General features: G+C 61.2%; 46 protein-coding genes (2 of these 46 only partly in view). 23 read left to right on the plus strand and 23 right to left on the minus strand.

Annotated elements, in window-relative coordinates:
• Nucleotides 1-2,359 carry the 3' portion of a peptidoglycan glycosyltransferase/peptidoglycan DD-transpeptidase MrcA gene (gene mrcA / locus C9411_RS22615; protein ID WP_063991697.1) on the plus strand. Its footprint begins 200 nt before the window's first position, so 2,359 of the gene's 2,559 nt are visible here — the last part of the coding sequence; its start codon lies beyond the left edge, outside the window; the stop codon is at nucleotides 2,357-2,359.
• A gap of 52 nt (nucleotides 2,360-2,411) precedes the next feature.
• Here the strand turns inward: mrcA and nudE are convergent, their stop codons facing one another.
• Entirely contained in the window at nucleotides 2,412-2,966 is a 555-nt protein-coding gene (gene nudE / locus C9411_RS22620; protein WP_015379304.1) for an ADP compounds hydrolase NudE, read from the minus strand.
• 445 nt (nucleotides 2,967-3,411) lie between these two features.
• Between nudE and C9411_RS22625 the strand changes: the two genes are divergently transcribed.
• From C9411_RS22625 to C9411_RS22655, 7 genes are all read left to right on the plus strand, one after another.
• On the plus strand, nucleotides 3,412-5,547 hold the full coding sequence (locus tag C9411_RS22625) for an intracellular growth attenuator family protein (protein ID WP_063991698.1): 2,136 nt from the start codon (nucleotides 3,412-3,414) through the stop codon (nucleotides 5,545-5,547).
• 98 nt (nucleotides 5,548-5,645) lie between these two features.
• Nucleotides 5,646-6,326 carry a GMP/IMP nucleotidase gene (yrfG, locus tag C9411_RS22630; protein WP_063991699.1) on the plus strand — a complete coding sequence of 227 codons (681 nt, stop codon included), beginning with the start codon at nucleotides 5,646-5,648 and terminating at the stop codon, nucleotides 6,324-6,326.
• Nucleotides 6,323-6,730 (plus strand): ribosome-associated heat shock protein Hsp15, encoded by a 408-nt coding sequence (gene hslR, locus C9411_RS22635; protein ID WP_015379306.1) that lies wholly within the window; start codon nucleotides 6,323-6,325, stop codon nucleotides 6,728-6,730. The genes yrfG and hslR overlap by 4 nt, the downstream gene beginning before the upstream one ends.
• Before the next feature lie 25 nt (nucleotides 6,731-6,755).
• The gene (hslO, locus tag C9411_RS22640; RefSeq protein WP_063991700.1) at nucleotides 6,756-7,634 is read left to right on the plus strand and encodes an Hsp33 family molecular chaperone HslO; all 879 of its coding nucleotides are present in this window, start codon (nucleotides 6,756-6,758) and stop codon (nucleotides 7,632-7,634) included.
• Between the two features lie 194 nt (nucleotides 7,635-7,828).
• A complete protein-coding gene (gene pckA / locus C9411_RS22645; RefSeq protein ID WP_015379308.1) occupies nucleotides 7,829-9,448 on the plus strand; it encodes a phosphoenolpyruvate carboxykinase (ATP) in 1,620 nt (539 codons plus the stop codon).
• 127 nt (nucleotides 9,449-9,575) lie between these two features.
• Nucleotides 9,576-9,839, plus strand: a complete 264-nt coding sequence (locus tag C9411_RS22650; protein WP_004930730.1) for a plasmid stability protein — start codon at nucleotides 9,576-9,578, stop codon at nucleotides 9,837-9,839.
• A complete protein-coding gene (locus C9411_RS22655; RefSeq protein ID WP_107227972.1) occupies nucleotides 9,836-10,315 on the plus strand; it encodes a type II toxin-antitoxin system VapC family toxin in 480 nt (159 codons plus the stop codon). The genes C9411_RS22650 and C9411_RS22655 overlap by 4 nt, the downstream gene beginning before the upstream one ends.
• Nucleotides 10,316-10,349: 34 nt before the next feature.
• Here the strand turns inward: C9411_RS22655 and envZ are convergent, their stop codons facing one another.
• From envZ to cbpA, 4 genes are all read right to left on the minus strand, one after another.
• Nucleotides 10,350-11,720, minus strand: a complete 1,371-nt coding sequence (envZ, locus tag C9411_RS22660) for a two-component system sensor histidine kinase EnvZ (protein WP_038881686.1) — start codon at nucleotides 11,718-11,720, stop codon at nucleotides 10,350-10,352.
• Complete coding sequence (gene ompR, locus C9411_RS22665) at nucleotides 11,717-12,436, minus strand: two-component system response regulator OmpR (protein ID WP_004709363.1); 720 nt, start codon at nucleotides 12,434-12,436, stop codon at nucleotides 11,717-11,719. The genes envZ and ompR overlap by 4 nt, the downstream gene beginning before the upstream one ends.
• Nucleotides 12,437-12,693: 257 nt before the next feature.
• A complete protein-coding gene (locus C9411_RS22670) occupies nucleotides 12,694-12,999 on the minus strand; it encodes a chaperone modulator CbpM (protein WP_107227973.1) in 306 nt (101 codons plus the stop codon).
• A 5-nt stretch (nucleotides 13,000-13,004) separates the two neighbouring features.
• The gene (gene cbpA / locus C9411_RS22675) at nucleotides 13,005-13,967 is read right to left on the minus strand and encodes a curved DNA-binding protein (protein WP_107227974.1); all 963 of its coding nucleotides are present in this window, start codon (nucleotides 13,965-13,967) and stop codon (nucleotides 13,005-13,007) included.
• Nucleotides 13,968-14,197: 230 nt separating this feature from the next.
• On the opposite strand from cbpA, the gene greB reads away from it, so the two are divergent.
• From greB to C9411_RS22700, 5 genes are all read left to right on the plus strand, one after another.
• Nucleotides 14,198-14,671 (plus strand): transcription elongation factor GreB, encoded by a 474-nt coding sequence (gene greB / locus C9411_RS22680; protein WP_038878177.1) that lies wholly within the window; start codon nucleotides 14,198-14,200, stop codon nucleotides 14,669-14,671.
• 157 nt (nucleotides 14,672-14,828) lie between these two features.
• Nucleotides 14,829-17,162, plus strand: a complete 2,334-nt coding sequence (locus C9411_RS22685) for a Tex family protein (protein ID WP_107227975.1) — start codon at nucleotides 14,829-14,831, stop codon at nucleotides 17,160-17,162.
• Nucleotides 17,163-17,768: 606 nt separating this feature from the next.
• Nucleotides 17,769-17,993, plus strand: a complete 225-nt coding sequence (feoA, locus tag C9411_RS22690) for a ferrous iron transporter A (protein WP_025304553.1) — start codon at nucleotides 17,769-17,771, stop codon at nucleotides 17,991-17,993.
• A 62-nt stretch (nucleotides 17,994-18,055) separates the two neighbouring features.
• A complete protein-coding gene (gene feoB / locus C9411_RS22695) occupies nucleotides 18,056-20,371 on the plus strand; it encodes a Fe(2+) transporter permease subunit FeoB (protein WP_063991704.1) in 2,316 nt (771 codons plus the stop codon).
• Nucleotides 20,371-20,610: a FeoC-like transcriptional regulator gene (locus tag C9411_RS22700; protein ID WP_063991705.1), complete on the plus strand. Its 240-nt coding sequence runs from the start codon at nucleotides 20,371-20,373 to the stop codon at nucleotides 20,608-20,610. The genes feoB and C9411_RS22700 overlap by 1 nt, the downstream gene beginning before the upstream one ends.
• 43 nt (nucleotides 20,611-20,653) lie before the next feature.
• Here the strand turns inward: C9411_RS22700 and C9411_RS22705 are convergent, their stop codons facing one another.
• Both C9411_RS22705 and bioH read right to left on the minus strand, forming a co-directional pair.
• Nucleotides 20,654-20,938: a YdgH/BhsA/McbA-like domain containing protein gene (locus C9411_RS22705; protein WP_004930765.1), complete on the minus strand. Its 285-nt coding sequence runs from the start codon at nucleotides 20,936-20,938 to the stop codon at nucleotides 20,654-20,656.
• Between the two features lie 270 nt (nucleotides 20,939-21,208).
• Nucleotides 21,209-21,979, minus strand: coding sequence for a pimeloyl-ACP methyl ester esterase BioH (gene bioH, locus C9411_RS22710; RefSeq protein WP_063991706.1), 771 nt, complete (start codon nucleotides 21,977-21,979; stop codon nucleotides 21,209-21,211).
• Between the two features lie 40 nt (nucleotides 21,980-22,019).
• Here bioH and gntX point away from each other — a divergent pair, with 40 nt between their 5' ends.
• Together gntX and nfuA are read left to right on the plus strand one after the other, a co-directional pair.
• The gene (gene gntX, locus C9411_RS22715; RefSeq protein WP_063991707.1) at nucleotides 22,020-22,703 is read left to right on the plus strand and encodes a DNA utilization protein GntX; all 684 of its coding nucleotides are present in this window, start codon (nucleotides 22,020-22,022) and stop codon (nucleotides 22,701-22,703) included.
• Nucleotides 22,704-22,761: 58 nt separating this feature from the next.
• Nucleotides 22,762-23,337 carry a Fe-S biogenesis protein NfuA gene (nfuA, locus tag C9411_RS22720; RefSeq protein ID WP_025304558.1) on the plus strand — a complete coding sequence of 192 codons (576 nt, stop codon included), beginning with the start codon at nucleotides 22,762-22,764 and terminating at the stop codon, nucleotides 23,335-23,337.
• A 69-nt stretch (nucleotides 23,338-23,406) separates the two neighbouring features.
• Here nfuA and malQ read toward each other — a convergent pair whose 3' ends face one another.
• Together malQ and malP are read right to left on the minus strand one after the other, a co-directional pair.
• Nucleotides 23,407-25,497 (minus strand): 4-alpha-glucanotransferase, encoded by a 2,091-nt coding sequence (malQ, locus tag C9411_RS22725; RefSeq protein ID WP_107227976.1) that lies wholly within the window; start codon nucleotides 25,495-25,497, stop codon nucleotides 23,407-23,409.
• 9 nt (nucleotides 25,498-25,506) lie between these two features.
• Complete coding sequence (malP, locus tag C9411_RS22730) at nucleotides 25,507-27,912, minus strand: maltodextrin phosphorylase (protein WP_063991709.1); 2,406 nt, start codon at nucleotides 27,910-27,912, stop codon at nucleotides 25,507-25,509.
• Between the two features lie 460 nt (nucleotides 27,913-28,372).
• On the opposite strand from malP, the gene malT reads away from it, so the two are divergent.
• The 5 genes from malT (at nucleotide 28,373) to glpD (ending at nucleotide 35,069) form a co-directional block, all read left to right on the plus strand.
• Nucleotides 28,373-31,087 (plus strand): HTH-type transcriptional regulator MalT, encoded by a 2,715-nt coding sequence (gene malT, locus C9411_RS22735; protein ID WP_107227977.1) that lies wholly within the window; start codon nucleotides 28,373-28,375, stop codon nucleotides 31,085-31,087.
• 82 nt (nucleotides 31,088-31,169) lie between these two features.
• Nucleotides 31,170-31,496, plus strand: a complete 327-nt coding sequence (gene glpE, locus C9411_RS22740) for a thiosulfate sulfurtransferase GlpE (protein WP_063991711.1) — start codon at nucleotides 31,170-31,172, stop codon at nucleotides 31,494-31,496.
• Nucleotides 31,497-31,667: 171 nt separating this feature from the next.
• Nucleotides 31,668-32,504, plus strand: coding sequence for a rhomboid family intramembrane serine protease GlpG (glpG, locus tag C9411_RS22745; RefSeq protein WP_063991712.1), 837 nt, complete (start codon nucleotides 31,668-31,670; stop codon nucleotides 32,502-32,504).
• A gap of 50 nt (nucleotides 32,505-32,554) precedes the next feature.
• The gene (locus C9411_RS22750; RefSeq protein ID WP_004930797.1) at nucleotides 32,555-33,313 is read left to right on the plus strand and encodes a DeoR/GlpR family transcriptional regulator; all 759 of its coding nucleotides are present in this window, start codon (nucleotides 32,555-32,557) and stop codon (nucleotides 33,311-33,313) included.
• A gap of 247 nt (nucleotides 33,314-33,560) precedes the next feature.
• Nucleotides 33,561-35,069: a glycerol-3-phosphate dehydrogenase gene (gene glpD, locus C9411_RS22755; RefSeq protein WP_107227978.1), complete on the plus strand. Its 1,509-nt coding sequence runs from the start codon at nucleotides 33,561-33,563 to the stop codon at nucleotides 35,067-35,069.
• A 59-nt stretch (nucleotides 35,070-35,128) separates the two neighbouring features.
• Here the strand turns inward: glpD and glgP are convergent, their stop codons facing one another.
• The 6 genes from glgP to asd all read right to left on the minus strand — a co-directional run bounded on the left by glgP (nucleotide 35,129) and on the right by asd (nucleotide 46,289).
• The gene (glgP, locus tag C9411_RS22760) at nucleotides 35,129-37,576 is read right to left on the minus strand and encodes a glycogen phosphorylase (RefSeq protein ID WP_063991714.1); all 2,448 of its coding nucleotides are present in this window, start codon (nucleotides 37,574-37,576) and stop codon (nucleotides 35,129-35,131) included.
• A 141-nt stretch (nucleotides 37,577-37,717) separates the two neighbouring features.
• A complete protein-coding gene (gene glgA, locus C9411_RS22765; RefSeq protein ID WP_063991715.1) occupies nucleotides 37,718-39,148 on the minus strand; it encodes a glycogen synthase GlgA in 1,431 nt (476 codons plus the stop codon).
• Nucleotides 39,149-39,283: 135 nt separating this feature from the next.
• Nucleotides 39,284-40,561, minus strand: coding sequence for a glucose-1-phosphate adenylyltransferase (gene glgC, locus C9411_RS22770; protein WP_107227979.1), 1,278 nt, complete (start codon nucleotides 40,559-40,561; stop codon nucleotides 39,284-39,286).
• A gap of 15 nt (nucleotides 40,562-40,576) precedes the next feature.
• Entirely contained in the window at nucleotides 40,577-42,559 is a 1,983-nt protein-coding gene (glgX, locus tag C9411_RS22775) for a glycogen debranching protein GlgX (protein WP_107227980.1), read from the minus strand.
• Entirely contained in the window at nucleotides 42,556-44,742 is a 2,187-nt protein-coding gene (glgB, locus tag C9411_RS22780; RefSeq protein WP_063991717.1) for a 1,4-alpha-glucan branching protein GlgB, read from the minus strand. The genes glgX and glgB overlap by 4 nt, the downstream gene beginning before the upstream one ends.
• Before the next feature lie 443 nt (nucleotides 44,743-45,185).
• A complete protein-coding gene (asd, locus tag C9411_RS22785; RefSeq protein ID WP_049205578.1) occupies nucleotides 45,186-46,289 on the minus strand; it encodes an aspartate-semialdehyde dehydrogenase in 1,104 nt (367 codons plus the stop codon).
• 193 nt (nucleotides 46,290-46,482) lie between these two features.
• Between asd and C9411_RS22790 the strand changes: the two genes are divergently transcribed.
• The gene (locus C9411_RS22790; protein WP_060431488.1) at nucleotides 46,483-47,076 is read left to right on the plus strand and encodes a YhgN family NAAT transporter; all 594 of its coding nucleotides are present in this window, start codon (nucleotides 46,483-46,485) and stop codon (nucleotides 47,074-47,076) included.
• Between the two features lie 30 nt (nucleotides 47,077-47,106).
• On the opposite strand, the gene gntK is transcribed toward C9411_RS22790, so the two are convergent.
• The 4 genes from gntK to C9411_RS22810 form a co-directional block, all read right to left on the minus strand.
• On the minus strand, nucleotides 47,107-47,634 hold the full coding sequence (gene gntK / locus C9411_RS22795; protein ID WP_063991718.1) for a gluconokinase: 528 nt from the start codon (nucleotides 47,632-47,634) through the stop codon (nucleotides 47,107-47,109).
• A gap of 101 nt (nucleotides 47,635-47,735) precedes the next feature.
• Entirely contained in the window at nucleotides 47,736-49,052 is a 1,317-nt protein-coding gene (gntT, locus tag C9411_RS22800; RefSeq protein WP_033636339.1) for a gluconate transporter, read from the minus strand.
• A gap of 340 nt (nucleotides 49,053-49,392) precedes the next feature.
• Nucleotides 49,393-50,388: a gluconate operon transcriptional repressor GntR gene (gntR, locus tag C9411_RS22805; RefSeq protein ID WP_107227981.1), complete on the minus strand. Its 996-nt coding sequence runs from the start codon at nucleotides 50,386-50,388 to the stop codon at nucleotides 49,393-49,395.
• Between the two features lie 290 nt (nucleotides 50,389-50,678).
• Nucleotides 50,679-51,374 carry a pirin family protein gene (locus C9411_RS22810; protein ID WP_107227982.1) on the minus strand — a complete coding sequence of 232 codons (696 nt, stop codon included), beginning with the start codon at nucleotides 51,372-51,374 and terminating at the stop codon, nucleotides 50,679-50,681.
• A 389-nt stretch (nucleotides 51,375-51,763) separates the two neighbouring features.
• Between C9411_RS22810 and C9411_RS22815 the strand changes: the two genes are divergently transcribed.
• Nucleotides 51,764-52,279, plus strand: coding sequence for a GNAT family N-acetyltransferase (locus C9411_RS22815; protein WP_060441401.1), 516 nt, complete (start codon nucleotides 51,764-51,766; stop codon nucleotides 52,277-52,279).
• Entirely contained in the window at nucleotides 52,272-53,450 is a 1,179-nt protein-coding gene (locus C9411_RS22820) for a P1 family peptidase (protein ID WP_107227983.1), read from the plus strand. The genes C9411_RS22815 and C9411_RS22820 overlap by 8 nt, the downstream gene beginning before the upstream one ends.
• 61 nt (nucleotides 53,451-53,511) lie before the next feature.
• Here C9411_RS22820 and iolE read toward each other — a convergent pair whose 3' ends face one another.
• The 4 genes in view from iolE to iolD are tightly spaced (at most 59 nt apart) and all read right to left on the minus strand, a layout consistent with a single transcriptional unit that may run on beyond the window.
• Nucleotides 53,512-54,408 (minus strand): myo-inosose-2 dehydratase, encoded by an 897-nt coding sequence (iolE, locus tag C9411_RS22825; protein ID WP_019455194.1) that lies wholly within the window; start codon nucleotides 54,406-54,408, stop codon nucleotides 53,512-53,514.
• A 59-nt stretch (nucleotides 54,409-54,467) separates the two neighbouring features.
• The gene (locus tag C9411_RS22830) at nucleotides 54,468-55,352 is read right to left on the minus strand and encodes a sugar phosphate isomerase/epimerase family protein (RefSeq protein ID WP_063991722.1); all 885 of its coding nucleotides are present in this window, start codon (nucleotides 55,350-55,352) and stop codon (nucleotides 54,468-54,470) included.
• Nucleotides 55,353-55,392: 40 nt separating this feature from the next.
• Nucleotides 55,393-56,406, minus strand: a complete 1,014-nt coding sequence (locus C9411_RS22835) for a Gfo/Idh/MocA family protein (RefSeq protein WP_033649354.1) — start codon at nucleotides 56,404-56,406, stop codon at nucleotides 55,393-55,395.
• 41 nt (nucleotides 56,407-56,447) lie between these two features.
• Nucleotides 56,448-57,671: the 3' portion of a 3D-(3,5/4)-trihydroxycyclohexane-1,2-dione acylhydrolase (decyclizing) gene (iolD, locus tag C9411_RS22840; protein ID WP_107227984.1), read on the minus strand. It continues 717 nt past the right edge of the window; 1,224 of the gene's 1,941 nt are visible here — the last part of the coding sequence; its start codon lies beyond the right edge, outside the window — the gene reads right to left on this strand; its stop codon occupies nucleotides 56,448-56,450.

The following is a 57,671-nucleotide window of genomic DNA, read 5'->3' on the forward strand; positions in this document are numbered from 1 at the left end:
TCCGCTGAAACTGGATCAAATTCCGCCGGTGATGGTGCACGCATTCATCGCCACCGAAGACAGCCGCTTCTATGATCACCACGGCGTCGATCCGGTCGGCATCTTCCGCGCCGCCTCCATCGCGTTGGTCTCCGGCCACGCTTCGCAGGGGGCCAGTACCATTACCCAACAGCTGGCGCGTAACTTCTTCTTAAGCCCGGAACGCACCCTGATGCGTAAAATCAAGGAAGCCTTCCTGGCGGTACGCATCGAGCAAATGCTCACCAAGGATGAAATCCTTGAGCTGTATCTGAACAAGATCTATCTGGGTTACCGCGCCTACGGCGTGGGCGCCGCCGCGCAGGTCTATTTCGGCAAAGACGTCAGCCAACTGACCCTGAGCGAAATGGCGACCATCGCCGGCCTGCCGAAAGCACCGTCCACCTTCAACCCGCTCTATTCGCACGATCGCGCCGTTGCCCGTCGCAACGTGGTGCTGTCGCGCATGCTGGACGAACACTACATCACGCAGGCGCAGTACGATCAGGCGCGTTCCGAAGATCTGGTCGCCAATTACCATGCGCCGGAAATCAGCTTCTCCGCGCCGTATCTCTCCGAGATGGTGCGTCAGGAGATGATCAAGCGCTACGGTGAAAACGCCTATACCGACGGTTACAAGGTTTACACTACCGTCACCAAACGGCTGCAGCTGGCGGCGCAGGAGTCAGTGCGCAACAACGTGCTGGCCTATGACATGCGCCACGGCTACCGCGGCCCGTCCAACGTATTGTGGAAAGTCGGCGAAGCGGCCTGGGATCGCAAACAGATTGTCGATTCGCTGAAAAACCTGCCGAACTACGGCCCGCTGGCGCCGGCGGTGATCACCGCCGCCAACCCGCAGGAAGCGACGGCGATGCTGGCCGACGGCAGCAGCATTGCCCTGCCGATGGCGACCATGCGCTGGGCGCGGCCATACCGTTCAGACACGCAGCAAGGCCCAACGCCGAAACGCGTCACCGACGTGGTGCAGGCCGGCCAGCAGGTGTGGGTGCGTAAAGTGAACGAGGCCTGGTGGCTGTCGCAGGTGCCGGACGTCAACTCGGCGCTGGTCTCGATCAACCCGAACGACGGCGCGGTGAAAGCGCTGGTCGGCGGTTTCGATTTCAACCAGAGCAAGTTCAACCGCGTCACGCAGGCTCTGCGCCAGGTCGGATCGAACATCAAACCGTTCCTGTACACCGCCGCGATGGATAAAGGCCTGACGCTGGCCACTATTCTGAACGACTTGCCGATTACCCGTTGGGATGCCGGCGCCGGCACCGATTGGCGGCCGAAGAACTCGCCGCCGACCTACGACGGCCCGATTCGCCTGCGGCAGGGGCTGGGGCAATCGAAGAACGTGGTGATGGTGCGCGCGATGCGCGCGATGGGCGTTGACTACGCGGCGGAATATCTGCAGCGCTTCGGCTTCCCGGCGCAGAATATCGTGCATACCGAATCGCTGGCGCTGGGTTCCGCCTCCTTCACCCCGATGCAGCTGGTGCGCGGCTACGCGGTGCTGGCGAACGGTGGTTACCTGGTCGACCCGTACTTCATCACCAAGATTGAAGACGACAACGGCAATACGGTGTTCGAAGCCAAACCGAAAGTGGTGTGCAGCAGCTGTAACCTGCCGGTGATCTACGGCGACACCCACCGTTCGGCAGTGCTGTCCGACGACAACATCGAAAACGTCGCCACCTCGCAGGAAGGCAACAACAGCACGGTGCCGATGCCGCAGCTGGAGCAGGTCACCCCGGCTCAGGTGCAACAGGACGGCGACCAACAGTTTGCGCCGCACGTCATCAGCACACAGCTGGCCTTCCTGATCCACGACGCGCTGAACAGCAACATCTTCGGCGAACCGGGTTGGATGGGTACCGCCTGGCGCGCCGGGCGCGATCTGAAACGTCATGATATCGGCGGCAAAACCGGTACCACCAACAGTTCCAAGGACGCCTGGTTCTCCGGCTATGGCCCAGATACCGTGACCTCAGTGTGGATCGGTTTCGACGATCACCGCCGCGACCTGGGCCGTTCGACGGTATCCGGCGCCATCCCGGATCAGATTTCCGGCGGCGAAGGCGGTGCCAAGAGCGCCCAGCCGGCGTGGGACGACTTCATGAAGACCGCGCTGGAAGGCATTCCGGAGCAGAAAGTCACGCCGCCGCCGGGCATCATCAGCGTCACCATCGACAAAAGCAGCGGCAAGCTCTCTGGCGGCGGCGGCGGCAGCCGTTCCGAGTACTTCATTGAGGGAACTCAGCCGACGGACTACCCATCGCGCGATACCGGCACCACGTTGACCGATCCGGGCGGTGAAAGCCACGAGCTGTTCTGATCGAAAAGGGCCAGAGAAATCTGGCCCTTTTTTTTATTCGGCGCGAAGCGTATCAGCGCGAAGCACGCAAAAACGCCTCGGAAAGGAACAGCGCGCTGACGTTGCGCGCCTCACGAAAATCCGGTTCCGCCAACAGCGCCATCATGTTGGCGATCGGCCAGCGCACCTGCGGCAAGGGCTCCGGCTCATCCCCTTCCAGGCTCTGCGGGTAGAGATCGTGCGCCAGCACAATATTCATTTTGCTGGAAAAATAGGATGGCGCCATCGTCAGCTTGCTGAGAAAATCAAAGCGCTTCGCACCGTATCCCACCTCTTCCATCAGCTCGCGATTGGCCGCTTCCAGCACGCCCTCACCGGGATCGATCAGCCCTTTCGGGAACCCCAGCTCATAGGATTCGGTGCCCACCGCATATTCGCGGATCAGCAGCAGGTCATCGCCAATCACCGGCACGATCATCACCGCTTCGCGATCCGAAGGCCGCATGCGCTCATACACCCGCCGAACCCCGTTGCTGAATTCCAAATCGACCGACTCGACGTTGAACAAACGCGAACGCGCGACCGTTTCCACTTTCAGAATTTTAGGTTTTTGCAGGTGTTTATCCATGATTGCCTCAAAGAGGTTACCCAGGCGTGGACGGGGCAACCGAAATAATGATTGGCGTAACGCACGGCTCGTTGGCGCTCAAACGCTGACCAAATTCGATCCTGATCACATTGTGCGTTAAGGGCAAGCTCCGCCGCAACGAGCATGAACAGTAATTTACTTTCTTTTAACAAGCGTAGCCAGCGGCCGGCGATTTTCCGTACTGATTCAGCAAACAGCGTGCAAGAAAATAGGATAATACCGATATCGACGGCAGAGGCCGGTTGCTAGTATCACGCAGGCAAGAATCAGTGATAAAATGGCCTTGCGTCATGAAGGAATGAGATCCAGAGCGAGAATCTGTTTGTTCCCTCATTAGTTCTGGGTGCCTCCTGGCGGTTTACTCCGTATAATATTCACCTTTTCATCAGGTTGGCGAAATTCACGGGTGTGAGATGGGGATTGCATGAGCACAATAGTGTTGATATTGGCCTTAGTGCTTGTCTGCCTGATTGCCGCCGGCCTGTACCTATGGTTCAAGGCGCGTAACCCATCGGCGCTGGCGCACGCGTTGCCATTTATCAAGCCTGCCCACCGCAAGCTGACCGACGAAGAGCGCGCCGCGGTCGAGTTCTATCTCAATCAGCAAAACAAGCTGAGCAACAAGCTGTTGCCCGGTGGCGGCGCTACGCTGCCCGCGGCCAAACTGGCGCTCACCCCGCAAAGTGATAACGTTTATCCCGTCACGCATGCCATTACCCGCTACGGGCTGGCCAGCGACGATCCCAATAAATGGCGCTATTACCTCGACGCTGAAGAGGTGCATCTGCCGCCGTTTTGGGAACCCTATATCACCGCCGACAACCATGTGGAAGTGATCAGAACCCAGACGCTGCCGCTGGTGATTTCGCTCAACGGGCACTCGCTGAAAGATCATATTCACGACCGACCACAGCCGCCGGTGGTGACCGCCACGCCGACCAAAAACGCGTCTATCCGCAAGGAAGAGAGCGAGCATGTCGAGCTGGTCAATATTCGCAAGGAAACGCCGGAAGAGCATGCGCTGAACCGGCCTAACGGCATCCGTGAAGCCGTCATCATCTCCGCCGCGCTGCTGCTGCTGTTCTTCAGCCTGATAAGCCCGGTGCTGGTGATCCCCTGGATGATTTTCGTGGCGGTGCTGATGATCGCCTGGGGATGCTGGAACCTGTTCCGCCGTCCGGCGTCACGCGAGCTGAAAGAGATCCACTGTCTGCGCGGCACGCCGAAGCGCTGGGGCCTGTTCGGCGAATCCGACCAGGGGCAGATCAGCAACATTTCGCTCGGTATCATCGATCTTATCTACCCGCCGCATTGGCAGCCGTACCTGACGCAGGACCTGGGCAAGACCACCGATGTGGACGTCTACCTCAATCGGCAGGTGGTGCGCCAGGGGCGCTTCCTCTCGCTGCATGACGAAGTGAAAAACTTCCCGCTGCAGCAGTGGGGCCGCAACGCGGTGCTGGTCGCCAGCTCGGCGCTGGTGCTGTTGTTGCTGCTGATCTATATCCCGCTCAACCTGCCGCTGACCCTCAGCATGGCCTGGTTGCAGGGCGCGCAAAAAGTGGAAGTGACCAGCGTGCAAGCACTGGAAGCCACGCCACTGCGGATCGGCGACACGCTGAAGGTGCGCGGCAGCGGCATGTGCTATGTGCCGCCGCCGGCCAACGGTGGTGGCGCCGTCAATTTTGCGCCGTTCGACTGCTCCGGCATTTACTGGAACAATGCCGCCCCGCTGCCGCAGCCGGAATCGGAAGTCATAGACAAAGCGACGGCCCTGCTGGCCACGGTCAACAGCCAGCTGCATCCGAGCGGTGCCGATCAGAAGGTCAACCCGCAGCTGGCCAGCGCCATCGAGAAATCCGGCATGATCCTGTTGGATGACTTCTCTGATATCGTATTGAAAACACAGGATTTGTGCCAGGCAGAAAACGACTGCGTGCGGTTGAAGAACGCCTTGGTCAACCTGGGCAACGCCAAAAACTGGAGCGGCCTGGTGAAACGCGCCAGGTCCGGCGCGCTGCAAGGCGTCAACGTCCTGCTGCGCCCGGTGAGCGCCGAGTCGCTGGAAAGCCTGACCAAAGTGGCCACGTCATCGTTCATCTTCAATGAAACGCGCCTGGCCGCCGCGGCGCTCAACAGCCCGCCGCCGGGCGGTTTCCTGATCCGCAGTGACGAAGGCCGCCAGTTGGTCAGCCACCCGCAGCCGTCGGTGCCGCAGAGCGAATACAACGCCCTCGACCAGTGGAATGAGCTGCAGCGTCTTTCCACTCTGCTGCTGCATACCCCGTTCCAGGCGCAGGGGGTGATCACCAGCCTCAGCGTCGATGCCAACGGCACCCGCCACGTGGCGCTGCACAGCGAACCGGACATGATCACCCTGTGGCGCTACCTCGGTACCAGCCTGCTGTTGCTGGCGGTGGTCGTCAGCCTGGGCTATAACGCCTGGCGGCTGGTGCAGCGTCGGCGCATCAATCAGCACCGCGTCGCCGATATCCAGCGTTACTACGACAGCTGCTTCAATCCGCAGCTCAATCCGATGTCGATGCGGCCGATGGCCTGAACCTGACGCCGGGGCCTCCGCCCTGTCATCTGCTTATGCTACGCTAACGCTATTATTCTCATCCGCGGACCGCCCGTCGGTCCGCCCGTGGAGTTTTTATGGTTCCCGAGTTTGATTGGCCGCAGATCGATACCGTGCTGCTGGATATGGACGGCACCTTGCTGGATCTGGAGTTCGACAGCCACTTTTGGCTCAGCCTGGTGCCGCAGGCGCTGAGCGAAAGGCGCGCCATTCCGTTCGACGAAGCCCGCCATATCATTGAGCGGGAATATCAGGCGGTGCAGCACACCATGAACTGGTATTGCTTCGATTACTGGAGCGAACGGTTGGATCTGGATATCTACCGCATGACCAGCGAAGTCGGCAGCCGCGCCCGGCTGCGCGAAGACACCGAGCCGTTTTTACGGGCGCTGCGCGACGCCGGTCTGCACACCATTTTGCTGACCAACGCCCATCCGCACAGCCTGGCGGTGAAAATCGAGCATACCGGCCTCGATCGGCACCTTGATTTATTGTTTTCCACCCACACATTTGGTTATCCGAAAGAAGATCAGCGTCTGTGGCAAGCGGTGCAGCAGCACACCGGATTCAATCCGCAGCGCACGCTGTTCGTCGACGACGGCGAGCCGATCCTCGACGCGGCGCGCACTTTCGGCATTCGTTACTGCCTGGGCGTGCAAAACCCGGACTCCAGCACGGCGGAGAAAAGCTTCCAGCGCCATCCGGCGATGCGCGACTATCGGCTGCTGATACCGGCGCTGGCCAAGGGGGAAGCATGAAGGAAAAAGCGACGCGCGACGACGCGGTCCGGCTGGATAAGTGGCTGTGGGCCGCACGCTTCTATAAGACCCGCGCGCTGGCGCGCGAAATGATCGACGGCGGCAAGGTGCATTACAACGGCCAGCGCGGCAAGCCGAGCAAGATTGTCGAACTCAACGCCGAGCTCAAACTGCGGCAGGGCAACGAAGAACGTACGGTGATCGTGCTGGCGCTGACCAGCCAACGCCGCGGCGCCGGCGAGGCGCAGCAAATGTATCAGGAAACCGAAGCCAGCATCGCCAACCGCGAAAAAATGGCGCTGGCGCGCAAGATGAACGCGTTGACCATGCCGCATCCGGACCGTCGTCCGGACAAAAAGGAGCGGCGCGACCTGATGAAATTTAAATTTGGTGAGCCGGAATAACCCCTCACCGCAATGAGAGAAGATTATGTCCAACCATGACCAATTGCACCGTTACCTGTTTGAAAACTACGCGGTGCGCGGCGAGCTGGTTACCGTCAGCGAAACCTATCAGCAGATCCTGAACAACCACGACTACCCGGCGCCGGTGCAAAAGCTGCTGGGCGAACTGCTGGTCGCCACCAGTCTGCTGACCGCGACCCTGAAGTTCGACGGCGACATCACCGTGCAGCTGCAAGGCGACGGCCCGCTGAAGCTGGCGGTGATCAACGGCAACAACCGTCAGGAGATGCGCGGCGTTGCGCGCACCCAGGCGCCTATCGCCGACGACAGCACCTTGCATCAGATGATCGGCAACGGCGTCATGGTCATCACCATTTCCCCGACGGAAGGCGAGCGCTATCAGGGCGTGGTCGGCCTGGAAGGTGAAACCCTGGCCGAATGCCTGGAAGCCTACTTCCGCCAGTCCGAGCAGTTGCCAACCCGCCTGTTCATCCGCACCGGCGAAGCGGAAGGCAACGCCGCGGCGGCCGGTATGCTGCTGCAGGTGCTGCCGGCGCAGGACGGCCACCTCGATGATTTCGATCATCTGGTGCAACTGACCAACACGGTAAAAAGCGAAGAGCTGTTCGGCCTGCCGGCCAACGAAGTGCTGTACCGCCTGTATCACCAGGAAGAAGTCACCCTGTACGAACCACAGAACGTGCAGTTCCGTTGCACCTGTTCTCGCCAGCGCTGCGCCGACGCGCTGCTGACGCTGCCGACCGACGAAGTGGCGGACATGTTGGAGCAGGACGGCAATATCGACATGCACTGCGACTACTGTGGCAGCCACTATGTCTTTGACCCGGTTGATGTTGCCGCGTTGTATGCGGGTAACACCGGCGAAAGCGACCAGTTGCACTAAGTTACACCTCTTCGGCGGGTGCGCCCGGCGCCCGCCAACGCCCGCCGTTTGCACGTTTGCTTTTTTCCGTGTGCTATCTCTCAGATCGTAACGAAATACCGCCTAAAACGTTAAATATTTGATACCCATCGCGGTTACGCACCGTTAGATCCCTACAATTGCCGCCAGAAATTCTGTGACCAAGGAGTAGTAACATGCGCGTTAAAGGTATAACCCCTCAGGATCTGGCCGCTTACGGCATTCACGACGTTAGCGAAATCGTTCACAACCCGAGCTATGAACTGCTGTTTAAGGAAGAAACAGACCCATCTCTGGAAGGTTTTGAGCGTGGGGTAGTCACCAAGCTGGGTGCCGTCTCCGTCGATACCGGCATCTTCACCGGCCGTTCGCCGAAAGACAAATACATCGTCCGCGACGACATCACCCGCGATACCGTGTGGTGGGCCGATCAGGGCAAAGGCAAAAACGACAACAAACCCCTCAGCCCGGAAGTGTGGGCCGATCTGAAACACCTGGTCACCGAACAACTGTCCGGCAAGCGCCTGTTCGTGGTGGATACCTTCTGCGGCGCCAATGCCGACTCGCGCCTGAAAGTGCGCTTCATCACCGAGGTGGCCTGGCAGGCGCACTTCGTGAAAAACATGTTCATCCGCCCAAGCGACGAAGAGCTGGCGGACTTCGAGCCGGACTTCGTGGTGATGAACGGCGCCAAATGCACCAATCCGAACTGGCAACAGCAAGGCCTGAACTCGGAGAACTTCGTCGCCTTCAACCTGACCGAGCGCATGCAGCTGATCGGCGGCACCTGGTACGGCGGCGAAATGAAGAAAGGCATGTTCTCGATGATGAACTACCTGCTGCCGCTGAAAGGCATCGCCTCGATGCACTGCTCGGCCAACGTGGGCGAGAAAGGCGACGTGGCGGTGTTCTTCGGCCTGTCCGGCACCGGCAAGACCACTCTCTCCACCGATCCTAAGCGTCAGCTGATCGGCGATGACGAGCACGGCTGGGACGACGACGGCGTGTTCAACTTCGAAGGCGGCTGCTACGCCAAGACCATCAAGCTGTCTGAAGAAGCCGAGCCGGACATCTACCACGCCATCAAACGCGATGCGCTGCTGGAAAACGTCACCGTGCTGGCCGACGGCAGCATCGACTTCAACGACGGTTCGAAAACCGAGAACACCCGCGTTTCTTATCCGATCTATCATATCCAGAACATCGTCAAGCCGGTGTCCAAGGCGGGTCATGCCACCAAGGTGATCTTCCTGACCGCCGATGCCTTCGGCGTGCTGCCGCCGGTATCGCGTCTGACCGCCAACCAGACTCAGTACCACTTCCTGTCCGGCTTCACCGCCAAGCTGGCCGGCACCGAGCGCGGCGTAACCGAACCGACGCCAACCTTCTCCGCCTGCTTCGGCGCCGCATTCCTGTCGCTGCACCCGACGCAGTACGCCGAAGTGCTGGTGAAACGCATGCAGGCCGCCGGCGCCCAGGCTTACCTGGTCAACACCGGCTGGAACGGTACCGGCAAGCGCATCTCGATCAAAGATACGCGCGGCATCATCGACGCCATCCTGAGCGGTGAAATCGACAAGGCGGAAACCGTCACCCTGCCGATCTTCGATCTGGCGATGCCGACCGCGCTGCCGGGCGTGAACCCGGAGATCCTCGATCCGCGCAATACCTATGCCAGCCTCGAGCAGTGGCAGGAAAAAGCGCAGGATCTGGCCGAGCGCTTCATCACCAACTTCGACAAATACACCGACACGCCTGCGGGCGCCGCGCTGGTCAGCGCCGGCCCGAAGCTGTAATTCGGTAGCGTTACCTCTTCAGCTAAGGCGCGGATCCCGCGCCTTTTTTTTATTTTCAGTGATTGCTTTTTAACCAGCAAGGCGAGAAAATAAGTCAATGCAATCATTGATAGCAAAGGAGGTTTAAATGGCGACTATCACCGTCAGAAATCTGGACGACGAAATCAAAGAGCTGCTGCGTATTTCAGCGGCGAAAAACGGCCATTCCATGGAAGAGGAAGCGCGCATGATCCTGAAACAGGCGCTGGTGAAAAAGCCGCCGCGCTATGGATTGGGTACCTGGATGCATCAGCACTTCGCCGAATTCGGCGGCGTCGAGCTGGAGATCCCACCGCGTGACGCCGTGCCACCACGCATCGTCACCTTTGATGATGAAGATGACAACGCATGATTATTCTAGACACCAACGTCATTTCAGAAACGCTGCGCCCCAGTCCGTACTACAACGTCATTAACTGGTTAAATGAAAAGGACAATGACGAGCTCTATCTGAGCGCCATTGTCCTGGCCGAACTGTTCAGCGGCGTCGCCTGCATGCCTGACGGCAAGCGCCAGCGGGATCTCAAGCTCAAATTGGCGGACGCGATTGAATTGAAGTTCGAGGGGCAGATATTGCCGTTTGATGGGCTGTGCGCGATGCAATACGCGGAATTGACGGCAAGGAATCGGCTTCTGGGTAAAGCGATGAGCGTGCCGGATGCCCAAATCGCCGCCACCTGCCTGTATTACGGCGCCGCCCTGGCCACCCGCAATACCAAAGACTTCCTCCACTGCGGCATCGAGTTAATCGATCCGTGGCAGGCACCGACCGGCCGTCGGTTGCATGAGGATGCGGCGGAATACTACGTGATGAGCCGGAAGTCCTGACGGGGCCGCAACGATGCGGCCCGCGCCAAGAGCGTCAGGCGTTTTCTCTGGCGGTTTGATGGCCGTTGGCCGACTCTTTTTTCTCCATCGGCAACGGAATATACGCGCGGATCAATAGCCCGCCGCGCTCGCTGGTGCCGATATCCAGCTCGCCGTCGTGCGCGTCGATAATACGCTGCACGATCGCCAGCCCCAGACCGGTGCCGCTGGTGCTGCGCGCGCTGTCACCGCGTACGAACGGCTGCAGCAGGTGCTTCAATTCTTCCGGCTTGATGCCCGGGCCGTCATCCTCCACCTGGAACCAGCCGCGCTGCAGCTCGCGGCCGCTGCTGACCTTGATCCAGCCGTTGCCGTAACGCGCCGCGTTCACCACCATGTTCACCGCCGCCCGCTTAATCGACAGCGGGTGCACGTTCATCATCAGCTCACCCGGCGACAGCGCGGTTTCAATCACCCGCTCATAGCCGCTTTCCGCCGCGACCACCTCGCCCAAAATGGCGTTCAGATCGCTGCTTTCGGTCGGCATCTCCTGCCCGGTGCGCAGATAATCGATGAACTGCTCGATGATGGCGTTGCACTCTTCGATGTCTTTATTGATCGACTCGGCCAGATAGCCGTCTTCGGCGCTCATCATCTCGGTCGCCAGCCGGATGCGCGTCAACGGCGTGCGCAGGTCATGGCTGACCCCGGCCATCAGCAAGGTGCGGTCATCCGCCAGCTGCTTGACGCCCGACGCCATCTGATTGAATGCGCGAGTCACCGATCGCACTTCGGAAGCGCCATACTCGCGCAGCGGCGGCGGAATGATGCCCTTGCCCACCTGCAGCGCCGCATGTTCCAGCTCCACCAGTGGGCGGTTTTGAATGCGAATAAACAGCCAGGCGCCGCCGATTGCCAGCAACATGATCGCCAGCGTATAGCGGAACAGCGGAGAGAAGTCGCCCTGGTGGATTTCCGTCAGCGGTACGCGCACCCAGATATCGGGCTGCAGCCAGGTTTTCAGCCACACCACCGGGGAGTTCTTGTTCACCTCCACCCGCACATCGGTCGGCCCGCCGAGCTGCTGCGCCATCTGCTGGCTGAGGAACTGATAGTGCTGCGCCCAGCGCAGGCCGCTCTCCTCCGCCGCCGAGTTGGTGTAAAGAGAGATGCCCAGTTCGCGGTAGATCTCACGGCGGAACGCCGGTGGCACTTCCAGCAGCGTGCCGTCCTCCAGCTGCAGCCGATCGGTCATCAGCATACGCACTTCGTACGCCAATACCTTGTTGAACTGCTGCAGGCTGGGCAGGATGGCGAAGTTCAGCACCACCAGATAGGTCGTCACCAGGCTGACGAACAGCAAGGTGACGATCAACAACAGGGTTCGAGCAAACGAGCTACGCGGTGAAAAGCGCAATCGCCTCATGCCTTGCTGCCGTCCGGGACGAACACGTAGCCGAGACCCCAAACGGTCTGGATATAACGCGGATGCGCCGGATCTTCTTCAACCATGCGGCGCAGGCGAGAAATCTGCACGTCGATCGAGCGCTCCATGGCGCTGTATTCGCGGCCACGCGCCAGGTTCATCAGCTTATCGCGCGACAGCGGTTCACGCGGGTGGCTGACCAGCGCCTTCAGGACCGCAAACTCGCCGCTGGTCAACGGCATCGGTTCGTCTTCGCGGAACATCTCGCGGGTGCCGAGGTTCAGTTTGAATTTCCCGAACGCGATCACCGCCTCTTCCTGCGAAGGCGCGCCCGGCAGTTCGTTAGCCTGGCGGCGCAGCACCGCGCGGATGCGGGCCAACAGCTCACGCGGGTTGAACGGTTTAGGAATGTAGTCGTCGGCGCCGATTTCCAGCCCCACGATGCGATCGACCTCTTCGCCTTTGGCGGTAACCATAATGATAGGCATCGGGTTGCTCTGGCTGCGCAGGCGGCGGCAGATGGACAGCCCATCTTCGCCCGGCAACATCAGATCGAGCACCATCAGATGGAAGGATTCACGGGTCAGCAAGCGATCCATTTGCTCAGCGTTGGCAACGCTGCGAACCTGGAAGCCCTGCTCGGTTAAATAACGTTCTAAAAGCGCGCGCAGGCGCATGTCATCATCGACAACCAGGATCTTATGATTCTCTTGCATGGTATTACTCCCAAAGGCTTTATTGCCTGACTCGAATATTGTTAGAAAACCTTGCCATTTGAGACAGCGTTTAATGGTATGTATTCTAGACGAAATTGTTACAAAGCTTATTCTTTTCCCCATTTATCAACAATTTTCATCGAATGTCGACGGGGGTTCGTCAAAATTTCGCCCTTTATCGGCGCAATGTGGGGCGGCGGCCCAATTTTACGCAATTTCGCCACCGGCGAACCGCACGGTGGCGTTTTGTCGGCGAGTCAGGAAGTCTGCAGGAAACGCGCCAGCTGCCGACGCAGCTGCCGGTTCTCTTGCTGCAGCGCATCAACCCGGTCGAGCAGCGTCAGCGCCATGGCGATCCCCGGCCAATCCAGATCCAGCTCGGCCCGCAGCCTGCGCGCACGCTGCAGATAGCTCAGCGCCGGGTAATCGAACTCCCAGCTCGGCTGCGCCGGCTCCAGCGGCACGATCACGCCCAGGCCGACGATCTCGACCAGCTCATCCTCTGAAATCTCCACCCGTTGGCACAGTTCCACCACGGTGAATGTGATCTCTTTTTTCATCATGTGCTTTACTCCCATTCCGCGCGCGGGTTGAACGCCGCCTGTTCAGCCAGTTCACGCCACAGGGCGCTGGCCTTCTCGTTCGGCTTCGGCGGCATCACCACCTTGAGAATGACATACAGATCGCCTGGCTCTTTCTTGCCTGCCAGCCCCTTGCCCTTGACCCGCAGCCGTTTGCCGCTTTGGCTGCCGGCCGGCACGGTCAGCGCGATTTTGCCGGTCAGCGTCGGCACCTCGATGCTGGCCCCCAGCGCCGCTTCCCACGGGGCGAGCGGCGCCACGATGCTCAGGTTGTGGCCGTCAATCTCGAACAGCGGATGCGGCGCGAGGCGGATGACCAGATACAGGTCGCCGTTCTGGCCGCCGCCCACGCCGGCAACGCCCTGCCCCTTGAGGCGAATGCGCTCGCCGTCGCCCACGCCGGCCGGGATTTTCACGTTCAGCGTTTTGCTGGCTTCGCTCACCTGCCGCCCCAGCTCGTCATACACCGGCAGCTTGTAGGAGATCTCGCGGCTTTGGCCATGCAGCGTTTCCTCGAGGAACAGCGGCACCTCCATCTCGAGATCCTGGCCGCGGAAGCCATGTCCGCCGTGCGAGTGCGAAGCAGAGCGATGCCCGCCCGCCGCCCGGCCGCCGAACATGCTTTCGAAGAAATCGGAGAAGTCTTGCGCGTCGGCGCCGCCGCCGTGCCATGAAGCGCTCTGCTGGTAGCCGCCTTGATCGCCGCGCGCCTGGCGGCCAAAGTTCGGATCGTTACGGTGCAGCCGGATCTGATCGTACTCAGCGCGGCGTTCTTCGTCCTTCAGCACCTCATAGGCTTCGGCCAGCTCCTTGAATTTGCTCTCGGCGTCGTCTTCAGTGCTCACGTCAGGGTGATATTTACGCGCCAGCCGGCGGTAGGCCGTTTTGATGGTTTTCAGATCGGCGTTGGGCTCAACGCCCATCGTTGCGTAGTAATCTTTAAATTCCATGCGGTAATACCTTCAATGTGTTGGGTTGTGCGCCAAAATTCCTTGTCTCTCTCGCCAGATATCCTCCTTTCGTCACATTCCTTTTCCGCTATCGCTAAGCATACTCCCGATTGTTAAAAGCTGCGCAAACTGAATAAAAACCGTGCGACAACGCACAGGCCCGCGCGCCATTTCTAAAGCCCCCCGCATTCACGTACACTGTGGCGGTGGCCCCATAAAGATAAATCACCATGAGAACTCAACTGATAACCCGTGAAGGGTATGACAAGCTCAAACAAGAGCTGGATTACCTCTGGCGCGAAGAACGCCCCGAGGTGACCAAGAAAGTGACCTGGGCCGCCAGCCTGGGCGACAGAAGCGAAAACGCCGACTACCAGTACAACAAGAAGCGGCTGCGCGAGATCGACCGCCGCGTCCGCTATCTGACCAAATGCCTGGAGCAGCTGAAGATCGTCGATTACTCCCCGCAGCAGGAAGGCAAGGTGTTCTTCGGCGCCTGGGTGGAAGTAGAGAACGAAGACGGCGAGACCAAACGCTTTCGCATCGTCGGTTACGACGAAATCTTCGGCCGCAAGGATTACATCTCCATCGACGCGCCGATGGCGCGCGCCCTGCTGAAAAAAGAGGTCGGGGACGTCGCCACCGTCAATACGCCACTGGGCGAGGCGCAGTGGTACGTTAACGAGATAGACTACCCGAAGTAAGCTTTCAGCTTTTTCCGAACCGCCGCCAACGCCGCCGCCTGCGCAGTTCTCCACGCCGCAGCCGCGCGGCGGCGGCCCGCTCCACTGGCATTTTCCCCGATCAATCCGTATAACTGTCCCCTGTTTATTCACCGTTCTCAATACAGATACCAGACCTATGAATGACCCACTGAGCCGCATTATTGCAACAGAACTGCAGGCCCGGCCGGAGCAAGTCGACTCCGCCATCCGTCTGCTGGATGAAGGTAATACCGTGCCTTTTATTGCACGCTATCGTAAGGAAGTCACCGGGGGTTTGGACGACACCCAACTGCGCCAGCTGGAAACCCGCCTGGGTTATCTGCGTGAACTGGAAGATCGTCGCCAGACTATCCTGAAGTCGATCGATGAACAGGGCAAACTGACCGAACAACTGGCGGGGGCGATCAACGCCACGCTGAGCAAGACCGAGCTCGAAGACCTCTATCTGCCGTACAAACCGAAGCGCCGCACCCGCGGCCAGATCGCCATCGAAGCCGGCCTGGAACCGCTGGCGGACGCGCTGTGGCAGGATCCGCAACAGCAGCCGGAACAGCTGGCTGAACGCTACGTCGACGCCGACAAAGGCGTGGCGGACGTCAAAGCCGCCCTCGACGGCGCGCGCTATATCCTGATGGAGCGCTTCGCCGAAGATGCCTCGCTGCTGGCCAAGGTGCGCGACTACCTGTGGAAAAACGCCCATCTGGTGTCCAAAGTGGTCGAGGGCAAGGAAGAAGAAGGCGCCAAATTCCGCGACTATTTCGATCACCACGAACCGATTTCCCAGGTGCCTTCGCACCGCGCGCTGGCGATGTTCCGCGGCCGCAACGAAGGCGTGCTGCAGCTGGCGCTAAACGCCGATCCGCAGTTTGAGGAAGCGCCGCGTGAAAGCCAGGCGGAGCTGATCATCATCAATCACCTCAACCTGCGTCTGAATAACGCCCCGGCCGACGCCTGGCGCAAGGCGGTGGTCAACTGGACCTGGCGCATCAAGGTGCTGCTGCACCTGGAAACCGAGCTGATGGGCACGGTGCGCGAGCGCGCGGAAGATGAAGCGATCAACGTTTTCGCCCGCAACATGCACGATCTGCTGATGGCCGCGCCGGCCGGCATGCGCGCCACCATGGGCCTCGATCCGGGCCTGCGCACCGGGGTGAAAGTGGCCGTGGTCGACGCGACCGGCAAGCTGGTCGCCACCGACACCGTCTACCCGCACACCGGGCAAGCGGCCAAAGCCGCCGCCATCGTCGCGGCGCTGTGCATCAAACATAACGTGGAGCTGGTGGCCATCGGTAACGGCACCGCTTCGCGTGAGACCGAGCGCTTCTATCTCGACCTGCAAAAGCAGTTCGGCGAGGTCCGGGCGCAGAAAGTGATCGTCAGCGAAGCGGGCGCCTCGGTGTATTCCGCGTCCGAACTGGCGGCGCTTGAGTTCCCGGATCTCGACGTGTCGCTGCGCGGCGCGGTATCCATTGCCCGTCGCCTGCAGGATCCGCTGGCGGAGCTGGTGAAGATCGATCCGAAATCCATCGGCGTCGGCCAGTATCAGCACGACGTCAGCCAGAGCCAGTTGGCGAAGAAGCTGGATTCGGTGGTGGAAGACTGCGTGAACGCCGTCGGCGTCGATCTGAACACCGCGTCGGTGCCGCTGCTGACCCGCGTGGCCGGCCTGACGCGCATGATGGCGCAGAACATCGTCAACTGGCGCGACGAGAACGGCCGCTTCAGCAACCGTGAACAGCTGCTGAAGGTCAGCCGCCTGGGGCCGAAAGCCTTCGAACAGTGCGCCGGCTTCCTGCGTATCAACCACGGCGACAACCCGCTGGATGCCTCCACCGTTCACCCGGAAGCCTACCCGGTGGTGCAGCGCATTCTGGCCGCCACCGAGCAGGCACTGCAGGATCTGATGGGCAACGCTTCGGCGGTGCGCAGCCTGAAAGCGGTCGATTTCACCGACGACAAGTTCGGCGTGCCGACGGTCACCGATATCCTGAAAGAGCTGGAGAAGCCGGGCCGCGATCCGCGTCCGGAGTTCAAAACCGCAACCTTTGCCGAAGGGGTGGAAACCCTCAACGATCTGCAGGTGGGCATGATCCTGGAAGGGTCGGTCACCAACGTCACCAACTTCGGTGCCTTCGTGGATATCGGCGTGCATCAGGACGGCCTGGTGCACATCTCCTCGCTGGCGGACAAGTTCGTCGAAGATCCGCACACCGTGGTGAAGGCCGGTGACATCGTCAAAGTGAAGGTGATGGAAGTCGATCTGCAGCGTAAACGCATCGCGTTGAGCATGCGCCTGGATGAGCAGCCGGGCGAAGGTTCACCGCGCCGCGGCGGCAACGCGCCTGCGCAGACGCGCGACAACGCCAACCGTTCGGCGGGCGGCAACAAGGCCAAACCGCGCAACGCGGCGCCGGCCGGCAACAGCGCCATGGGCGACGCGCTGGCGGCGGCATTCGGCAAGAAACGCTAAGTCGGAACCGACAGGGCGGAGCCTGCTCCGCCCTTTCCGATGAATAAAACTTGCGGCATTTCTTGACCCGCCTCAATAAACCGCCATCTTTTTATTTCCCGTTCCTGCGTGACCGCCCTCGCATTATTCAGACAACAAAAATGCCTTCTGCAGCCATTTATTAACAACTTTGTTAACACGCATTTTTCATCTTGTGAATTGTGAGAGAAACACAAATGGTTACCGCTCGCATTACGGTGGAATAATGTTATCGAATTGCCTTTAGGCGGAAATAAATAAAGGGAAAACATCATCGATATTTGCAAATGAGAGAACTCGGCTACAAATACGTAACTGATTTAACTCGCCATTCTCATTTGTTCCCGCTCGCAAGCGGTGGTAAAACGTCGTTAATCAAGACAACGCCATCAAAAACTGTCGTCGCCATAATAATTGGTTACAATGCCCTTACTTTTTGTATTGAACGCGATAATGATAATTACTATTATTTGCGCTCATTTTATTGCATGACCTTATGGATGAATACCGCCGACGGCGTGGCATTTTCGCCGGCAACGTCCAATTATCATCAGCCCGATGTTCATCGGCACCCGGAAGGTTAATCACATGCAGCTTCAACCTAAACGCACCTATAAGATTGTCGGCTTTTCCGGTGAAATTGCGCCGGCCTACCGCCAGAAACTGTTATCGCTCGGCATGCTGCCCGGCTCTTCATTCGACGTGGTGCGCGTCGCGCCGCTGGGCGATCCGATAGAAATTAAAACTCGCCGCGTCAGCCTGGTGCTGCGCAGGAAGGATCTGGCACTGCTGCAGCTCGACGGCCAGCCCTGACCTCCGTTTGCCGACGCGCTCTTGCGCCGGCGCTGTTCTCCTTGAAGACGACACGCTGAACTATGAAAAAACTCACCATCGGCTTAATCGGTAATCCGAACTCCGGCAAAACCACGCTGTTCAACCAGCTGACCGGCGCACGCCAACGGGTCGGCAACTGGGCGGGCGTGACGGTCGAACGCAAAGAAGGCCATTTCACCACCCCGCAGTCCGATGTGCGGCTGGTCGATTTGCCCGGCACCTACTCCCTGACCACCATTTCAGAGCAAACCTCGCTCGATGAGCAGATCGCCTGCCACTACATTTTGAGCGGCGACGCCGATCTGCTGATCAACGTGGTCGACGCCTCCAACCTGGAGCGCAACCTCTATCTGACGCTGCAATTGCTGGAGCTGGGCATCCCCTGCATCGTGGCGCTGAACATGCTCGACATCGCCACAAGCCAGCATATCGATATCGACGTCGCCGCGCTGTCGGCGCGCCTCGGCTGCCCGGTAGTGCCGATGATCTCCACCCGCGCCGACGGCATCGGCGTGCTGAAACAGATGATCGACAATCATCACATCAACGAACAGCAGGCGCTGGTGAACTATCCGCCGCTGTTGCTGAAAGAGGTCGCCACGCTGAGCGACGCCATGCCGCAAACGCTGCCGGCGGTGCAGCGCCGCTGGTTGGCATTGCAAATGCTGGAAGGCGACATCTACAGCCACCGGCTGGCCGGTCCCGCCGTCGCGCTGTTGCCTGCGGCCATTCAGGCATTGCAACAGCAGGAGCAAGAAGACCCGGCGCTGGTGATCGCCGACGCACGCTACCAGTCTATCGCCGCCCTGTGCGACGCGGTCAGCAACTCGCAGCAGGCAATGCCCAACCGCCTGACCGAGCTGCTGGATAAAGTGATCCTCAACCGCTGGCTGGGCGTGCCGATCTTCCTGCTGGTGATGTACCTGATGTTCCTGCTGGCGATCAACATCGGCGGCGCGCTGCAGCCGATCTTCGATATCGGCTCGGCGGCGATCTTTATTCAGGGCATTCAGTGGCTCGGCTACACCCTGCACTTCCCCGACTGGCTGACCGTTTTCCTGGCGCAGGGCGTCGGCGGCGGCATCAACACCGTGCTGCCGCTGGTGCCGCAGATCGGCATGATGTACCTGTTCCTGTCCTTCCTGGAGGATTCCGGCTACATGGCGCGCGCAGCGTTCGTGATGGATCGCCTGATGCAGGCGCTCGGGCTGCCGGGCAAATCCTTCGTGCCGCTGATCGTCGGCTTCGGCTGCAATGTGCCGTCCATCATGGGCGCCCGGACGCTGGATGCCCAGCGCGAGCGCCTGATCACCATCATGATGGCGCCGTTCATGTCGTGCGGCGCCCGTCTGGCGATCTTTGCGGTGTTCGCCGCCGCCTTCTTCGGCCAGGACGGCGCCGGGGTGGTATTCTCGCTGTACATGCTCGGCATTGCGGTGGCGATCCTCACCGGTCTGGTGCTCAAATACACCCTCATGCGCGGCGAAGCCTCGCCGTTCGTGATGGAGCTGCCGGTCTACCATGTGCCGCACTTGAAAAGCCTGCTGCTGCAAACCTGGCAGCGCTTGAAAGGCTTCGTGTTGCGCGCCGGTAAGGTGATCGTGGTGGCCAGCATATTCATCGGCGGCCTGAACAGCTTCTCGTTCAGCGGCAAGACGGTCGACAACATCAACGACTCCGCGCTGGCCTCGGTCTCCAAAGTGCTGACGCCGCTGCTGCAGCCGATGGGCGTCCACAGCGATAACTGGCAGGCCACCGTCGGCCTGGTAACCGGTGCGATGGCGAAAGAAGTGGTGGTCGGCACGCTGAATACGCTGTATACCGCCGAGCACATCAACAAAGAGGCGTTCGACGCCGCCAACTTCAACCTGCTTGATGAACTGGGCGGCGCACTGAACGAAACCTGGGACGGCCTGAAAAACACCTTCAGCCTGAGCGTGCTCTCCAACCCGATCGAAGCCAGCAAGGGCGACGGCGAGATGGGCGTCGGCTCAATGGGTGTGATGAGCAGCAAATTCGGCTCCGGCATCTCCGCCTACAGCTATCTGATCTTCGTGCTGTTGTATGTGCCTTGCGTCTCGGTGATGGGCGCCATCGCCCGTGAATCGAGCCGCGGCTGGATGACCTTCTCTATTCTGTGGGGGCTGAACGTGGCCTACTCGCTGGCGACGCTGTTCTATCAGGTGGCCACCTTCAACCAACACCCGCAGTACAGCCTGACGGCGATCCTGGTGGTGGTGCTGGTGAATCTGCTGGTGCTGTTCGGCCTGCGAAGGGCACGCAGCCGCGTCACGGTGCGCCTGGGCAACGCCACGCCGGCGGCCTGTTGCCAGAGCGCCAAAGGGAGCTGTCACTGATGGCCGGGCTGCTGCAGGTGCGCGATGCGCTGGCGCTGCGCGGCAGCGCCCAGGCGCAGCAGCTCAGCCAATCGCTGGCGACGCCGCTGCCGCTGGTGCAGGCGATGCTGGACCGTTTGACGGCGATGGGAAAAGTGGAACGCATCGAACAGGATGACGGCGCCTGTCTGAGCGGCAGTTGCAAACGCTGCCCGCAGGGCCAGGGATGCAGCACGGTGTTCTACCGGCTGAAGGCCTGACGATCAGGGGCGCCATGACGGGCGCCCCTCTGCCGTTCAAGGCTTATTGCTTGTCTTTGTAAACTTCGGCGATGGCGCTGAATTTACCGTGTTCACGGCCTGCCAGGATCACGTAGTATTGACCGCCTTTTTCGTCCGCCAGTTTGGACAGCTCTTCCTTGGCATCCATCGGTGACGTGGTTTCCGCCGTCGTGGTGACGGTGCCGATCTTCTCGTATTTACCCGGATTCTTATCCAGATCTTCCTTGGTCAGCAGGGTTGCCGCCATGGAGCCGAAAGACACCGAACCCAGCACTGCCGCTGCAATAATCATCTTCAATGATTTCATGACACTAACCTCTCAATGGATAATTTATCTGTTATGAAAGCCGTCAAGAATCTATGCGTAGTACCGCAGGCTGCCGCGACATCCTCAGGCCTCGTTGCTTTCCCTGACGGGGCCTGTTTCCCAGAGACGAAACGCCAAAATGAGAAGCGCCGCACGCGGTCTTTTCATTTTGCAGCCAACGCATTGACTCACTAAGTATCGAACAGCTTTGTCTTTTATCCACCCGGCAGCGTTTTTTTTAGCGCTCTATCGTGCGTTTTCCCACCGGATTCAATGTGCTGCAATAAACGCTTCGATCATCGTCACAAATTCATCGGGATGAGAAATAAACGGCGCATGGGCGGCTTTGGCCACGATCTGCGACGCAGAATTCGGCCAGGCGGTATCGAGCAGCTCGGCGACCTTGCGCGGCACCAGCCCGTCCAGATAACCGTAGATCCGCAGCAGCGGCAGCTCCAGCGCGGCCAACGGCGCGCGCAGATCGGCGGTGCGCAGGATCTCCAGCCCGCCGTTCAACACCTCGACGCTCGGCGTCGGCTGGTTGAGCACCACCGCTTTCAGCTGGCGCGCATCCTGACGCGCGCTCTCGGTGCCCAGGGTCTGCAACGCCAGAAAACGCTCGACGGTGCGCTGGAAATCCAGGCTCAACTGATGCTGGAAACCGCTCAGCACGTCCGGGCGGATCCCCGGCCACTCATCGCGGGCGGCAAAGCACGGCGAGGAGGCCACGGTGATAAGCCCCTTGAGTCGCTCGGGCTGCATCAGCGCCGCCTGGCTGGCCACCAGCCCGCCGAGCGACCAACCTAGCCACCAGGCCTGCGGCGGGGCGGCCGCCAGCACGATTTCCGTCATCTGCTCCAGCGACAGGGCACCGAACCCCTGGCTGCGGCCATAACCCGGCAAATCGACCAGGTGCAGGCGAAAATGCGGTGCCAGTCGCGCCTGAATGCAACTCCACACTTCGGCGTTCAATCCCCAGCCGTGCAGCAGCACAAGATCGCGTTCGCCTTCACCTATTGTTTGCCAATACAGCGCTGTCATGGGTTATTGTCCTTTCATGCTTATCCGTCTCGGAGGCTCTATGCTATCAATCCGCAGCCGCTGTTGGCTATGCCGACAGCCGTTGAGCCTGATGCGTCATGGCATCTGCAGCTGCTGCCTGCGCCATCTGCCGGCCCACCCGCCGTGTTGCCCGTGCTGCGGATTGCCCGCCGGGGAAACGCAAATGCCCTGCGGTCGCTGCCTGCAACGGCCGCCGCCCTGGCAGCGGCTGGTGTTCGTCGGCGACTACGTAGTGCCCCTCAGCCAACTGGTAAAGAGGTTCAAGTTTCACCGCGCGCCCGAGCTGGCGCCGACGCTGGCACGCCTGATGCTGTTGCGGTGGCAGCAGGCGCGCAGAGAGCAGAATCTGAACAGACCCGACCTGATTTTAGCGGTACCCTTGCATACATCACGCTGTTGGCGCCGTGGTTATAACCAGAGCGATCTGCTGGCCCGGCCGCTGGCGCGCTGGCTGGGCTGCGTCTATCGCCCCGCGGCCTTGCGCCGGGTGCGCAAAACCGCCTTGCAACAGCGGCTGAGCGCCGGGGCACGCAGCCGCAATTTGCAGCGCGCCTTCGTCTGCACGGCATCGGTTGCCGGCCGGCATATCGCCCTGGTGGATGACGTGGTGACCACCGGCAGCACCGTCGCGGAGATCGCGGCGCTGCTGCGGCGGCAAGGCGCCGCCTCGGTGCAGATATGGTGCGTTTGCCGCACGTTGTAGTGCCACGGCAATGGGCGTATTATAACCGACTATAGAAGTCAACTATTGAGCTAATGCTATGATCCGTATAACAGATACTGCACAGGAACACTTTGCCAAACTGCTGGCAAATCAAGAAGAAGGCACCCAAATCCGCGTATTCGTGATCAACCCGGGCACGCCGACGGCCGAATGCGGTGTCTCTTATTGCCCGCCGGACGCGGTAGAAGCGACGGATACCGAACTGAAGTTCGACAAGCTGTCCGCCTATGTCGATGAGCTGAGCGCGCCGTATCTGGAAGACGCCGAAATCGACTTCGTGACCGACCAGCTGGGTTCTCAGCTGACGCTGAAGGCGCCAAACGCCAAGATGCGCAAGGTCGATGACGACGCGCCGCTGATGGAACGCGTGGAATACGTGTTGCAGTCGCAGATCAACCCACAGCTGGCGGGCCACGGCGGCCGCGTGACGCTGATGGAGATCACCGACGACAACATGGCGATCCTGCAGTTCGGCGGCGGTTGCAACGGTTGTTCGATGGTCGACGTCACGCTGAAAGAAGGCATCGAGAAAGAGCTGCTGCAGAAGTTCCCGGAACTGAAGGGCGTGCGCGATTTGACCGAGCACCAGCGCGGCGAGCACTCCTATTACTGATCCCCGGCGCTCGCGCCGCGGTGGATAACACAATGCCGGAAGGGGGAACCCGTTCCGGCATTGTCGTTTTCACCCCACCGACACCTTGCGTCGCCGTTTGTCCAAATCCTTCAGCAGCCGGTTTATTCGCGGATCGGCGAACATCTCCTCCAGCGTTTGGATCAGCTTGCGCCGCCAGTTAGGGTACTGGTCACTGGTGCCAGGAATATTGACCGGGTCTGCCATGTCCAGCCAGTCTTCCGGCTGCAGGCCGAGCAAGGCGCTGGCGCTGTCGGCGACATAGCGCTGCAGGCCGCGGTTGAGCAGCGGGCTCATGCCGAGCAGCGCCGCCTTCTTGCCCACCTTCTGCGGCACGCAGCCATAGCGATGCAACCCGTCCAGCAGCCCTTGCTTGGCGCGTTCCCGATCGGCGAACAGCTCCCGCAGGATCTCCGCGTCCGGATAGAGCCCCAGCCGGTCGCCGAGCGTCAGATCGCCGCTCTGCCAGTAACCCCGCAGCGTCGGCAGATCGTGGGTGGTGATGGTCGCCATCGCCTGCACCGGATAGGCCTGCGGCGCGCGGAAATGATGTTCGCCGTCGCTTTCGAAGTACAGCACTTTGTAGGAATAGACGCCGCTGTCGCGCAGCTTGCCGACGATCTCCACCGGTACCGTGCCGAGATCCTCGCCGATCACCATGCAGCGGTGGCGCTGGCTTTCCAGCGCCAGCACCGCCAGCAGATCGTCCACCGGGTATTTGACGTAGGCGCCGCGATCGGCGGTTTCGCCATAAGGGATCCACCACAGCCGCAGCAGCGCCATGACGTGATCGATACGCAACGCGCCGCAGCTGGTCATGTTGGCGCGCAAAAGATCGATGAACGGCTGATAACCGCGCGCCGCCATCACGTGCGGATCCATCGGCGGCAGGCCCCAGTTTTGCCCCAGCGGCCCCAGGATGTCCGGCGGCGCGCCGACCGACGCTTTCAGGCAGTACAGTTCACGGTCGCACCAGGTTTCCGCTCCGCCTTCCGCCACCCCGACCGCCAAATCGCGATACAGACCAATCGGCATCTGCTGCTGCCGGCTCTGCTCAAAACACTGCGCAAACTGCGTGCCTGCCAGCCATTGCAGCCACAGGTAAAAGCGGACCGCGTCCTGATGTTCGTCGCAGAATTGCCGCACCGCTTCGCTCTGCCCCCGTTGATAGCGCTCGGGCCAGGCCGGCCACCCCCACTGGCTGGCGTCTTTGGCTGCCAGATGGGCATGCAGCGCGTCGAACGCCGCCTGCTGATACAGGCTATCGCCGCCCTCAGTCACGAACCGTTCGAACGCCTGACGCTGCGCGTCGTTCGGCTTGCGCGCCTGAAACAGCGGGAACGCCAACTTCAGCCCCGCCAGCTTCAGCTGCATCACGGCGGTGTAATCCACCCACTCCGCGGCGCGCGCCTTGGCCAGCTGCTTCTGCGTCGCCGGCGTCTGCCACCAGCGCTGAGCCGCGTCGCTGCGTTGGAAATCCTCCACCGCGTTGACGTCGATATACGCCAGATTCAGCCAACGGCGCGACGAGGGGCTGTAAGGGCTGGCGCTCTCCGGGTTGGCCGGATACAGCGCATGGATCGGATTGAGACCGACGAAGGCACCGCCGCGTTCCCCCACCTGCTCCACCATCAGGCGCAGATCGCCGAAATCGCCAATGCCCCAGTTGCGATCGGAACGCAGCGTATACAGCTGAACGCAGGCGCCCCACAGTTTCTTGCCGGTCAGCAAGGCGTCCGGTTCGAAGCAGCGCCTCGGCGCGACGATCACTCGGCATGGCCACTGCCGTGCGCCCTGGCTCAGCGTCAATTGGTGGTAACCCGCCGGCAGATCGCCCGGCAGAGTCAGGGTCTTGCGCGCGCCGACGCGCCCCTGCAGGCATTCGCCGTCTTCACGCTGCAGCGCCCACAGGTACTCGCCTTCGCCCGCCGGAGTCAGCGCCAGCGGCGCGCCCTGATAGAACACCTTGACCGCCGGTAACGGCGATGCCGCCCCTTCCTGCGCGGCATCGGCCCGGTTCATGGCCGCCAGCAGCTTGCGCTTAGTCTCCGCTTCAATCGCCTGCCGCTTGCCGTGGGCATTGATGAAATCGGCAGCGATCCCCGCCTGCGCTGCCGCCTGATCGATACGCTTGCGATCCATTCGCTCTCCTTAACGTTTGGCTTGCCAGATGCGCTGCTGGTAATCGCGAATCGAGCGATCCGAGCTGAACATGCCGACGCGCGCAGTGTTAAGGATAGTCCGCCGCGTCCACTCGTCCCGATCGCGGTACAGTTCATCGACCCGGCGCTGCGCCTGGCAGTACGAGGCGAAGTCCGCCAGTACCAGATAGGGATCGCCGCCTTCCAGCAGGCTGTGCAGCATCATGTCGAACGCGTGCTTGTCGCCGTGGCTGAACGCGCCGCTCGCCAGCTCGTCCAAAATCGCCTTCAGGTGCTTGTCTTTCTTGCGGTAGCTGAGTGGATCGTAGCCCTTCGCCAGTATCGCCTTCACCTGCTCCACGGTATTGCCGAAGATAAAGATATTGTCTTCGCCCACCTGCTCGGCGATTTCGACGTTGGCGCCGTCCAGCGTGCCGACCGTCAGCGCGCCGTTCAGCGCCAGCTTCATGTTGCCGGTGCCGGAGGCCTCTTTACCGGCGGTGGAGATCTGCTCGGAGATATCCGCCGCCGGGATCATCAGTTCGGCCACCGACACGCGGTAGTCGGGAATGAACGCCACTTTCAGGCGATCTTTCACCAACGGATCGTGATTGATCTTCTCGGCCGCCTGATTGATGGCGTAGATGATGTTCTTCGCCAGGTAGTAGCCCGGCGCGGCCTTGGCGCCGAACAGGAAGACGCGCGGCACGATGTCCAGATTCGGGTTGTCGCGCAGCTGGCGATACAGCGACAGGATGTGCAGCAGGTTCAGATGCTGGCGTTTGTATTCGTGCAGACGCTTGATCTGCACGTCGAAAATCGCATCCGGGTCGAGCGTCAACCCCATCACACCGTGCACGTAATGGGCCAGCGCTACCTTGTTGTCGCGTTTGATCTGCTGATAACGCTGGCGGAACGCCGCGTCGTCGGCGAATTTTTCCAGCCCGCGCAACGCGTCGAGATCGTTCGCCCACTCCACCTTCAGCGTCTCGTCGATCAGGCCCGACAGCGCCGGGTTGCACTGTTTCAGCCAGCGGCGTGGCGTGATGCCGTTGGTGACGTTATGGAATTTGTTCGGCCACAGCTGGTGATATTCCGGGAACAGATCTTTCACCACCAGATCCGAGTGCAGCTGCGCCACGCCGTTGACCGCAAAGCCGCTGACCACGCACAGGTTGGCCATGCGCACCTGCTTGTTGTGGTGCACTGCCAGTTTGGCCCACACCGCCTCGTCGCCCGGCCAGTGCTTATCCACCTGCTTTTTGAACCTGGCGTTGATCTGTTTGATGATGGAGAAATGGCGCGGCAGCAGGCTGCGCACCAGTTTTTCATCCCAGCATTCCAGCGCTTCCGGCATCAGGGTGTGGTTGGTGTAGGCGAAGGTGTTGCTGGTGATCGCCCAGGCCGCCTCCCACTCCAGCTGGTGTTCGTCCAGCAGAATGCGCAGCATTTCCGGAATGGCGATGGTCGGGTGGGTGTCGTTCAGCTGGATCACTTCGTACTTCGGCAGCTCTTCAATCTTGCGGCCGGCCTGATGGTGCTTGCGCAAAATGTCCGCCACCGAGCAGGCGCACTGGAAATACTGCTGCATCAGGCGCAGGCGCTTGCCGGCCTGATGGTTGTCGTTCGGGTAGAGCACCTTGGTCAGCTTGTCGGCTTCTACGCCCTGCTTCTCCGCCTGCAAGAATTTGCCGTCGTTGAAATCGCTCAGGTTGAACGGGTGCTGATGGGTCGCCTGCCACAGGCGCAGCGGCTGTGCCACGCCGTTGCGATACCCCAGCACCGGCAGATCCCAAGCTTCGCCGCGCAGGGTGAAGGCCGGGCGCCACAGTTCGCGGCCGTCGGCCTGCTTTTCCAGCTTGCCGCCGATGCCCACGTCCACCGCCAGCGCAGCGTTGTGGCGGAACCACGGGTAGCTCTCGCGCTGCCAGTTATCCGGCGCCTCTTGCTGCTGCCCGCCCTGGAACGACTGGCGGAACAGCCCGTACTGGTAGTTCAGCCCATAGCCGGTGGCCGGTTGCTCCACCGTCGCCATCGAGTCGAGGAAACAGGCCGCCAAGCGCCCCAGCCCGCCGTTGCCCAGCGCCGGATCGGTTTCCTGCTCCAGCAGATCCGCCAGCTTGACGTCCTGCTCCGCCAGCGCCTGCTCGACGGTGTCGTACCAGCCCAGGTTGATCAGGTTGTTCGCCGTCAGCCGGCCGATCAGAAACTCCATCGAGATGTAGTTCACGTGGCGCAGCGGTTTGGCGCTTTTGCGCGGCGCCGGCTGTGCGGCCAGCTGCTCGGCCAGCGCCGCACTGACGGCTTCCCACCATTGATGTTGCGTCATCTGCTGTGCGGAACTGAGGCCGAACCGTTGCCACTGGCGGGCAAGCGCCGCCAGAAAAGCATCCTTCTTGAGCGTAGGCTGTGACATAAGGAAAACTCTCTATCCAGTAAGTGGGTCAAATTGCCGCTATCGTGCCGGTGAGAAAGCCTGACGGCATCATCCCGCCTGGGGATTAGCTGGGGAGGAGGATTGGGGCGTAGCTGGAATTGTGATCTCAGGCACTTTTTGACTCCCTTGCAACGATGCAAAAAAGCCCGCCAACGCGTGCGGCGAGCACTGAGAACGTTAACCATGACGTTAGCACAAGTATTCGCGCTGCTGAAGTTTTGTCCATGGCCGGAAATGCGATCTGCAACCGCATCGCCGCGCGCCGGTGCCAAACGTAAAAAAGTGTGATCGATAGCAACTTAACTCCAAGCCGATGCGGAAGCTTGTTGCAATACGTTTAGGGTTGGCAGAAGTTAGGGGGAGCTATTAATTACGAACCATAAAATAATTAGCGCCACTCCAATCCCGGCGGGAACCGCGATTTATACCCTGGAATACTATGCTGATCCCATCAAAACTGAGCCGCCCGGTACGGCTGCAAAATACCGTGATCCGCGATCGCCTGCTGGCCAAACTGGCCAGCGCGGGCAACTATCGCCTGACACTGGTCAATTGCCCGGCGGGATACGGGAAAACCACGCTGATCGCCCAATGGGCGGCCGGCAAGGCCGATCTGGGCTGGTATTCCCTGGATGAGAGCGACAACCAGCCGGAACGCTTCGCCAGCTACCTGATCGCCGCGCTGCAGCAGGCCAGCGGCGGCCGCTGCGTCAAGAGCGAGGCGCTGAGCCAGAAACATCAGTACGCCAGCCTGTCGGCGCTGTTCGCCCAGCTGTTTATCGAGCTGGCCGACTGGCACCAGCCGCTGTACCTGGTGATCGACGACTACCACCTGATCACCAACGACGCCATCCACGAAGCCATGCGCTTTTTCCTGCGCCATCAGCCGGAAAATCTGACGCTGATCCTGCTCTCGCGCACCCTGCCGCCGCTCGGCATCGCCAATCTGCGGGTGCGCGATCAGTTGCTGGAAATGGGCACGCAGCAGCTGGCGTTTACCCATCAGGAGGCCAAACAGTTCTTCGACTGCCGCCTGGCGGCGCCGATGGAACAGCAGGACAGCAGCCGCCTGTGCGACGAAGTCGAAGGCTGGGCCACCGCGCTGCAGCTGATCGCGCTGTCGGCTCGCCAGTCCGCCTCGTCGGCCCAGCTGTCGGCCAGGCGCCTGGCGGGGCTGAACGCCAGTCACCTGTCCGACTACCTGGTGGACGAAGTGCTGGACCACGTCGATGCCGAGGCGCGCGCCTTCCTGCTGCGCTGTTCGGTGCTGCGTTCGATGAACGATGCGCTGATCGTGCGGCTGACCGGCGAAGACAACGGCCAGCAACGGCTGGAGGAGCTGGAACGCCAGGGGCTGTTTATCCACCGCATGGACGACACCGGCGAATGGTTCAACTTCCATCCGCTGTTCGCCTCTTTCCTGCGCCAGCGTTGCCAATGGGAACTGGCGCTGGAGCTGCCGGGGTTGCATCGCGCCGCCGCAGAGGGCTGGCTGGCGCTGGGATATCCGGCGGAGGCCATTCACCATGCGCTGGCGGCCAGCGACGTCAGCATGCTGCGCGATATCCTGCTGCAACACGCTTGGTCGCTGTTCCACCACAGCGAACTGGCCCTGCTGGAGGAGTGCCTGAACGCACTGCCCTATGAGCGCCTGATTCAGAACCCCAAACTGGCGCTGCTGCAGGCCTGGCTGGCGCAGAGCCAGCACCGCTACGGCGAGGTCAACACCCTGTTGGAGCGCGCCGAGCGCACCATGCGCGAACAGAAAATCGAGATAGACCAAACGCTGCACGCCGAGTTCGACGCCCTGCGCGCCCAGGTGGCGATCAACGCCGGCAAACCGGAAGAGGCCGAACGGCTGGCGACCGAAGCGTTGAAATTCCTGCCGCTGTCCAGCTATTACAGCCGCATCGTCGCCACCTCGGTGACCGGCGAAGTGCACCACTGTAAGGGCGAGCTGGCGCGCGCGCTGCCGATGATGCAGCAAACTGAGCAGATGGCGCGTCGTCATCAGGCCAACCACTACGCACTCTGGGCACTGCTGCAGCAGAGCGAAATCCTCATCGCCCAGGGCTTCCTGCAGGCCGCTTACGAAACCCAGGACAAGGCGTTCGAACTGATCCGCGAACAGCATCTGGAACAGCTGCCGATGCACGAATTCCTGCTGCGCATTCGCGCGCAGATCCTGTGGTCGTGGTCGCGGCTGGACGAGGCGGAAGACGCGGCGCGCACCGGGCTGAAAATCCTGGCGAACTACCAGCCGCAGCAACAGCTGCAGTGCATCGCCATGCTGGCCAAGTGCTCGCTGGCGCGCGGCGATCTGGACAATGCCAATACCCACCTGCAGCGCTGCGAAACCCTGCTGCACGGCGCCCACTACCATCGCGACTGGCTGACCAACACCGACAAGTCGCGGGTGATCCACTGGCAGATGACCGGCGACACCGCTGCCGCCGCCCAGTGGCTGCGCCACACCGAAAAGCCCGGCATGGCGGACAACCACTTCACGCAGGGCCAGTGGCGCAACATCGCGCGGGTGCAGATCCTGCTCGGCCAGTATGATGAGGCCGGCGTGGTGCTGGATGAGCTGAACGAGAACGCCCGCCGCCTGCGGCTGGTGAGCGATCTCAACCGCAATCTGCTCCTCAGCAACCAGCTGTACTGGCTGCAAGAGCGCAAGGGCGAAGCGCAGCAGGCGTTGATCGAAGCGCTGTCGCTGGCTAACCGCACCGGCTTTATCAGCCATTTCGTCATCGAGGGCGAAGCGATGGCGCAACAGCTGCGCCAGCTGATCCAGCTCAACACGCTGCCGGAACTGGAACAGCATCGCGCCCAGCGCATCCTGCGCGACATCAACCAGCATCATCGGCACAAGTTCGCGCATTTTGACGAGAACTTCGTCGATAAGCTGTTGACCCACCCGCAGGTGCCGGAGCTGATCCGCACCAGCCCGCTCACCCAGCGCGAATGGCAGGTGCTGGGGCTGATTTATTCCGGTTACAGCAACGACCAGATCGCCGGCGAACTGGACGTGGCGGCCACCACCATCAAGACGCACATCCGCAACCTGTACCAAAAGCTCGGCGTGGCCCATCGCCAGGAGGCAGTGCAGCAGGCGCAGCAGCTGTTGAAGATGATGGGGTACGGCGCTTAAAAACCCTGATGTCCCTCTGGTCTTAAACGCCGCAGAGTTGGTTACAATAGCGGCGTCCCCCAATTACGAGGCAGTCAGCAGTATGGAACAGTTCGAAGCGATCAACGTTGAGCAGGCGTACAGCCGCTGGAAAGAGGGCAGTGCCGCCCTGGTCGACATCCGCGATCCGCAAAGTTTTGAAGCCGGGCATACGCCAGGCGCCTTTCATCTCACCAACGCCACCCTGTCGGCCTTTATGCAACAAAACGACTTCGAGCGACCGGTGATGGTGATGTGCTACCACGGCAACAGCAGCCGCAGCGCGGCGCAGTATCTGCTGCACCAGGGGTTCGACGCGGTCTACAGCATCGACGGCGGCTTCGAAGCCTGGGCTCGCCAGTATCCGCAAGACGTGGAAACCTCTGCCTGATTCCCGCCGCCCGCCGCTCGTCGGCGGGCTTTCCCTTCGATTTTATGCGCGTTTTCGCGGGTTTTTCGCAGATCCGTTTGCCAGCGCTCAGGATTTCGACGTTATAATCGGCCGTCAGGGTCGCCGACGAGCAAGCCGCGGCCAAAATCATTCACTTACGACGGAAGAGCAATGGTTAGAGTAATCGCCATATCCAACCCGCGCCTGGCGCTGGCCTTTGTCGACTATATGGCGACCCAGGGCATCCGGCTTGAGCTGCGCAACAGCGGCGAGGCGGCGGAAATCTGGCTGGCCGACGACGGCCACCTCGAACAGGTGCAGCACGAACTGCAGCAGTTTCTGGCCGATCCGCTCAACCGCCGTTATCAGGCCGCCAGCTGGCAGACCGGCCATACCGACGCCGGCCTGCACTATCAGAGCGAATCCTACCTGCACACCCTGCGCAGCAAGGCCGGGCCGCTGACGCTCGGCGTGATGGTACTGTGCATCGCGGTCTACATCCTGATGCAGGCGCTGGGCGACGACACCGTGATGTACTGGCTCTCCTGGCCACAGGACAGCAGCCAATACACGCAGCTGTGGCGCTGGGTCAGCCATGCGTTCCTGCATTTCTCCCTGCTGCATATCCTGTTTAACCTGATGTGGTGGTGGTATCTCGGCGGCCAGATGGAAAAACGCCTCGGCGCCGGCAAGCTGTTCGTGCTGGCGGTGGTGTCGGCCTTCTTCAGCGGCTGGGCGCAATCGCTGTTCAGCGGCGCGCTGTTCGGCGGGCTGTCGGGCGTGGTTTACGCGCTGATGGGCTATGTGTGGCTGACGGGTGAACGGGCGCCGGAGCGCGGCCTGATGCTGCCGCGTGGCCTGATGGTGTTCTCGGTGCTGTGGCTGGTGGCCGGATATTTCGATATTTTAGGAATGTCGATCGCCAACGCGGCACACGTAGCCGGTTTAGTGTTAGGGTTATTGATGGCATTTTGGGATACGCGTCATCGCGCACACAACGAACAATAACAGCCGGGAGCTGTGCCCAGCGGGCATAGCGGGCGTTTTAGGGGATTATCGTGAAGCAAACACAGCGTCATGACGCAATTATCGAGCTGGTGCGCCTGCAGGGTTACGTCAGCACGGAAGAGCTGGTCGAACATTTTGACGTCAGCCCGCAAACGATTCGCCGCGATTTGAATGACCTGGCCGACCAGAACAAGATCCAGCGTCACCACGGCGGCGCGGCGCTGCCCTCCAGCTCGGTCAACGCTGCCTATAACGATCGCAAGGTGATGTGGTCGGAAGAGAAAGCCCGCATCGCGCAGCGCGTCGCCAGCCAGATCCCGGACGGCGCCACGCTGTTCATCGATATCGGCACCACGCCGGAAGCGGTGGCCCATGCGCTGATGAACCACAAGAACCTGCGCGTGGTCACCAACAACCTCAACGTTGCCACCCTGCTGACCGCCAAGGAAGACTTCCGCCTGATCCTGGCCGGCGGCGAAGTGCGCACCCGCGACGGCGGCATCATGGGCGAAGCCACCCTGGACTTCATCTCCCAATTCCGCCTCGATTACGGCATTCTCGGCATCAGCGGCATCGATATGGACGGCTCGCTGCTCGAATTCGACTATCATGAAGTGCGCACCAAACGCGCGATTATCGAAAATTCCCGCTGCGTGATGCTGGTCACCGACCACTCCAAATTCGGCCGCAACGCCATGGTCAACCTGGGCAACATGAATCTGATCGACTACCTGTTTACCGATCAGTTACCGCCGCCGAGCGTGATGAAAATCATCGAACAGTACGACGTGCAGCTGGAGCTGTGCTGATTCAGCCGTAACCTGTGGGGCGGCGCGCCGCCGCCCCGTTTCCCGCCCTCGCCCCCTTATCGACAGCCGTTTGCGCGCTCGCACCATATCCACATCATTTATGTGACTACCATCACCAAACTGTTACCTCTATCACGCCTAAATGTTTTTGTTTGGTTAAGTCTTGGCTTGCTTGTTGGTTTTTGATTACAATCATGAGCGAAAACGAACATGAAAGAGCTATTTCGAACATCTGGAGGAAGATGACGTGGAAACCAAAGACTTGATCGTTATCGGTGGCGGCATCAACGGTGCCGGCATCGCGGCGGATGCTGCCGGGCGCGGGCTGTCGGTACTGCTACTGGAAGCGCAAGACTTGGCCTGTGCTACGTCTTCCGCCAGTTCCAAACTGATCCACGGTGGCCTGCGCTACCTGGAACACTACGAATTCCGTCTGGTGAGCGAAGCGCTGGCCGAGCGTGAAGTGCTGCTGAAGTTGGCGCCGCACATCGCGTTCCCGATGCGCTTCCGCCTGCCGCATCAGCCGCACCTGCGTCCGGCCTGGATGATCCGTATCGGCCTGTTCCTGTACGATCACCTGGGCAAACGCACCAGCCTGCCGGGCAGCAAGGGTTTGCGCTTTGGACCAGAGTCGGTGCTGAAGCCTGAACTGAAGCGCGGTTTCGAATATTCCGACTGCTGGGTCGACGATGCTCGCCTGGTGGTGCTAAACGCGCAGGAAGTGGAAAAACGCGGCGGAGAAGTGCGCACCCGCACCAAAGTGACCCGCGCATGGCGTGAAAACGGCCTGTGGATGGTGGAAGCGGTCGATATCGACAGCGGCAAAACCTTCACCTGGCGCGCCAAAGGCCTGGTGAACGCCACCGGCCCGTGGGTGAAAAACTTCTTCGACGACGGCCTGAAGCTGAAATCGCCTTACGGCATCCGCCTGATCAAAGGCAGCCACATCGTGGTGCCGCGCGTGCACGATCAGCCGCAGTCTTACATTCTGCAGAACGAAGACCACCGCATCGTGTTCGTGATCCCGTGGAATGACGAGTTCTCCATCATCGGTACCACCGACGTAGAGTACAAAGGCGATCCGAAAGATGTGAAGATCGACGAGAATGAAATCGCTTATCTGCTGAAAGTGTACAACGATCACTTCAAGAAGCAGCTGGGCCGCGACGACATCGTCTGGACATACTCCGGCGTGCGTCCGCTGTGCGACGACGAATCCGATTCACCGCAGGCGATCACCCGCGATTACACGCTGGACGTGCACGACGAACAAGGCAAGGCGCCGCTGCTGTCGGTCTTCGGCGGCAAGCTGACCACCTACCGCAAGCTGGCCGAGCACGCGATGGAAAAACTGGCCCACTACTACCCAGGCTGCGGCCCGGCGTGGACCAAAAACGCCACGCTGCCAGGCGGTGACATCGGCGGCGATCGCGACGGCTACGCGGCCAAACTGCGCCGTGCGCACGGCTGGCTGCCGGAAGCCCTGGCGCGCCGCTATGCCCGTACCTACGGCAGCCAGAGCGAGCTGATCCTGGCCGGCGCCAACGGCCTCGCCGATCTGGGCGAAGATTTCGGCCACGGTCTGTATGAAGCCGAACTGCGCTACCTGACCGAGAAAGAGTGGGTCGTAGAGCTGGCCGACGCCATCTGGCGCCGCACCAAGCTGGGCATGTGGCTGGACGAAGCGCAGCAGGCGCGAGTGCAAGCCTGGCTGGCAGAACACGCGAAAACGAAAGCGCTGTCTCTGGCTTCCTGAGCCACAGCGTAATGAAAAAGGGCCGGTTATCCGGCCCTTTGTTTTTTTCCTCTCCCGCTTTACAGCTTCACCGGCTGAATGTGCCAGATTTCGTCCGCGTATTCCTGAATGGTGCGATCGGAGGAGAAGTAGCCCATGTTGGCGATATTCAGCACCGCACGCCGCGTCCACTCGTCCTGATTGAGATACACCTCGTCCACCTTGTCCTGCGTGTCCACATAGCTGCGGTAATCCGCCAACAGCTGATAGTGATCGCCGAGGTTGACCAGCGAGTCGAACAAATTGCCATAGCGTTTCGGCTCTTCCGGGCTGAACACGCCGGTGGCGATCTGCGTCAGCGCCTGATGCAGCTCTGGGTCTTGCTCATAGTACTGGCGCGGGTTGTAACCGTTGCGGCGCAGTTCCTCGACCTGCTCGGCGGTATTGCCGAAGATAAAGATATTCTCCTCCCCCACGTGCTCGCGCATCTCGACGTTGGCGCCGTCCAGCGTACCGATGGTCAGCGCACCGTTCAGCGCGAACTTCATGTTGCTGGTGCCCGAGGCCTCGGTGCCCGCCAGCGAGATCTGTTCCGACAGATCCGCCGCCGGGATAATGATCTGCGCCAGGCTGACGCCGTAGTTCGGAATGAACACCACCTTCAGCTGGGTATGCACGCGCGGATCGTTGTTGATCACTTTGGCCACGTCGTTGATCAAGCGGATGATCTGCTTGGCGGCATAGTAGGCCGACGCCGCCTTGCCGGCGAAGATCACCACCCGCGGCACGCGCTCGATCTCCGGATCGTCCAGCAGACGGTTATACAGCGTGATGACGTGCAGCACGTTGAGCAGCTGCCGTTTGTACTCGTGGATGCGCTTGATCTGCACGTCGAACAGCGCATCCGGGTTGACCACCACGTTGAGCGTTTTGGCGATGTACAGCGCCAGCCGCTCCTTGTTCTGCCGCTTGGCGCGCTGCACCGCCTGCAGGAAACTCGGGTAATCGACGTTGGCTTTGATCTCGCTCAGCTGGCTGAGATCGGTGCGCCAGGTCTGGCCGATGCAGTCGTCCAACACCGCCGCCAGCGGCGGGTTGGCCAGTGCCAGCCAACGGCGCGGCGTCACCCCGTTGGTTTTGTTGCAGAAACGATTGGGGAACAGCCGGGCGAAGTCGGCGAACAGCGACTGCACCATCAGTTCGGAATGCAGGGCGGAAACGCCGTTGACCTTGTGGCTGGCTACCACCGCCAGCCACGCCATGCGTACCCGGCGGCCGTTGGTTTCATCGATGATCGAGACCCGCGCCAGCAGGTCGTTGTCGCCCGGCGCCACTTCCTGCACCATCTTGAGGAAGTGATCATTGATTTCGAAAATCAGCTGCAGATGGCGCGGCAAGATGCGGCCAATCATGTCCAGCGGCCAGGTCTCCAGCGCCTCGCTCATCAGCGTGTGGTTGGTGTAGGAAAACACCTGCTCCACCACTTCCCAGGCGTCGAGCCACTTGAATTTGTGCTCGTCGATCAGCCGGTGCATCAGCTCGGGAATCGACAACACCGGGTGGGTGTCGTTGAGGTGAATGGCGATCTTGTCCGCCAGGTTGTCGAAGGTTTTGTGCATCAGCCAATGGCGGTTGAGAATATCCTGCACCGTGGCCGACACCAGGAAATACTCCTGTCGCAGCCGCAGCTCACGCCCGGAGGAGGTCGAGTCGTCCGGATACAGCACGCGCGACACGTTCTCCGAGTGGTTTTTATCTTCCACCGCCGCGAAGTAATCGCCCTGGTTGAACTTGCCGAGGTTGATCTCGTTACTGGCCTGCGCGCCCCACAACCGCAGGGTGTTGGTGGCATCGGTGTCGAAACCGGGGATCACCTGATCGTAGGCGATGGCCACGACCTCTTCGGTCTCCAGCCAGCGCGCCTTGGCGCCCTCCTGCTGCACGCGGCCGCCGAAGCGCACCTTGTAGCGGGTGTTATGGCGCGGAAACTCCCACGGATTACCGTACTCCAGCCAGTAGTCCGGCGACTCCATCTGTTGGCCGTTGACGATGTTCTGTTTGAACATGCCGTACTCGTAGCGAATGCCGTAGCCGCGCCCCGGCAGCGCCAGCGTCGCCAGCGAGTCGAGGAAGCAGGCCGCCAGGCGGCCCAGACCGCCGTTACCGAGCCCGGGATCGTTCTCTTCCTCCAGCAGCTCCGCCAGGTTCAGCCCCATCTCGTTCAGCGCGTTGTCGATATCCTGATAGATGCCCATCGACAGCAGCGCGTTCGACAGCGTGCGACCGATCAGGAACTCCATCGACAGGTAATACACCTGCCGCACGTCTTGAGACAGCTGGGCGCGGTTGGAACGCAGCCAGCGCTCCACCATGCGATCGCGCACCGCGAACAGCACGGCGTTCAACCAGTCGTGCCGGTTGGCGATGGCCGGATCCTTGCCGACGATAAACATCAGCTTATAGGCGATGGAGTGTTTCAGCGCTTCCACACTGACCGTAGGTGAGGTGTAACTAAACGGTGAAGTCATGGCTTTTTAATCCCTTGTAGGGAGCCCAGCCATTCGCCGCGGAATAGCTGGCCCCGCTGAACATGGACGCGTTACGCCGCGCCCCGACAATCTACCCTTATGGCTGCCCGCCGCGCGTCAACCCGAGACGCGAAACGCGGGCTACAAGCGTTGATAAAGCGATAAATACTCTTTCGCCGCCACCGGCCAGCCGAAGTCCACGCTCATGGCGTGGCGCTGAACGTGGCGCCAGTGTTTCGGCCGGCTCCACAGCACCATGGCGCGGCGGATGGCGTTGCCCAGCGCGACGGCATCGCAATCGTCGAACACGAAGCCGCTGGCGGTGCCGTCGGCCAGGTTTTCCAGCGCGCAGTCCACCACCGTGTCCGCCAGCCCACCGGTGCGGCGCACCAGCGGCAGCGTGCCGTATTTCAGGCCGTAGAGCTGCGTCAGGCCGCAGGGCTCGAAGCGGCTCGGCACCAGAATCACGTCGGCGCCGCCGATGATGCGGTGGGAGAAGGATTCGTGATAGCCGATCTGCACCCCTACCTGCTCGGGATAATCGGCGGCGGCGGCCAGAAACGCCTGTTGCAGCACCGCATCGCCGGCGCCCAGCAGCGCCAACTGCCCACCCTGCGCCAGCAGTTCAGGCAATGCCTGCAGCACCAGGTCCAGACCTTTTTGGCTGGTCAATCGGCTCACTACCGCGAACACCGGCAGCGATTCGTCCACCTTCAGCCCCATGGCCTTTTGCAGATGCAGCTTGTTTTTGACCTTGCTTTTCAGATCGTCGGCGTCGTAGCGGGCACTCAGCCGCGGGTCGTGGGCCGGATCCCAAATCTTGTCGTCCACCCCGTTGAGGATGCCGCTCAGCTTGCCCTGCCGCTGCCGCTCCTGCAGCAGCCCCTCCATGCCGTAGCCGAACTCCGGCCGGGTGATCTCGCGCGCATAGGTCGGGCTGACGGCGGTCACGTGGTCGGCATAAAACAGCCCGGCCTTGAGGAACGACATCTGGCCGTAGAACTCCAGGCCATAGACATCGTAAAACGACGCCGGCAGCCACAGCTCGGTCACGTGATGGCCGGAAAACAGCCCCTGATAGGCCAGGTTGTGTACGGTGAACACCGAACGCGCCGGGTGGCCGTTGGCGGCCAGATAGGCGCAGCTCAGGCCGGCGTGCCAGTCGTGGGCGTGCACCAGCTGCGGGCGCCAGTAGCGATCCAGCCCCTTGGCCAGCTCGCAGGCCATCCAGCCCAGCAGCGCAAAGCGGCGATGGTTGTCGGGGTAGGCGTACATCGATTGATCGTGGTACGGGCTGCCCGGCCGGTCATACAGCCAGGGCGCATCGATGAGATAGATGCCCACGCCATGGTAGGTGCCGTAACGCAGGCCGACCCGGCCGGCAAACGAGTCGATTTCCGCCACCAGCGAGGTGTCGGGGATGCCGTTGCGTACGTCAGGGAAAGCGGGCAATAGCACCCGAACATCGGCGCCTTCGGCGATTTGCGCCGCCGGCAACGCGCCAACCACGTCTGCGAGTCCGCCCGTTTTCAGCAGGGGGAACATTTCAGAACATACGTGTAAGACCTGCATTATCACTCCTGAAAGTCGGCCGAAGGCCTCTGGATAAGAAATAAAGCAGGCTTGCCGCTGTTATGCGTGCCGCGTTGCGCAAGCCATCGAACCGTTCATCAGGCGGCAGGCTATCGTTCTGCCGCCCACGTTAACTCACAATTTTGACAACATTTCGCGCGTCACCAGCACGATGCCGCCTTCCGAGCGATAAAAGCGCTTGCTGTCCTCATCGGCGTTTTCCCCGATCACCATGCCCTCCGGAATGTGGCAGGCGCGGTCGATGATGCAGCGCCGCAGGCGGCAGGAACGGCCGACGTTCACGTCCGGCAATAATACGGTAGAGTCGATGGTGCAGAACGAGTTCACCCGCACGCGCGGGAACAGCACCGAATGCACCACCACCGAGCCCGAGACGATACAGCCGCCGGACACCAGCGAGTTCATGGTCATGCCGTGGCTGCCGGAGCGATCCTGCACGAACTTGGCCGGCGGCAGCGGCTCCATGTGGGTGCGGATAGGCCAGGCGCGGTCGTACATGTCCAGCTCCGGCGTCACCGACGCCAGATCGAGATTGGCGCGCCAGTAGGCGTCCAGCGTGCCCACATCGCGCCAGTACGGCGGCAGATCGGGGTTGGACGTCACGCAGGACAAGGTAAACGGATGCGCCCACGCCGCCTGCTGCGCGGTGATTTTCGGGATCAGATCCTTGCCGAAATCGTGGCTGGAGCCGGGAGTCGACATATCCTCTTCCAGCAGTTGAAACAGGTAGGCGGCATTAAAAATATAGATGCCCATGCTGGCCAGCGACATATCCGGGTTGCCCGGCATCGCCGGCGGATCGGCGGGCTTTTCCAGAAACTCGATGATGCGGTCGCTTTCATCCACTTTCATCACGCCGAATTCGCCGGCCTGTCTGCGCGGCACCGGCAGACAGGCCACGGTGCACTGAGCGCCCTTCTCGACGTGGTCGATCAGCATGCGCGAGTAATCCATCTTGTAGATATGGTCGCCCGCCAGGATCACCACGTATTCGGCCTCATAGCGGCGGATGATGTCCAGGTTCTGGTACACCGCGTCGGCGGTGCCCTTGTACCAATGTTCGGTGCTGAGGCGCTGCTGAGCCGGCAGCAGATCGACGAACTCGTTCATCTCCTCGTTGAGAAACGACCAGCCGCGCTGAATGTGCTGCACCAGCGTGTGCGACTGGTATTGGGTGATCACGCCGATGCGGCGGATGCCGGAGTTCAGGCAGTTCGACAGGGCGAAATCGATGATGCGGAACTTGCCGCCAAAGTGGACGGCGGGTTTGGCGCGGGTGGAGGTCAAATCTTTCAGACGCGAGCCGCGGCCGCCGGCCAGGATCAGCGCTACGGATTTAATCGGCAACTGGCGCGCCAACATCAGGGGGTCTTTATTTTCAAACCTAACCATAGCGGACTCCTTTTATTATTTCCGTACCAGAACGCAAAGCGAGCGCGCGTCCAGGTGCCAGGCGGGTAACACCGCCCGTGAGTCTTCCTGAGTGAACGGAGCGACAACCTGCCAATCGCCTTCCGGCAACCTCATCTCCACCGTTTGCGGCGTGGCGTTGACCAGCAGCAGCCAGCGCTGCGACAGCAGGATCTGCATGAGCAGATCGCCCTGCTCCCACTGCTGCGCGTCGAGCGGCTGGCCTTGCGCGTTCAGCCACTGCACGCAGCCATCGTCCTGCTGCCACCAGCGATCCTGTTGCAACGCGGGGATCTGGCGGCGCAGCGCGATCAGCGCCGCGACGTAGTCGGTCAGCGCATCATCCGCCGTGGACCAGTCGAGCCAGGTGGTGGCGTTGTCCTGACAATAGGCGTTGTTGTTCCCCTGCTGGCTGTGTCCCTGTTCATCGCCGGCCAGCAGCATCGGTGTTCCCTGGGACAGCAACAGCGTGGCGAGCATCGCCCGCTGGCTGGCCCTGCGGCGTTGCACAATGGCGTCGTCGGCGACCAGGCCTTCCACACCGTGGTTGTTGCTGAAATTACGATCGCTGCCGTCGCGGTTGCCTTCGCCGTTCGGCTGGTTGTGTTTCTCGTTGAAGCTGACCACGTCCTGCAGGGTGAAGCCGTCATGGGCGGTCAGCATGTTGACGGTGGCGTATGGCGCTCGCCCGCGCTGGTTGTACACATCGCTGGAGGCGGCAAAACGCCGGGCGAACTGGCCGAGCGACACGCCGCTCTGCAGCCAGAAACGGCGCATGTCGTCGCGGTAATGGTCGTTCCATTCGGCGAAGCGGCCGGGAAACGCCCCCACCTGATAGCCGCCGGGGCCAACGTCCCAGGGTTCGGCGATCAGCTTGCAGCGCGACAGCACATCGTCCGCCAGCATCGCCTGGAACAGCGGGGCATCGCGATCGAACCCCGGCGTGCGGCCGAGCACGCTGCCCAGATCGAAACGGAAACCGTCGATGTGGCACTCCCGTACCCAAAAACGCAGGCAATCCATCACCCAGGCCACGCCCTGCGGCTGATCCAATCGCAGGGTGTTGCCGCAGCCGGTGTCGTTGACGTAGTCACCCTCCGGCGTCAGCCAGTAGTAGCTCAGGTTATCGATGCCGCTCAGCGACAGCATCGGCCCGTCCCTGTCCAGCTCGGCGCTGTGGTTGAACACCACATCCAGGATCACCTCGATACCGGCTTGGTGCAGCGCCTTGACCGCATCGCGAAATTCGTTCAGCGGCGTGCCCTCGGTGCTCAGGCTGGCGTAGCGGTTGTCCGGCGCATAGGGCGCCAGCACGTTATAGCCCCAGTAGTTGATCAGCCCCAGCCGCTGCAGGCGCGGTTCGGAGGTATGCTGCTGCACCGGCAGCAGTTCCAGCGCGGTGATGCCGAGGCGTTTGAAGTGGGCGATCATCACCGGGTGCCCCAGCGCGGCGAAACTGCCGCACAGCGCCGGCGGGATTTTCGGGTGCAGCAGCGTCAGGCCGCGCACGTGCGCTTCGTAAATCACCGTCTGCCCCCATGGCGTGGCGGGCGGGCGATCGTCCTGCCAGTCGTACCGTTCGTCCACCACCACGCATTTCGGCATCAGCTCCGCGCTGTCGTGCGGATCCGGTTGCTCATAACCGCCGTGCAGGTGCGGGTGGTCCCCCACCGGCCCTTCTACCGCGCGCGCGGCCGGATCGAGCGCCAGTTTGTTGGGGTTGAAACGCTGCCCGTTCGCCGGGTCAAACGGGCCGTAGACGCGGAAACCGTAACGTTGCCCCGGCCTGCCGCCCGGCAAATAGCCATGCCAGATATCGCCGCTGCGCGCCGGCAGCAGCAGGCGCACCTCGCGCTGCTGGCCGTCGAACAGGCACAGTTCCACCCGCTCGGCGTGCGCCGAATACAGGGTAAAGTTGATGCCTTCGCCGTCGTAATGGGCGCCCAGCGGCGCGGCGAGGCCGGCCGTCAGCTCCGTCATGACGCCTCCCGCAGCAAATAAATGGTCGCCAGCGGCGGCAGCGTCACGCAGATGGAAAAGTCGCGGCCATGGCTGCCGACCGCTTCGGAAGAGACCCGCCCCTGATTGCCGGCGTTGCTGCCATGATAGTGGTGCGAATCGGTATTGAGGATCTCGCGGTAGCCGCCGGCGCGCGAGAGGCCAATGCGGTAGCGGTAGCGCGGCACCGGGGTAAAGTTGCTGATGGCGATCAGCTCATTGCCCTGCGAATCGTAGCGCGCGAAGGCGAACACCGAATTGTCGTGATCGTCAACCACCAGCCACTCGAAGCCGTCCGGGCGGTAGTCACGCTCGTACAGCGGCGCCTGCTGCCGGTAGCAATGGTTCAGATCGCGCACCAGCCGCTGCACGCCGTTGTGCCAGTTATCCAACCCCTCCAGCAAATGCCAGTCGAGGCTGGTATCGAAATTCCACTCACGCCCCTGCGCGAACTCGCAGCCCATAAAAAGCAGCTTTTTGCCCGGATGCGCCCACATAAACCCGTAATAGGCGCGCAGGTTGGCGAACTTTTGCCAGGCGTCGCCCGGCATGCGGTCGAGGATCGATTTTTTGCCGTGCACCACTTCATCGTGCGAGATAGGCAACACGAAGTTCTCGGTATAGGCGTACAGCATGCCGAAGGTCATCTGGTTGTGGTGATACTTGCGGTGCACCGGATCGCACTTCATGTAATTGAGCGTGTCGTGCATCCAGCCGAGGTTCCATTTGTAGTGGAACCCAAGACCGTTGGCGTCCGGCGGCAGGGTGACGCCGGGATAGTCGGTGGACTCCTCCGCCAGCGTCACCGCGCCCGGCTGCGCCTGCCCGATAGTCTGGTTGGTATAACGCAGGAAGGCGATCGCCTCCAGGTTCTCGTTGCCGCCGTAGTAATTCGGCACCCACTCGCCGTCGGCGCGGCTGTAATCGCGATAGATCATCGACGCCACCGCATCGACCCGCAGCGCGTCGATACCGAAACGCTCCAGCCAATACAGCGCGTTGCCCGCCAGGTAGTTGCGCACCTCGTGGCGGCCGTAGTTGTAGATCAGCGTATTCCAGTCCTGGTGGTAGCCCTCGCGCGGATCGGCATATTCGTACAGCGCGGTGCCGTCGAAATTCGCCAGGCCGTAGGCATCGCTCGGGAAGTGCCCCGGCACCCAGTCGAGGATCACGTTGATGCCCGCCTCATGCGCCGCCGCCACGAACGCCCTGAAATCGGCCGGCGTGCCGAAGCGCCGGGTCGGCGCATACAGCCCCAGCGGCTGGTAGCCCCAGCTGCCGTCGAACGGGTGCTCGTTGATCGGCAGCAGCTCGATATGGGTGAATCCCATGTCCTTCACATAGTCGATAAGCTGCACCGCCAGCTCGCCGTAGCTGAGCCAGAAGTGGTTATCGGTGTGGCGGCGCCATGAGCCGAGATGCACCTCGTAGATGGCGATCGGCTGGTCAAAATCGTTGGCGCGGCGGCGCGCCTGCGTCGACGGCACCACCTCCGGCAGCGGCGCCACCAGCGAGGCGGTGTCCGGGCGCATCTGCGCCTCGAAGGCGTAAGGATCGGCTTTCAGTTGGGTATTGCCGTAGCAATCGACGATTTCATATTTGTACAACTGGCCGGCCCGCACGCCGGGCAGGAACAGCTCCCAGATGCCGTTTTCACGCCGCAGACGCATCGGATGGCGGCGGCCGTCCCAGAAGTTGAACTCCCCCACCACCGAGACGCGCTGGGCGTTGGGCGCCCAAACGGCAAAGCTGACGCCGTCGACGTCATCCAACGTGGCGAGGTGAGCTCCCAGGCGTTCATAGGGGCGCAGGTGCGTGCCCTCGGCCAGCAGCCAGCTGTCGATATCCTGCAGCAGCGGGCCGAACCGATAGGGATCGTCGACCGTCTGTTGGTGATCGCGCCAGCTGACCTGCAGCTGATAGCGGAAAGGATTTTTGCGCCGCGGCACCACGGCACTGAAGAAGCCGCGCGGATCGTCGCAGTTCAACTGCACCAGCCGCCGGCCGGTTTGCTGTTCCACCAGCCAGACTGCGCCGGCGTCCGGCAGCAGCGCGCGCACCTGCAGACCGTTATCGGTCGCATGCATGCCAAGCAGAGCAAAGGGGTCGGCGTAATGGCCGGAGATGATCTGATCAATCACGTCACGATCGGGAAGTACAGGCATAGTCTTCTTCCTTAGATTAACAGCATGATCTAAGCACGGCTTGTTGGTTATTCCTTGGCCGTTTTGGTCATCATGCAATGCATTCGGTATCCAAAGCGTGATTGCGGTCGGTTATTGACCAATCTTTACTCTGCCGACCTGAATTTCGCTCTTTATGCTTATTTTTTGAAATATTTCAGTCATGGTGAAAAATTGTTCGCCCATGCGTTAAGCATAGCCAATGTCTGTTAAAAACTGCTCAGCATTGCTCAGGAAAATTCTTCATTAAGAAAACTGCCAGCCTGCCGTCATCTGCATGCGGCGGCCGACGAGGAGATATGCGGGGTAGAGCCCGGTGAAACGAGGCTTGCGGTGACGTTGCCCGGCGCGGTGCGCGGCGAACAAAAAAGCGGAAAATAAGGCTTTAGGGGGCTGAAAGCAGCCAGCCCCCTGAAAGCAAGGATTTACAGCAGGATACGCAGCATGCGGCGCAGCGGCTCGGCCGCGCCCCACAGCAGTTGGTCGCCCACGGTGAACGCCGACAGGTATTCCGGCCCCATATTCAGCTTGCGCAGACGGCCGACCGGCGTATTCAGCGTACCGGTCACCGCCGCCGGCGTCAGTTCGCGCATGGTCAGCTCGCGGTCGTTCGGGATCACGCGCACCCAGTCGTTGTGCGTCGCCAGCATCTGCTCGATGTCCGGCAGCGACACGTCTTTTTTCAGCTTCAGGGTGAACGCCTGGCTGTGGCAACGCAGCGCGCCAACGCGCACGCACAGACCATCGACCGGGATCACGCTGCCGGTGTTCAGAATCTTGTTGGTTTCCGCCTGGCCTTTCCACTCTTCACGGCTCTGGCCGTTGTCGAGTTGCTTGTCGATCCACGGGATCAGGCTGCCGGCCAGCGGCACGCCGAAGTTATCGGTCGGCAGTTTGCCGCTGCGGGTGGCCTCGGTCACCTTGCGTTCGATATCCAGAATGGCGGAAGCCGGGTCCTGCAGCTCCTTCGCCACGTCGGCATGCAGCATGCCCATCTGGGTCAGCAGCTCGCGCATGTGGCGCGCGCCGCCGCCGGAAGCCGCCTGGTAAGTGGCGACCGACGCCCACTCCACCAGATCGTTGGCGAACAGACCGCCGAGCGACATCAGCATCAGGCTGACGGTGCAGTTGCCGCCGACGAAGGTTTTGATGCCTTTGTCCAGGCCCTGCTGAATCACCGCGTGGTTGACCGGATCCAGGATAATGATGGCGTCGTCCTGCATGCGCAGCGAAGAGGCCGCGTCAATCCAGTACCCCTGCCAACCACTGGCGCGCAGCTTAGGATAAACTTCGTTGGTATAATCGCCGCCCTGACAGGTAATAATGATATCGAGCGCGCTCAGCGCGTCGATGTCATACGCATCCTGCAGCGTGCCCTGCTGGCCGCCGAAGGCCGGCGCGGCGGAACCGTGCTGCGAGGTGGAGAAAAAGACCGGGCGAATGGCGTCGAAATCGCGCTCTTCCGTCATGCGTTGCATGAGAACCGAGCCGACCATTCCGCGCCAACCGATAAAACCAACGTTTTTCATAATATCTGTGTCCCGCCCGGATAAGGGCTTATGTAGGTGATAACGAGTTGTGTGCAATATCTCCTCACCTTACAAAATGTCGGCGCGGGCGCAAAGTGAATTTATTCGATGGCTGGGGATTTCTCAGCAATCCTTCTTATAGGCAAGGACGCGGCCGGAAAGGCCGAGGCGTTTTCCCGATCACGAGGTCACCATGACAGAGATGATTTCCGCTACGGTATTGCTGTTTTTAATTATGGATCCGCTGGGCAATCTGCCGATTTTCATGTCGGTGCTCAAACACCTGGAGCCGCGCAGGCGCCGGGTGGTGCTGATCCGCGAGCTGCTGATCGCCCTGCTGCTGATGCTGATCTTCCTGTTCGCCGGCGAGAAAATTCTGGCGTTCCTCAACCTGCGCACTGAAACCGTCTCCATTTCCGGCGGCATCATCCTGTTTCTGATCGCCATCAAGATGATTTTCCCGTCTCAGGAGGGCAACAGCTCCGGGCTGTCCGCCGGCGAGGAGCCCTTCCTGGTGCCGCTGGCGATCCCGCTGGTGGCCGGGCCGTCGATTCTGGCGGCGCTGATGCTGCTGTCGCACCAGTATCCGCATCAGCTGCCCCATCTGGTGGCGGCGCTGTTGATCGCCTGGGGCCTCTCTGCGGCCATTTTGTTGATGTCGAACCTGTTCCTGCGCCTGCTGGGCAGCAAAGGTGTCAGCGCGCTGGAACGGTTGATGGGGCTGATTCTGGTGATGCTGTCGACCCAGATGTTCCTGGACGGCATACGGGCTTACATGAAGCTGTAGGCGCCTGGCGGCGCCGACGACGGCCCGCGCTTAGCGGGCGGTGATGCGGTTGATGCAGGCGAGCGTATCGGCGACCACGCCGTCCAGCGGCTGGTTGATGTCGATCGCTTGCACATCCGGCTCCTGCTCGCCCGGCTCTTCCAGCGTGGCGAACTGCGAAACCAGCATCTGCGGTTTGAAGAAGTGACCTTTCCGCTGCTTCAGGCGTTCTTCGATCACCGCCTTGTCGCCTTTCAGGTAGAGGAAATGCAGGTTGCTATTTCCTTCACGCAGGCGGTCGCGATAGCTTTTTTTCAGCGCCGAACACACCAGCAGCGACACCGGATTGGTGCGTTGCATGGCGAAGATGGCGTCGTTCAAGGCCGCCAGCCACGGGGCGCGATCGTTGTCGTCCAGCGCGTGCCCGGCAGCCATTTTGTTGATGTTGGCGCGCGGATGCAGGTAATCGCCGTCCAGCATGGCGGCCTCGGCCTCGTGGGCGACGGTGCTGGCTACGGCGGATTTGCCGCTGCCGGACACCCCCATCAGGATAAATACGTGATTCTGCGGATTACTCATTGTGTCATGCCCCTATGGGAACTGGCGCGAGCGCGCCAAATGCGTCCCAACTGATAAAGATACTCTGGAACGCCGACGCCCCGCAGGGCGTCGGATAACGATTATACGACCGTCGCCAGCAGCAGGCAGCCCACCAGGCCGCACACCGAGATGATGGTTTCCAGCACCGACCAGGATTTGATGGTTTCCATGATGCTCAGGTTGAAGTACTCCTTGAACAGCCAGAAGCCCGGATCGTTAACGTGCGAGAAGATAACGCTGCCGGAACCGACCGCAATCACCATCAGCTCAGGGCTGACGCCGGTGGTGGCGATCAGCGGGGCGACGATGCCGCCGGCGGTGATCGCTGCCACGGTGGCGGAACCCAGCGCCAGACGCAGCGCGGCGGCGATCGACCAGGCCATCAGAATCGGCGAAACGTTGCTGCCTTCCATCAGACCGGCGATGTACTGCTCGACGCCGCTGTCCACCAGCACCTGCTTGAAGGCGCCGCCGCCGCCGATGATCAACAGCATCATGGCGATGATTTTAATCGAATCGGTGATGGTGCCCATCACTTCATCCATGGTGCGGCCGCGGTTCAGGCCGAAGGTGAAGATGGCGATCAGCACGGCGATCAGGGTCGCCATCACCGGGTCGCCGAAGAACTCGGCGAAGCGCAGCAGGCTGTGGCCCTTCGGCAGCACCATTTCAGCGACCGCGCGCAGCGCCATCAGGATCACCGGCACCAGCGACGTGGCGACGCTGACGCCGAAGCTCGGCATCTCTGCTTCGGTAAAGGTTTTCGGGTTGTACAGGCCTTCCGGCACCGGCTTGTCGATGCCTTTCAGGAAGCGGGCATAGACCGGGCCGGCCAGGATCACCGTCGGGATCGCCAGCAGCGTGCCGTACAGCAGGGTTTTACCCATATCGGCATGGAAGATGGTGGCGATGGCGGTCGGACCCGGGTGCGGCGGCAGGAAGCCGTGAGTCACCGACAGCGCGGCGGCCATCGGCACGCCGACGTACAGCAGCGGGATGCGCGCGGAGGCGGCGATGGTGAACACCAGCGGCAGCAGCAGCACGAAGCCCACTTCGTAGAACAGCGCGAAGCCGACGGTGAAGCCGGTCAGCACCACCGCCCATTGAATATGTTTTCTGCCGAACTTGTCGATCAGCGTGGTGGCGATGCGCTGCGCGCCGCCGCAGTCCGCCAGCAGTTTGCCGAGCATGGCGCCGAAGCCCATGATCAGCGCCAGGCTGCCCAACGTGCCGCCCACGCCAGCCTTGATGGAGCCGATGACTTTATCGACCGGCATACCCTGTGCGATCCCGACCGCCAGAGCAACCAGCACCAGAGAGATAAAGCCGTTCAGCTTGAAGCGGATCATCAGCAGCAGCAGCAGCGCTACGCCGCCTGCAACAATCACTAATGGCATAATTTTTCTCCAACCTTTTATCGCGACTCTCTTTACGATAGGCGTAAAGCGTGCGGTTGTTTTATTTTTAGGCTCTTTCCCGGTGTTTAAGAAGAGCTGTAGGTGTTGTTGAGTCAGAGGTTCAGTCTTGCAGCAAGATGACCGCACGCTCGTTGTTACCGGTATCATGATACCGGTAACAGAATAAGTACCGGAACCGGGTAAGCGGCTAAAATTCGCGTTCTGGGACAGAGATCAAACTTATGCCGGCAACGAGCGGCGGGCTTACAGGCGGGATAGCCCGCGCGCCTCAGGGCGCGCTGCAAAAAGAAAGGGTGTTAAAACAGAACGTTAAAATGGCTCAGATACTGCCGCCGGGGATCACGGTGAAACCGACGTCCACCATGCTCGGGCACACCGTTTCGCCGCGCAGCCGGGCCAGCAAGCGCTCGGCGCCGATCTGCCCCATGCGTTCGCGCGGTGTCAGCACGCTGGCCAGCTTCGGCACCATCACCTGGCCGATATCATGGCCGTGGAAACCGGCGATCGCCATGTCCTGCGGGATCGACAGCCCCTGCCGCTGGCACTCGAAGGCCGCACCGATCGCCAGGTCGTCGTTGGTGCAGAAGATACTGTCGATCTGCGGGTAGTCGCGCTGCGCCAGGCGCAGCAGCTCACCGCCGGCAGAATAGGAGGAAGAGCGCGCGGTCATGATGCTGTACGGCTCCAGGCCGGATTCGCGCATCGCCTGCTCATACCCCTGCTGCTTGATGATGGTACGCTCATCCTGACGGGCGCCGAAATAGACCACGTGACGGTGGCCGTGCGCGATGATCTGCTGGGTCATCTGGCGCGCCGCCTCGAAGTTGTTGAAGCCCACCGCCAGATCGATGCACGGCGAGACGCAGTCCATCAGCTCCACCACCGGAATGCCCGCCACCTCGATCATTTTCAGGGTGCGCGGCGTGTGATGGCGCTCAGACAGGATCAGGCCGTCGATATTGTAAGAAAGCAGCGAGGTCAAACGCTCTTCTTCACGCTCCGGCAGGTAGCCATAGTGCGCCAGCATGGTCTGGTAGTTGTGCGCGTCGGTAACGCTTTCGATGCCGCGCAGCACTTCGGCGAACACCTGGTTGGTCAATGACGGCAACAGCACGCCAATCGCCCGGCTGGTGGCGTTGGAGAGGATGTCCGGCGCGCGGTTGGGGATGTAGCCCAGCTCATCCAGCGCGACGGCGATTTTTTGCTGCAGGGCGGCAGAAACCTGGTCGGGATTGCGCAGATAACGGCTCACCGTCATCTTGGTCACGCCCACCTTGTCCGCCACATCCTGGAGTACCGGCCGTTTTTTCTTCATTATCAATGAACTGACTAACCGTGAATGGGCAGTCATTTTAGCAAAAAAAACGGCGGGCCGATATTGTCGGTTATGCGACGGCCAACGCAAAAAGGGCTCACATCGTGAACCCTTCATACGGTGACAAAGGGGAAAAAGCGTGGTTTTTCCCCTTTGTGATTGTCAGCCGAAAATCAATAAATTGATTTTCCTTGTTTTTATATGCTGCCGGCTTTCAGTCGGGCAACGTCATCAGGCTTGTCGTTAACCTCAAGGGCTCACATCGTGAGCCCTTGAAATTTGCCGCTTAATCACACCGGCGGCAGATCGAACAGCAGGATTTCGCTCTCTTCGTCGGCCTGAATCGTCAGCGCCGATTCATCCCACACCGCGAATGCGTCGCTGATGCCGGCGGCCTCGCCGTTGACCGAGACCTTGCCGCGCACCACCTGGATCCAAACGCGACGGCCGGCGGCGATCGGATACTCACCCTGCTCGCCTTTATTCAACGCCCAACGCGACAGCGTCATGTCCTGGAACACCTTCAGCGAGCCGTCGCGCGCATCCGGCGACAGCACCAGCTGACGACCCTGCGGCGCGTCGAACATGCGCTGCTCGTAGCGCGGCTCCAGCCCGACCTGATCCGGAATGATCCAAATCTGATACAGGTGCAGCGGACGATCCTGATTGGCATTGTACTCGGAGTGACGTACCCCGGTGCCCGCGCTCATGATCTGGAATTCGCCGGCCTGGATCTGCTCCTTGTTGCCCATGCTGTCCTGATGCTCCACCGTGCCGCTCAGCACGTAGGTCAGGATTTCCATGTCTTTATGCGGGTGGGTACCGAAACCCTGCCCCGCGTCGATCACGTCTTCGTTGATCACACGCAGCGCCGAGAACCCCATAAAGTTCGGATCGTAGTAGTCGGCAAATGAGAAGGTGTGCCAGCTATCCAGCCAGCCATGATTGGCGTGGCCGCGGTCATCCGCTTTACGTACATAAATCATATTCAACTCTCCTCAATGTTTTTTTACAGTCTAGTCCTGCGGGCAGAATAAGAAAGCGTAAAAAACTCATGCCTCTGTTCAAAAATTTCGATGGAATGAAACGGCGGATGGGCAACGGATTTGTTGAAGGCGGAAGCGGTTAAAAAAGGGCAAAAAAAAAGCCAGCACCCGAGCTGGCTAAGTAAACACTGGAAGCAATGTGAGCAATGTCGTGCCTTCGCAGCGAGAGTATCAAGGGTTGATGCCCTCCCCGGAACGCATCGCAATAATAATCATTATCATTCGCACCTGTAAAGTGTTTTTTTTGACCCGTTCAAATAATATTGACTCAAGGCAGTAAACGGATAAATTCAGAGGTTATTCAACCGGTAAGCAACAGGAGCAGCGAGATGAGCGAGATCGTGATACGCCACGTGGAAACGACGGATGCGCAGGCTCTGCATCATCTTTATTCTCAGACGCCCGTCTATCGCGATACGCTGCAGCTCCCGCTACCGTCCGTCGAGTCCTGGCAGAAGCGCCTCGCCAATCCCGAACCGGGTACGCATAACCTGGCGGCCTTCATCGACGGGCAGCTTGCCGGCCAGTTGGCCGTCATGCTGAATCAGCGCGTGCGCCGCCGCCATGTGGCCACCTTCGGCATCGGCGTCGATCCGCGCTACCACGGCAAAGGCGTCGGCAGCCGCCTGATGCAGGCGATGATTGATCTGTGCGACAACTGGGCGGCCATCGAGCGCATCGAGCTGACGGTGTTCACCGACAACCCGGCGGCCATTGCGCTGTACCGCAAATTCGGTTTCGAGATAGAGGGCACCAGCCGCGCCTATGCCATGCGCGACGGTGTGCTGGTCGACGCCTACCATATGGCCCGTTTGCGCTCCGGGCAGCCGCACGGCGATGCGTAATCGTCCTCACCCGCAGGGGCCGCTGCGCCGGCCCCTGTGCATCAACCGCCGAACCTTTTTACAAGCGCTGGCCGGCCTGACCGCCGCCGGCATATTCTCTCCTCTCACCCCATTAGGTGCCGCTATGCCAACTTCCGCCGCCGGGCGCCCAGGCGCCCGCAACCTGATTACCGATGTGCCGGGCCTGAAGGTCGGCGTGGCGCAGGACAGCCGGGTGCGTACCGGCGCGACGGTTATCCTGCCGGACAGCCCGGCGATCGCCGCCGTGGACGTGCGCGGCGGCGGCCCCGCCACCCGGGAAACTGACGCGCTGGGTGAAGACAATTTGGTGCAGACCGTCGATGCGCTGACGTTCAGCGGCGGCTCGGTTTACGGCCTGGCGGCGGCGGACGGCGTCGCGGCCTGGCTGGGGCAACAGGGCCGAGGCTACGCGCTGCGCCCGGCCCCCGGCGTGCCGGTCTCCCCTATCGTGCCCACCGCCTGCCTGTACGATCTGGCCAACGGCGGCGACAAAAACTGGCAGCTCACGCCGCCGTATCGCCAACTGGGCATCGATGCGGTCGGCAAGGCCGGATTGGACTTTCCGCTGGGCACCGTCGGCGCCGGCTACGGCGCCATGACCGGCATGGGTAAGCTGAAAGGCGGCCTCGGCTCGGCATCTATCATTGCCACCAATGGCGCTACCGTCGGCGCACTGGTGGCGGTCAACAGTTTGGGTGCAGTGGTCGCACCCGGCACCCGCGCCTTCTGGGCGACCCCCTATGAAATTGACGGTGAATTCGGCAACGGCGGCGCAGCGGCGCTGGCGCAACTGCGTGCGCAGGGCGAAGACTGGATGGAACAAGAGCCGCAGGGCGGCAGAAAGAACACCACCCTGGCCTGCATCGCCACCGATCTGGCGCTGACGCGGGTGGAGTTGAAACGGGTAGCCATCATGGCGCAAGACGGCATGGCGCGCGCCATCCGCCCGCTGCACAGCCCGTTTGACGGCGACGTCGTGTTCGCCCTGTCCACCGGGCAGCGCGAGGTTCAGGGCAGCCGTGAACTGGCGGTGCTGCAAATCGGCGCGCTGGCGGCGGACACCCTGGCCCGGGCGATCGCCCGTGGCGTGCATGCCGCCACGCCGTGGCCGGGCAGCCAGGTCGCAACCTGGCAAACGCTCGGCGGCTAACACGCCGCCATCAAAAAAGGGGCGCCGGCGGCGCCCCTCGATCTTTCTTGACCCTCGCCGCTTAAATGCCGGCGGTTTCCCGAATATAGCGGCGCGCTTTCACCGCATACTCGAACGGGTTGGCCAGCGCCGGATCCTGCTCGGCCTCCACCACCATCCACCCTTTGTAACCACGCTCGTCCAGCAGCTTGAACACCGGCCTGAAGTCGATCACGCCATCACCCGGCACGGTGAAGGTGCCCTTCTTCACGCCATCGAGGAAGCTCAGCTTGTTGGCCTTCACTTCCGCCACCACCTCATCGCGCACGTCCTTCAGGTGGACGTGGTTGATGCGCGGCAGATACTTCTCCAGGATCGCCATCATCGCCTGCTGGCTGCCTTCCGAATAGTAGGCGTGGCCGGTATCGAACAGCAGGTAGACGTCGTCGTTGACCATGCTCATGTAGCGATCGATTTCGGCCGTGGTCTGAATGCCGGTGCCCATGTGGTGGTGCAGACACACCTGCATGCCTTTGCCGGCGGCGATCTTCGCCAGCTCGTTGTAACCGTCGGCCACCCGCTGCCACTCTTCATCGCTGAAGTACGGCTTCTCTTCGAATACGCCTTTGGTGGTACCCTGAATGCTCTTGCTCTGCTCGGAGCAGCCGATCACCCTGGCGCCCATGGCATGCAGGAAATTCATATGGTTGATAAATTCATCGATGGTTTTGTCTTTCTGGCCGTCGGCGAAAAAGGTGCTGAACCAGGCATTGCAGATCTGGATGCCGCGAATGTCCAGCATCGGTTTCAGCACCGCCGGATCGCGCGGGTATTTGCTGCCCACTTCGCTGCCGGTGAAGCCGGCCAGCGCCATTTCGCTGACGCACTGCTGGAAGGTGTTTTCCTTGCCCAGATCGGGCATGTCGTCGTTGGTCCAGCCGATTGGCGCGATGGCCAATTTCACGTTGTCTTTATTCATGGTCTGCCTCGGTCCTTGGAGGGCCGCCGGTGCAAACGCCGCCGGCGAGCCGAATAAGATTATTTGCCCAACAGCTCTCTTTCGATGCGCTCTCTGGTCGCCACCGCCTGGCTCGGCATCTTTTCCGGGTAGCCGAACAGCGAGGTGCAGATGATCGATTCGCCGCCGACCTTGAAGCTGCGGTTGGCAAATTCCATGTCGCGCAGCGTCTGGAACAGGGCGTCGAAATTCACCTCGCCTTCGCCGATGCCGACGTGCTGGTGCACCGCAGCGTCAACGCCCGGCGGGTTGACGATATAACGGCAATGTTTGGTGTGATTCATGGTGTCGGCGATCAGCACGTGGGAAAGATCGTCCCCGGCGTACTGCAACATGCCGGCCACGTTGCCCTGCCCCTTGTCGTAGTAGAAGGTGTGCGGCACGCTGTAGAGGTATTTGACGTGGTCGCTGCGCAGCGATTTCACCAGATCGGCGGTTTCGTTGCTCAGCTCGCAGAAGTCCCACGGGTGCGACTGGATCTCCATACGGATGCCCTCGCGCTCGACGATCGGCAGCAGCTCCTCCATCGAGCGATACCACAGCTCCTCGCAGATCTCCGGTTCGTTGGGGTTGCCCGCCAATTCGGTGTTGATCACCTGCACGCCCATTTCCACCGCGATTTCGATCATCCGCCGCCAGTTTTTGACCGCCGCCTGACGGCGATCTTCGCCCGGCCCGGACCAGCGATACACCACGATAAATGAGGAGATCTCCACGCCGGTCGCTTTCAGGGCGTTTTTATACTCCGCCATGATTTCGCGGCTAGCCTTCGGATGCTTGTAAAACGGGTTGATCTGCGGGTGCGGTGACTGCTCGATGTATTTGTAGCCCCAGTCCGCCACCTGTTGAACCATTTTGGTGACGCCCAAATCCCGTATAACGTCGACATCAAAAGCGATCTTCATGGTCACTCCTCTGCAATCGTGGGTACGTGGTGCAAGCCGGTTATTTGTTGTAAAACGCCGGGCGCGCCGGCAGGGTCACCGGCACGATTTCGCCGCTGAGCTGGGCCGCCACGCAGGCGTCGGCGGTCACCGCGGCGGCGTAGCCGTCCCAGGCGGAAGGCCCGGTCAGCTTGCCTGCGGCCACGTCGTTGATGAAGCCCTGCAGCTCGACGTCATAGGCGTCGATAAAGCGATCTTTCCAGTCGGTCAGGATTTCGGTCGACAGGCGGGCGCCGCTGCGCATCTGCACCGAGGACGGCTCCGGCAGTTTGGCGATGCCGGTTTCCCCCACCACTTCACACTGAATGTCGTAGCCGTACTGGCAGTTGACGAAGATTTCGACGTCGATGCGCGTACCCTTGGCGGTTTCAAACAGCACAATCTGCGGATCTTTCAGGTGCGGGAACGCCTTCGGGCTCTTGCGCGGGAACACCACCTGCACCGACACATAGTCGTCGTCGAGCAGCCAGCGCAGCACGTCGATTTCGTGGATCAGGGTGTCGGTGATCGCCATATCGGTGGTGTAGGCCTCGCCGACCGTCGGGTTACGGTGCGCGCAGTGCAGCATCAGCGGCTCGCCGATCTGGCCGCTGGTCAGCACCTGTTTCAACGCGCGGTAGCCCTGGTCATAAGGGCGCATAAAGCCGACCTGCACCAGCCGCTTGCCGTGTTTCGCTTCGGCATCGACGATGTTTTTGCAGCCCTGCGCGGTCACCGCCAGCGGCTTCTCGCAGAACACCGGTTTGCCGGCGGCGATGGCCGCCAACACGAACTCTTCGTGGCTCGGCCCCCAAGAGGTGACCAGTACCGCCTGCACATCGGCGGCCTTGATCAGATCGTGGCCGTTGTCATACACCCGCGCATCCAGCTGCAGATCGCTCACCACCTTGGCGGCGTTGTCGCGATTGATGTCGTTCACCGCCACTACGCGGGCGCCCTGCAACACTTTGCTGCAGCGACGGATATGATCGCGGCCGATGGCGCCGGTGCCGATAACCCCAATGTTCAATGTCATTTTCGCTACCCTCTGGAAAGTGTGTTGTGTTCGAAAACGAATCAGTAATCGCGCGCCTTATCGATGTTTTCCTGCAGCTTGCGCGCCACTGCGACGATTTTCTCGCTGTCGGCCACCTGAGCGCCGCCCACGCGCCACCAGCTGAGATATTTGTGCACCATGGTCTTCGGCAGCACCTTGATGTCCAGCAGCGTGGACACGGTCTGCCTGCGGGCGTCGGCCAGCGCATCGAGCAGCTGCTGCTCGGTGGTGACGCGATAGGTTTTACAGCCGTAAGCCGCCGCCAGCATGGCGAAATCGACCGGCACCAGTTTGCCGTCGAGCTTGCCGCCCTCTGGATTGCGGAAGCGGAATTCGGTGGTGTAGCTGTCCATGCCGTGTTCCATCTGCAAATTATTGATGCAGCCGTTGGTCATGTTGTCGAACAGCACCACGTTGATCTTGCAGCCTTCCTGAATCGAGGTGACCAGTTCGGAATGCAGCATCATGAAGGCACCGTCGCCCACCATCGCGTACACTTCGCGCTGCGGCTCGGCCAACTTGACCCCCAGCGCGGCGTTCACCTCGTACCCCATGCAGGAGTAGCCGTATTCCACGTGATAACCGTGCTCGCCGCGGTTGTGCCACACCCGCTGCAGGTCGCCCGGCAGGCTGCCGGCGGCGGCGACGATCACGCTGTCCGGCGGCAGCTCGCGATTCAGCACCCCCAGCACTCGGCTTTGCGTCATCGCCGAGTCGGTCTGGGCGATAAATTCGGCGAACACCCGCTCGCGATCGAGGTGATCGTCGATCTCCGGCACAAAGCCCGCGCCGCTGTATTCCACCGCGTAAACCCGCGCGGTCTCTTCACGCTGGGCACCGCGTGCCGCGGCGATGGCGTCCCCCCAGCCTGCGCGATAATCAGCCTGCGCCAGCCGCGCGCCCAGTTCGCTCAGGGCCTCGCGGGCGTCCGCCAGCACCTGCACGCCGTCGAGCTTGCCGGCGTCAAAGGCGCTGACGTTGATATTGAGGAAGCTGACGTCCGGGTGTTGGAACAGCCATTTGGACGAGGTGGTGAAATCGGTGTAACGGGTGCCGACGCCAATCACCAGATCGGCCTGCCGGGCCAACGTGTTGGCCGCCAGGCAGCCGGTTTCGCCGATGCCGCCGAGGTTGAATTCATGGTCGCTCGGCACCGTGCCTTTGCCTGCCTGGGTCTCGGCGAACGGAATGCCGAAGCGCTCGGCGAATTCGCGCAGCGCCCGCCCGGCCTGCGAATATTTCAC

The sequence above is a fragment of the Serratia sp. Nf2 genome, from assembly GCF_003028435.1.
Classification (GTDB): Bacteria; Pseudomonadota; Gammaproteobacteria; order Enterobacterales; family Enterobacteriaceae; genus Serratia; species Serratia marcescens_L.

What these genes read in the sequence shown, in the direction of transcription:
- glgP (WP_063991714.1), bottom strand. Translation starts at nt 37,576, where the DNA reads ATGACTTCACCGTTTAGTTACACCTCACCTACGGTCAGTGTGGAAGCG.
- C9411_RS22810 (WP_107227982.1), bottom strand. Translation starts at nt 51,374, where the DNA reads ATGATTTATGTACGTAAAGCGGATGACCGCGGCCACGCCAATCATGGC.
- hslR (WP_015379306.1), top strand. Translation starts at nt 6,323, where the DNA reads ATGAAGGAAAAAGCGACGCGCGACGACGCGGTCCGGCTGGATAAGTGG.
- C9411_RS22625 (WP_063991698.1), top strand. Translation starts at nt 3,412, where the DNA reads ATGAGCACAATAGTGTTGATATTGGCCTTAGTGCTTGTCTGCCTGATT.
- iolE (WP_019455194.1), bottom strand. Translation starts at nt 54,408, where the DNA reads ATGAATAAAGACAACGTGAAATTGGCCATCGCGCCAATCGGCTGGACC.
- nfuA (WP_025304558.1), top strand. Translation starts at nt 22,762, where the DNA reads ATGATCCGTATAACAGATACTGCACAGGAACACTTTGCCAAACTGCTG.
- gntK (WP_063991718.1), bottom strand. Translation starts at nt 47,634, where the DNA reads ATGAGTAATCCGCAGAATCACGTATTTATCCTGATGGGGGTGTCCGGC.
- glgC (WP_107227979.1), bottom strand. Translation starts at nt 40,561, where the DNA reads ATGGTTAGGTTTGAAAATAAAGACCCCCTGATGTTGGCGCGCCAGTTG.
- bioH (WP_063991706.1), bottom strand. Translation starts at nt 21,979, where the DNA reads ATGACAGCGCTGTATTGGCAAACAATAGGTGAAGGCGAACGCGATCTT.
- pckA (WP_015379308.1), top strand. Translation starts at nt 7,829, where the DNA reads ATGCGCGTTAAAGGTATAACCCCTCAGGATCTGGCCGCTTACGGCATT.
- ompR (WP_004709363.1), bottom strand. Translation starts at nt 12,436, where the DNA reads ATGCAAGAGAATCATAAGATCCTGGTTGTCGATGATGACATGCGCCTG.
- glgX (WP_107227980.1), bottom strand. Translation starts at nt 42,559, where the DNA reads ATGACGGAGCTGACGGCCGGCCTCGCCGCGCCGCTGGGCGCCCATTAC.
- feoB (WP_063991704.1), top strand. Translation starts at nt 18,056, where the DNA reads ATGAAAAAACTCACCATCGGCTTAATCGGTAATCCGAACTCCGGCAAA.
- C9411_RS22830 (WP_063991722.1), bottom strand. Translation starts at nt 55,352, where the DNA reads ATGAAGATCGCTTTTGATGTCGACGTTATACGGGATTTGGGCGTCACC.
- malQ (WP_107227976.1), bottom strand. Translation starts at nt 25,497, where the DNA reads ATGGATCGCAAGCGTATCGATCAGGCGGCAGCGCAGGCGGGGATCGCT.
- gntR (WP_107227981.1), bottom strand. Translation starts at nt 50,388, where the DNA reads ATGAAGAAAAAACGGCCGGTACTCCAGGATGTGGCGGACAAGGTGGGC.
- greB (WP_038878177.1), top strand. Translation starts at nt 14,198, where the DNA reads ATGAGAACTCAACTGATAACCCGTGAAGGGTATGACAAGCTCAAACAA.
- gntX (WP_063991707.1), top strand. Translation starts at nt 22,020, where the DNA reads ATGCTATCAATCCGCAGCCGCTGTTGGCTATGCCGACAGCCGTTGAGC.
- C9411_RS22835 (WP_033649354.1), bottom strand. Translation starts at nt 56,406, where the DNA reads ATGACATTGAACATTGGGGTTATCGGCACCGGCGCCATCGGCCGCGAT.
- glpG (WP_063991712.1), top strand. Translation starts at nt 31,668, where the DNA reads ATGGTTAGAGTAATCGCCATATCCAACCCGCGCCTGGCGCTGGCCTTT.
- C9411_RS22655 (WP_107227972.1), top strand. Translation starts at nt 9,836, where the DNA reads ATGATTATTCTAGACACCAACGTCATTTCAGAAACGCTGCGCCCCAGT.
- C9411_RS22815 (WP_060441401.1), top strand. Translation starts at nt 51,764, where the DNA reads ATGAGCGAGATCGTGATACGCCACGTGGAAACGACGGATGCGCAGGCT.
- yrfG (WP_063991699.1), top strand. Translation starts at nt 5,646, where the DNA reads ATGGTTCCCGAGTTTGATTGGCCGCAGATCGATACCGTGCTGCTGGAT.
- C9411_RS22685 (WP_107227975.1), top strand. Translation starts at nt 14,829, where the DNA reads ATGAATGACCCACTGAGCCGCATTATTGCAACAGAACTGCAGGCCCGG.
- glpE (WP_063991711.1), top strand. Translation starts at nt 31,170, where the DNA reads ATGGAACAGTTCGAAGCGATCAACGTTGAGCAGGCGTACAGCCGCTGG.
- C9411_RS22790 (WP_060431488.1), top strand. Translation starts at nt 46,483, where the DNA reads ATGACAGAGATGATTTCCGCTACGGTATTGCTGTTTTTAATTATGGAT.
- asd (WP_049205578.1), bottom strand. Translation starts at nt 46,289, where the DNA reads ATGAAAAACGTTGGTTTTATCGGTTGGCGCGGAATGGTCGGCTCGGTT.
- malP (WP_063991709.1), bottom strand. Translation starts at nt 27,912, where the DNA reads ATGTCACAGCCTACGCTCAAGAAGGATGCTTTTCTGGCGGCGCTTGCC.
- malT (WP_107227977.1), top strand. Translation starts at nt 28,373, where the DNA reads ATGCTGATCCCATCAAAACTGAGCCGCCCGGTACGGCTGCAAAATACC.
- glgA (WP_063991715.1), bottom strand. Translation starts at nt 39,148, where the DNA reads ATGCAGGTCTTACACGTATGTTCTGAAATGTTCCCCCTGCTGAAAACG.
- glgB (WP_063991717.1), bottom strand. Translation starts at nt 44,742, where the DNA reads ATGCCTGTACTTCCCGATCGTGACGTGATTGATCAGATCATCTCCGGC.
- cbpA (WP_107227974.1), bottom strand. Translation starts at nt 13,967, where the DNA reads ATGGAATTTAAAGATTACTACGCAACGATGGGCGTTGAGCCCAACGCC.
- C9411_RS22700 (WP_063991705.1), top strand. Translation starts at nt 20,371, where the DNA reads ATGGCCGGGCTGCTGCAGGTGCGCGATGCGCTGGCGCTGCGCGGCAGC.
- C9411_RS22820 (WP_107227983.1), top strand. Translation starts at nt 52,272, where the DNA reads ATGCGTAATCGTCCTCACCCGCAGGGGCCGCTGCGCCGGCCCCTGTGC.
- envZ (WP_038881686.1), bottom strand. Translation starts at nt 11,720, where the DNA reads ATGAGGCGATTGCGCTTTTCACCGCGTAGCTCGTTTGCTCGAACCCTG.
- feoA (WP_025304553.1), top strand. Translation starts at nt 17,769, where the DNA reads ATGCAGCTTCAACCTAAACGCACCTATAAGATTGTCGGCTTTTCCGGT.
- C9411_RS22705 (WP_004930765.1), bottom strand. Translation starts at nt 20,938, where the DNA reads ATGAAATCATTGAAGATGATTATTGCAGCGGCAGTGCTGGGTTCGGTG.
- hslO (WP_063991700.1), top strand. Translation starts at nt 6,756, where the DNA reads ATGTCCAACCATGACCAATTGCACCGTTACCTGTTTGAAAACTACGCG.
- C9411_RS22670 (WP_107227973.1), bottom strand. Translation starts at nt 12,999, where the DNA reads ATGATGAAAAAAGAGATCACATTCACCGTGGTGGAACTGTGCCAACGG.
- C9411_RS22650 (WP_004930730.1), top strand. Translation starts at nt 9,576, where the DNA reads ATGGCGACTATCACCGTCAGAAATCTGGACGACGAAATCAAAGAGCTG.
- gntT (WP_033636339.1), bottom strand. Translation starts at nt 49,052, where the DNA reads ATGCCATTAGTGATTGTTGCAGGCGGCGTAGCGCTGCTGCTGCTGCTG.
- nudE (WP_015379304.1), bottom strand. Translation starts at nt 2,966, where the DNA reads ATGGATAAACACCTGCAAAAACCTAAAATTCTGAAAGTGGAAACGGTC.